The sequence below is a fragment of the Pyxidicoccus caerfyrddinensis genome (assembly GCF_010894405.1).
In the GTDB taxonomy this organism is placed as follows: domain Bacteria; phylum Myxococcota; class Myxococcia; order Myxococcales; family Myxococcaceae; genus Myxococcus; species Myxococcus caerfyrddinensis.
In genome coordinates, this window is record NZ_JAAIYA010000005.1 from 574067 (window position 1) to 624559 (window position 50493).

The following is a 50493-nucleotide window of genomic DNA, read 5'->3' on the forward strand; positions in this document are numbered from 1 at the left end:
GCCGCTCCACCTTGCCCCGTTGAATGAGCAGGCTGGCGACCCACGCCGCCGTGGCCGCGCCCACCGCGAAGCCGATGCCCTGGGCGTACGGCAGCACCAGCGTGTTGAGCCCCACCACCTGCCCGCGCGTGTTGATGAGCGGCCCGCCCGAGTTGCCCGGGTTGATGGCGGCGTCCGTCTGGAGCATGCCCTCCAGCACGACGCCGTTGGGCAGCGTGAGGCTGCGGTTGATGGCGCTCACCACACCCATGGACACCGACTGCTCCAGCCGGAACGGGTTGCCAATCGCCATCACGAGCTGGCCCACGCGCACGGACTGGGGCTCGGCCAGCGGCAGGGTGGGGAAGTCGGTGCCCTCTGCTCGGACCACCGCGAGGTCCGTGGGAGCGTCTCCGCCCACGAGCGTGCCTCGGAGCTCCTCGCCGTTGGAGAGCTGCACGGTGAGGCCGCGCGGGTTGCGCATCACCACGTGGCGGTTGGTGAGGACGTAGCCGTCCGGCGTGAGGAAGAGGCCGGTGCCGTGGCCTCGCGAGTGCTCCACGCCCACCACGGCGGGCGAGGCGCGCTCCACGAGGGACTCCAGGTCATCGGAGAACTGTTGCAGGAGTTTCATCGTGTCATTCCTTCCTTCACGTCAGGAGCGCTTGCCGACGGTGATGGGCACCTCGCGGAATTCACCGGCGCGCAGCACGCGGGCCTGGACGGTGGTGCCCACCTTCTCGTCGCCCAGGTAGCCGAGCAGGTCCTCCACGCGGTGCAGCGACTGGCCACCCAGGCTCACCAGCACGTCGCCGAGCAGCAGGCCCGCCTTGTGCGCGGGGCCGTCCGGGTCCACGGAGAGGAAGACGAGGCCCGCCTCGCTGCCGGCGCGCTCCACCAGGTGCTGGGGGATGCGCACGGGGTACGCGCCCACGCCGAGGTAGCCCCGGCGCACGCCGCCGTGCTCCTTCAGCGCGGCCGTCACGCGGGTGAGGGTGTCACCGGGGATGACGACGGCGGCCGTGCGCGAGAAGGCCGCGGTGAGCAGGCCCACGAGACGGCCTTCCGTGTCCACGAGCGCGCCGCCGGAGAAGCCGGGCGGGAGGTCCGCGTCGGTTTCGAGATAGCGGTCCACGCGGCCACCGGCGTGGGTGCGCCAGCCCTCGCCGTGGGTGCTGACCATGCCGAGCGTGGCGCGCGCGGTGCGGCCCGGACGGGCCACGGTGACGACGAGGTGGCCGACCTTTACGTCATCGAGCGGGGCCGCGGGGAGTGGGGTGAGGCTGGAGGCGTCGGCCTTGAGGAGGGCGAGGTCGGTGCTGGCGTCGCGGCCGATGAGCTCGGCGGAGACGGTGCGGCCGTCGGCGAGGCCCACCTGGATGTGGCCCTCGTGTTCGACGGCGTGGCTGGTGGTGACGATGTGGCCCTCGGTGCCCCAGACGATGCCCGAGGCCCCGCGACGGCGGCGCGCCTCGACGCGGACGATGCTGGGGGCGACGCGCTCGACGACGGAGGCGAGGGACTGGGAGAGGGACTGGAGGTCGGTGGACATGGCGGATTCCTTTCGAGGCTGAAGGTAAAGGCCTCGAAAGGGCGCCACATCGGCGGACCGGGCAGGACACGGAGCTACCCGTTCGGGTAGGTCGGCTGGCTATTTGGGGGAGGAGGCTGGTGGTTCGGGTGGGAGCTATTGGCCCCTGTGGAGCAGCTCCGCGGCGTGCGCGGCTTTCAGTTCCTCGCCGGCTTCATTCCAGCCCGCCCACTCGAAGCGGGTCAGGTCTTCGAGTGAGACATACTCGGCGAGCTGGGCCTGTCGGGCTGCATCGAACCTGCCGCCGAAGGTCTTGAGCAGCCGCTGCAGCTCGGCCTTGGCATCTCGCTTCAGTGCGGCTTCGTCCGGTTCGGGGACGGTGCAGTGCTCGCGGCCATAGACCTGCTCGATGGCCCGCTTGTACGCCAGCCAGGCCTGGATTTCCGGCATGGGTCGCAAGAGGGGGACGTATGCGCCAAGGCTGGAATTGACGACGCCGATGGCGCGGAGGGTGACATCCGCGTCCTCGCCATCATGGGTAGCAATGAGGAGGTCGGCGGGTGCGGTGCCACGCACGGGGCGGATTGCGGCGGAGATCAGGGGGGCCAGCGCGTTCGGGTCAGCGAGGACCGCGACCATACCGAGTGCTCGCGGCAGGCGCTGGGCCGGAGGCTGCAGGACCTGGATGCCATCGTTGTTCGCGAGCCCGCGGTGCCATGGCTGGCCGTCGTTCAGCAGCGGGTAGAGCGCGCGGCGGACGAGGATTTCCATCGCGCCCTGCTGAGAATGCGAGACGGCCTGGAGGGGAGGAATGGTGCGCGGCTTGCCGCGTTCGTCCTTGCCCTCGCCAAGGACGATGATGCGGAACGGACGTTTCATTCCCCCGTCCCCGGCGTGCCTCCGATGGCGCCCGAGTACCAGAGGTCCCCCGCGTTCGCCTGGAACTTGTCGGTGAGGGTCCGGAGTGTTTCCGAGTCAGGGATGGTGTGGACGAGCGTTCCCGTCTCGGGGCCGTACTCGACGACGCGAAGCTCCGAGGTGTCCAGCCACCGCACGAAGTCGACCGACTGGGTCGCGACGACGACGCGGAGCGGATGGCCGGTGAACTCTCCGTTCGCGAGCGAGCGGAGGAACTCGATGCGCCTGCCCATGAGGTGTGGGTGGAGGGCGGCCTCGGGTTCGTCGATGAGGAGCGTCCCGTGTGGAGGCGTCGTCGCGCCGGCCCACAGTAGGAACAGGGTCGTCAGCACGCCGTCCGCTTCCAGGCTCGCGGGGGTCGGCCGTGTCGAGCGGTGGGTTTGGAATACGAGGCGCCGGAGGTTCTTCCTGTCCACCTCGAAGCGGATGTGCTGGATGTGCGAGAAGAGGCTTTGCAGGCGTTCCTCGACGGCGTTGAACCGTTCGGGCTCGCGGTTCTGCAAGGCCGCCAGTGCGGCGACGAAACCCTCACCTGCGGGTTTGACCTCGGTGTCCTCGCTCGGAGCCAGCATCGCGGCGCTGCTGGGCCGGAAGTACCGGGCGGTTCCAAATGACTCCAGGAACTGGGGGAGTCCCGCGAGAATTTCCCTGGACACGGGAAGGGTCGCCAGACCTGAAATCGAGTTGGCAATGGATGTTGTGCGCGGCCCCTCTGGAGACATTTTGAGGTAACGGAGCATGTACGGCTCGGTACCGGCCTCAATCCAGCCTCCACGCGGGTCGCGGAGCCGCTCATGCAGGAACTCCGGCTCGGGCGGCCCCGGATGAGACTGGCCCCTGGTGATTCTCCTGCGGATCTGGTCCCAGTCGATGCCCAGGTGCATCTCGAAATCGGGCTCTGGCGCGTCCCGCTGGATGGACGCGCGGAAGATGAGCCGCCTTTCGATTTCGCCCTTGTGCAGGAGCATCGGCCAGTCTTCACCCTTCAGTGGATGGCCCGCATACATCGCCGACTGGAGCGAGCCCTGGCGCAGGGCGGCGAAGAGCTCGATGCCGCGCATCACCGTGGTCTTGCCGGAGGCATTCGCTCCGACGAGCGCCGTCAGGGGGCTGAGGGTGACAGCGGTCTTCTGGATGGCGCCGAGGTTCTCGATTTCGATTCGTTCCAGCATGCCTTGCCCCGCAGTCGTGCCGAACCATGCCTGAGCATGGGAGGTGCGGCAACGATTCGGGACCTGGACGCACCCAGACCGTCCAGGAGTGACGTCAGCTCGCCTTGCGGAAGCGCTCGTAGCGCTCTTCCAGGTAGTCCCCGCGAGGGCGCAGCTCCAGGGCTTCCGGCAGCATCCCAAGCCGCTTGCCCGCGAAGCCCTTGAGGCCGTGCTCCAGCGTGGGGCCGTCCTGCGCGTCGAGCAGCTGCCGGGAAATCTCGATGATGCCGTCCGGGGCCGGATGCCCAGCAGGTCCGCGTCGAAGGCGCCGTGGTGGAGCTTGCACAGCGACAGCCCGTTGGGCACCTCCGGCCGGCCTCGCACGTCACGGTCGGGGAGGATGTGCGCGGCGTCCAGCAGCTCCGTGCGCGGGAAGCGGCACACCGCGCAGCGTTGCTCGTAGGCGCGCAGCACCTGCCGGCGGAAGGCCACCTGGTGCAGGCGCTTCTTCACCTGCACCGTGGCGTACCGGCGCTCCAGGCTCAGCAGCTTCGGGTCCGCCGCGTAGCGGCCCGGCTCCTTCACCTTCGCGTCCGGCGCGTCAGAGACCACCGTGAAGGACAGCGCGGCCGGGTCCACCTCGGAGATGTAGACGGGCCAGATGGGGCGGTAGGCGCCGGGCTCGATTCCGTAGAAGTAGATGAGCGGCGCATCCAGCTCCATGGCCCGGACGAGGCGGCGGTTGTCCCGGCCCTCCACGTCGGTGCCCTGGAACTTGTAGAGGAACCCCTCGTCCGAGTGCAGGTCGTCGTACCGGGCCTCGCGCCCCTGGCGCGGAACCGTGGTCTTGATGGACAGCGCCGTTTCGCGCATCTGCCGGGGCCAGAAGATGCCTCGGGCCCGGTTGGCGAAGTGGAGCGTTTCCCCCTGGTACGAGAAGCCCGCGTCGATGAGCTCCCAGGGGAGGACCTCGCCGTACTGCTGCACCAGCCGCTGCAGGGCGTTGATGGCGGCAATGCGGATGGGCCAGTCGGGGTCCTGGTGCATGGGCGGCCGGCGCCGCGTCAGTCGCGGCGCCGGAACGGGACCAGGCTACCAGGTCAGGCTGAATTCACTGCAATCACCGCCTGTATGGGAAGGCTGCTCACTGCATTTCAGGGAACAGCGGTGGGGTGAGGGGACCTCCGAGGTCGGAGTCGCCGTGTCAGGGGCTGCCTATACTGTCGTTTGAAAGGGAAACGTGACAGGTAGGCAGGCTGGCAGCAGACCCAGCCGCACCTGAAGGGAGGGCGTGGAGGCATGGAGAGTCAGGCGGAGGCACTGAGGGAGCTGGGACGACGGCTGTCGCGGCGAAGGAGGGAGTCGGGGCTCGATATCGATGCCCTGGCTGCTCGCACGGCAGTCCCCGCTCGACTCATCGAAGGCTTCGAGCAGGGTCAGGGGGAGCTGGGCGCGGGCGCGCTCACGCGGCTCGCCAGTGCCCTCGGAGTCGCGCCCACGGCGTTCCTGCACACCTCGGCTCCCCAGGAGCGGGCACCCGTCGAACCCGGAGTTCTCTTGAAGGGCCGCTCCGTGGGCGCCTCACTGTCCCCCAAGGACCGCGAGTCACTCGCGAGGGGACTCCAGAAGGCCCAGGCGTTCTCCTTGCTCGGAGACCTCCTGCGCGTCGAGCGGCTCGCGGAAGGCTTCCACCCGAAGTCCGCGCCCACGAGGAACGCACACCGTGCCGGCTACGCGAGCGCGCTCCAGGTGCGTGCCCTGCTCCCCGAACGCCAGGGACCCCTGCGTGGGTTGGCGCGGCTGGTGGAGGGCCGCTTCGACATCCTCGTCCTCAGGCATCGCTTCGAGCAGGCCTCGGTCCTCGGCGCGAGCTGCCGCTCCGGGCGAGCACGCCTGATTGTCATCAGCACCCGCATCGAGCGCGAGCCCGTGTACCGCTTCGTCCTCGCGCACGAGCTGGCCCATCAACTCCTCGACCTCTCCGACAGCGGCATCACCACGGATGAGGGCCGCTTCGAGACCTCGGGCTTCTGGATGGAGAACCCGCCGGAAGAGAAACGGGCCAACGCCTTCGCGGCCATGTTGCTGGCACCCGAGGAGGCGGTGCGGCGGGAGCTGGGGCCGTCGAAGGCAGAGGGGTATGGACTCACGGATGCGAAGGCGCTGGTCACCCGGGCCCGGACGCGCTTCGGCCTCAGCTTCCCGGCCATGGCCTGGCACCTCTACAACCTTCGTTACTTCCGCTCCGCGGAGACTGTCGAAGCCCTGCTGACCACCCCGGACGAAGCTCCTCTCACGGGCTTCGAGGAAGAGTCCCGCTTCGACGGTCTGGAGCGCAGGACGTTGGAGGCTCACTCGCGGGAGCTCATCTCCGCAAGCCGTGCACGAGAGTTGCTTGGTGGCTCCCTGGAGGAGCTCTCTCTGCATGAAGCGGTACGCGGTGGATACGGACATCCTGGCCAACATCCAGCGGGCGGGTCACGCGGAGACCCTGGGAGGGCTGGGCCCGCTTCCCGTCGTCATCACTGACACGGTCTGGGACGAGCTCACGGTCAACGCCCGGTTGAACGGCGCCGCGCCCAGGCTGGTGAAGGAGGCCGATGACATGCTGCGGGCCATCGCGGGCGCACCCATGTTGCTGACACCGCAGAGTCCCGAGGCACGGACGCTCGTCCAGCTTCAGCTTCCGCCGCCGACCGAGGGACTCGGTGAGCACTCGGTCATCGCCTACGCCTTTCACCACGGGGACGTGACGGCCGTCCTCAATGACCGCAGGGCGCTCCATCGCGGCATCGAGGAACTTCACGGCCGCGTCGTCTCGTGGCACGGCTTCCTGGATGTGCTGCGCGCCGGGCATGGACTGACGAAGCGGGCTTCGGACGAGCTGTCCGACTGGTACTGCGCCCGCTTCGTTCCTCAGCGGGCGCCCATCTGGTGGTAGCCGCGCCGTGGGCTCAGCGCCCGGTCGCTACGAGACCTCGCCGAAGCTGTTCGAGCTGGAAGTCCGCGAGGTCATACGTCGGATGGTGGAAGGCGTGCGTGGCGATGGCGGCCTCGAAGTGCCGCTGCGCCGCCTGCTTGTCCGGGTGACCCTCGTGCCCCGGCAGCCGCCCTGCCAGGGCCGCCTCGCCCAGGTAGTAGTGCACCTGGATGCGGCGGATGCGCTCCATGTGTGAGTCCGCGTCCTTCGTCGCCGCCCACAGCGCCTGCTCGTCCAGCTCGCCCGTGAAGTGGCGTGCCACCGGCAGCGGCCAGTCCGCCGTGGCGTGCGCCGCCGTGAAGGACTTCAGCTCCTCAAGCCGCGCGGCCCCGGGTGCGGTCAGGTACCGCAGCAGCCAGGCCATGGTGTCGTCCGGGCTCTTCTCCACGAGCCTGTCCAGCACCGTGTTCGCCAGCTCCGTGCCGCTGTACGACGACACCACCGCCGCCACGTACAAACGCGCCGCCGCCGGGTTCTTCCCCTCGTTCACCAGCGGCAGCAGCACCACCGAGGGTTGCTGCGTGTCCCCCGTCGCCAGTTGCGCACGGGCGAGCAGCAGCCGTGACTCCAGGTCCTCGGGCAGGCGCTTCACGATGGGCTCCAGCGTCTCCACCGCGGCCTGGGGCCTGCCCTGCAGGAGGAAGCCCCTCGCGAGGCCCACGCTGTAGAAGGCCTCCTTCACATTCGAGCTCGGCGTCGCGGCGTGGTCCGCACGCCAGGCCGCCACGTCCGCCAGAGCGCCCCGGTAGCCCTTCTCCGTCAGGGCCCCGTCCCGCGTCAGGCGCCCCAGCATCCCCCAGCGGCGCTCGATGATGTCCCGGTTCCACTCCACCCAGTCCCGCGGGTGCTTCGACACCAGCGCCTCCAGCATCGCGCGCACGTTCGACGGCTGGTTCCGCATCATCATCGGCAGCAGCGACTCCTGCATGATGGCCTGCCCGAGGCGCAGAGCGTCCAGGTCGAGCTGCTCGCGCGCCTTCCCGTCACTGAAGTCGTACTCCATGGGCCAGAAGCTGGAGGGCGCGTCCACCGTCGACTCGTAGCTGTTCAGCTTGACGGTGAGCTTGTTGCCATCCCGCGACACCTCGCCCCAGACGAGCGTGTTCACCTTCGCTTCAGCGGCTCGCGCCCGGGCCTCTTCGAGATTCGCCGGCGCCTGTAGGGTGGGCTGCACCACGTCCATGGGCGTGTTCGCGATGAGCCCCTGGAGCGCGGCGCGGATGCGCGGGTCTTGCTCCTGGGCATCCAGAAGAGCCTCCGGCGTCGTGGGGCGCATCGGGAGCAGGCCCACGACGTAGCGGGGCTCGGGGGGCGGGGTGGTATCGGCCGCCGGTGCCGTGGCGGGCGCCTGGTGCGCGGTACACGCGGACACGAGGCTCGCGAGGAGGACGAGGCAGGTGCGCAGTCTCATGCCCCGCATCTTCAGCGAGAGCCGGGCCCGGCCACCAGCCAGCCTGGCGGGCGATGCCTCCTCCTCACGTCTCGTGGCTCGCACCGCGCGAGGGCATTCCTAGCTTGTCCTGGGTCCATTCCGATTCCGCGAAACTCCATCCCGGAACCGAACGCGAGGTGAGCCCATGGAACAGACGCGCGAGAACACGACGAAGCCGGCGCAGGCAATCGCTCCGGGAGACCGCCAGGAGTTCGAGTCCCTGCTCAAGGACTACGACGTGGCCCTCCTCACCACGCGCGGCACCGACGGGCACTTCCACACGCGGCCCATGGCCCTGTCCAGGAAGCGCAAGTCCGGCTCCGAAATCTGGTTCGCCACCTGGGTGGACACGCAGAAGGTGCAGGACCTCGAGACCGACCCGCACTGCTCGCTCGCCTTCCACTCGACCGAGAACAGCGCCACGTACCTCTCCGTGTCGGGCACCGTGGAAATCGTCCGCGACCGGAAGGTCATCCACGACTTGTGGGAGGCGGACTGGAAGCCGTGGTTCCCCAAGGGCCCCGACGAAGCCGACATCGCCCTGCTTCGCTTCGTCCCCGAGCACGCCGAGTACGTCCACCCCGCCGGTGGCAAGCTCAAGGTCCTCTTCAGCACCGCCAAGGCCCTGGTGACGAAGCAGCGCCCAGAGCCCGGGCAGAAGAAGGAGCTGGACCTGCAGCACTGAGCTCCAGGTACACCCCGTGCCTTACCGGGCGCGTGGCCCCGTCGGTGGCACGCGCTCGAACACGAGCGTGGTCTCACCCTTGTAGACAGCCTGCCCGGTCTGCCGGAAGCCGCACTTGTTGGCGACGCCGATGGAGGCCGCATTCTCGGGGGAGATGATGCACACCACGCGCTCGGGGCTGAGGCGGGCGTCGGCCCAGGCGAGGGCCGCGCGCACCGCCTCGGTGGCGTAGCCCTTGCCGTGCGACCAGGGCGACAGCACCCAGCCGGCCTCGGGCGCGTTGCCCAGCGGTGGCTGCATGTCGCGGTGGAAGTCGCCCAAGCCGACCTCGCCTACGAGGCGGCCCGTGGCCTTCTCGCGCACCACCCAGAAGCCGTAGCCCAACAGCTGCCAGTGGCCCACGTAGCGCAGGAGCCGGGCCCACATCTCCTCGCGCGTGGACGGCTTGCCGCTGACGTAGCGCACGACGGTGGGGTCACTCCACATCGCGAGGCACTCCTCGAAGTCCTCGAGACGGTGGCCCTGTAGGACGAGGCGCTCGGTGTCGACGGTCGGGATGGTGGCTGCGGGCATGGGCACTCCTCCTGGGGCATGGAACCCGGGGCGGACACTATCCAGGTCCGGGCGCCGAGTCCCTCCGCACAGCGCCTTCAACGCTCGAGCAGCGCCCCTCCCGGGCCGAACCCGAGCGTGAGGCACAACACGCGCTGGCTGTCTTCGAGCCGTGTGTCGTATCGCGCGGCCTCCGCGGCCAGCTCCGCGTCGTTGAGCACCAGCACCGTGCCGCCATCCTTCGGAGCCGTGAGCCCGGAGGCGTGGAGCAGGTCCGCCACCAGGGGCGTGTGTCCTTCCCAGCCGTAGGTACAGCCTCCGGGCACGAGCGCGGCATCGAGCGGACACGGGAGCGCGAGGCACAGCGCGTCCGGAGGCACTGCCTGCTCCACGAACGTGCGCAGGGCGTCTCCGATGAAGCGCACCGCCGCGGGCACGTGGTGGCCATCCTCCGGACGCGGCGTGCCGATGAGGAGGAACGGCAGCGCGGCGGAGTCTCGCTCGAAGACGCGCTGGCTGCTCGGGCTCGCGCACTTGATGCTGGTCTGTCCCACGTCGAGCGCCACGGGGCTCGTGGACCGCAGTGGCTCCAGCAGGCGCAGGCCCGCGTGCGCGGGGGCGAAGCGCGGGTCCTCCGCGACGTACACGGGGAAGGGGAGCGCCGCCGTGGTCTCCTCCACCAGCTCCGCGAAGCCTTCGAGACACGCCAGTCCGCCGCAGAGCCACACCGCGTCCGCGTCGTGCCGGGGCACCAGCTCCGCCAGCGCTCCGGCGAGCACGGGGAGCAGGTGGAAGGCAATCATCGACTCGGGGACTCCCTCGCTCCGGTCTCGCTCCACCCTCGCGGCGCCGAGCAGCTCCCACAGCTCGCTCCCGAGTACCGGGAGGTTCCACACCTCCAGAGGCGTCACCCCCTCGGGCACATGTCGCCGGGCGTCCCAGCCTTGCGGGCTCCGGCTCATGCCGCGAGTCCGGCGATGCGCTCGGCGGCCTCCTTCGCTCCGTCGCACGCCTGGTAGGTGGCGGAGATGGCGGCCAGCTTCTGGCGCAGCGGCGTCCCGGGCTCCAGGAGCTGGCGGAGCGCGGCGCGGCACGTCTCCACCGTGAGCGTGCGCGGCTCCAGCGCGAGCCCCGCTCCCGACTTCGTGAGGAAGTGTGCCTGGATGGGCTGGTCGTTGCAGATGGGCAACAGCAGCATCGGCACCCCCTCGGTCATCGCCTCCATCACCGAGTTGGCCCCGCCATGCGAGACGAAGGCCGAGGCTCTCGGCAGGAGCTGGCGCTGCGGTACGTACGGCACGGCAACGACGTCCCCGGGCAGCGCGCGGGAGAACTCCGTGTCGGCGAGCTCGCCCGCGCTGAGCACCAGCGTGACGCCGAGCGGGGCGGCGGCCTCGGCGATGGTGCGGAACAGCTCCGGCTGCCACGAAATCTGGCTGCCGAAGGACACGTACACCACGGGCTTCGCGCCCAGGCGCTCCCAGGGGAAGTCCACCTCGTCACCGCGCTCGGTGAGGGGATTCGAGGGGCCGACGAGGTGCGTGGCGGGCGGCACTCCAGCGTCGGGGCCCAGGAAGGCCTCGGTGGAGAAGATGACGTTGAGGCGCGGCGAGAGGCACTCGCAGTTGCGGAAGCGCGCGTCGAAGCCGTGCCGGGCGAACAGCGCCTGCCGCTCCGGGGCCAGTGCGCGCACGTTGCGCTTGAGGCCGTAGTCCATGGGCGGCTCCAGCAGCGAGAGCGCCGAGGACACGCCGGCCCACGGAATGCCCAGTCCTTGCGCGGCGAGCACGGCGGTGTACTGCATCCCGTCCAGCGCCATCACGTCCGGGCGGAAGTCGCGGACTGTCTGTCGCACGGGTGCCAGGAGCGCGGGCACCGCGTCGATGAGCAGGCCGCGAATCCACTTCCCCAGCGCCACCTCGTCGAGGACGAGCCGCGCCAGGGCCTCGCCACCCGTTTCAATTGCGGGGGCCGGGGCTTCGGGATGGGGCAGGTGGAGGACCTCTACTCCTAGTTTCGCGAGCTGCGGGGCGGGCTCGGGGATGCACAGCCAGCCCACGGTGTGTCCCAGGCGGCGCAGCCACTGCGCCACGCCAATCATCGGGTTGAGGTGGCCCTTCTCGGGCGAGGTGGCAATCAGGATTCTGGACATGGGGTGCCGGAGGCGCAGTGCGCGTGGAGCATGGCGAGGGAGACGAGCCGCATCAACAGCCGGTCCAGTCCGCTGGCCTCGGGAGCGTCGGGTGACAGACGGGTGTAGCGGTCCAGCAGGCCGAGCACCGCGACGGGGTCGATGACCTCCAGCGGCTCCAGCCGCGAGGGCGAGAGCCACGCGCGGTACAGCTCCAGCCAGCGCTCGCGCACCGGGCTGGACAGGGCCGTGTGCGCGTAGCGCGGCGTCTTGCGCGCGAGGCGCACCTCGTCGGGGACGAGCCCGCGCACGGCCTGACGGAAGAGCCACTTGCCGACACCATCGCGGACGAGCACGGACTCGGGCAGTGCCAGCGCCTCCTTCATGAAGTCCAGGTCGAGATACGGCGTGAGCACGGTGAGGCCGTGGGTCCGTGCGCCTCTCAGCTCGGGCGGGAGCACCAGCTCTCGCAGGACCCAGGCCGCGTAGCGGACCTCTTCAGGGCGCTTCACGTCCTCGGGAACCAGGCCCCACGGGGCACGGTCCGTGTCGTGCTTCGGTCCCAGGTCGTCCACGGCGGCAGGCCGAAGCACCTCGCGGGCGAGGTGCCGGTCCTCGTCCACTCGCGCCCGGGCTCCAGCGAGCGCTTCAGGATTGCCCAGCAGCACCTCGTCCGCGCCCGCGCCGCTCAGCATCACCGAGGCTCCGCGTCCGCGGGCCTCCGCGTAGAAGGCGAAGCTCGCCACGGCGCGGGCGTTGATGAGGGGCGTTTCATTGCTCAGGACGGCGGGCTCGAACAGGTCCGGCAGCACGGCGTCGGGGATGGGCGCATCCACCAGCTCCACGCCCGCCATCCGTGCCACCGTCTTCGCGTGGTTGCGTTCCACCGCATCGGCGAAGTGGACGTCCATGGTCCAGGCGCGCACCTGCCCGGGCGCCTCGCGAGCGGCCAGCATGCACAGGGCCGCGCTGTCCACGCCTCCGCTCAGGCTGACGTCGCGCGCGCCTTCCGCGATGCGGCGGCTCACGGTGCCGGAAAGGGCGGAGAGGAGGCGCTCGGCGAGCCGGTCTTCCTCATCGACGGGCGCCGTCCCACGCCGCACCCGAGGCAGCATCACCGGCATCCGGTCCACGTCCCGGAACAGGCTCTCCTCCGGAGGCAGCACGTGCCACAGGAACGCGGCCACGGACCACGGGTCCAATCCCTCCGGCGCGAGGCGCCACACGGACTCCGCCGTGGGCGCATCTTCCCGAGGCAGGTAGCGGGGCAGGGTGGCGAGCGGGCCGCCGGGGGCGTGGGGCACGCGGTGACTGTGACAAGCGCGGGGGGCCCGGGCAACCCCGCTATAGTCGCGGGCGTGCGCTACGAGCTCCACGACGACCGCATCCTCACCTGGTCCCTGGAGTCGCATGTCACCACGCACTGCAACCTGCGCTGCGTGCAGTGCTGCCCGCTCTCGCCGCACCTGCCCACGTGGGCCGTGGCTCCGGCCGCGCTCGGTGAGGACCTGCGCCGGCTGGCCCGCGTCCTCCACCCCAACATCTTCAAGCTCACCGGCGGCGAGCCCTTCCTCCACCCCGACCTTCCCGCGGTGCTCGACGCCGTGCGCGCCTCCGGCATCTGCGAGCAGGTGTCCATCACCACCAACGGCTTCCTCGCCCAGAGCGCGCCCGATGCCGTCTACGAGCGGCTGGACCGGATGACGCTGTCCGTCTACTCCTCCGCGCCGCTCCCGGAGCGCTCCATCGCCCGCATCACCGAGCGCTGCGAGCAGCACGGCGTCCACCTCTCGGTGAAGAACATCGACGCCTTCCAGCAGCTCACGCCCGATGCGCCGCACACCTCGGACACCGCCGTGCGCGCCGTGCACGAGCGCTGCTGGCTCAAGGTCCGCTGCCACCTCGTGCACGCGGGCCGCTTCTACGCGTGCACGCGTCCTCCGCACGTGGCCACGGTGCTCGGCGCGCGGTACCCGGAGATGCCCTCGCTGGCCGAGGTGGACGGCGTGCCGCTCGATGCGCCGGACCTGCTGGAGCGGATGCTCGGCTACCTCGAACGCGACACGCCGCTGGAGACCTGCCGCTACTGCCTGGGGGCCAGCGGTGAGTGGCGACCTCACGCGCAGTTGCCGCGCGCCCGCGTCTGAGCTTCAGCGCGCGGTCGCCTCGCTCGTGGAAGTCCCTCCGGCGTCCACCGGCAGCTCCACGGTGAAGGTCGAGCCCCTGCCGTGCTCGCTCTCCACCCGCACCCTGCCGCCCAGCGCCTCCACCAGCGTGCGGGTGATGTAGAGCCCCAGCCCCAGTCCGCCGTAGTGACGCTCGGACACGGCGCGCTCGAAGCGGCCGAAGATGCGCGGCAGGTACTCCGGCGCGATGCCGATGCCCTCGTCGCGCACCGTCAGCTTCGCCCCGCTTCCGTTCGGCTCCACGCGCACGTGGATGGGCCTGCCGCTGCCGTACTTCACCGCGTTGTCCACCAGGTTGGTGACGACCTGCTCCAGCCGGAGGCGGTCCCACCGGCCGGTGAGGCGCGCGTCGACGTCCTCGAAGTGGAGCGTGGAGCCGACGCGGGTCGCCGACGTCTCGTGACGGGCCAGCACCTCGCGCACGAGCGGGACCAGGTCCACGTCCTCCAGCTCCAGCGTGAGCCGGCCCGCGGTGATGCGCGACACGTCCAGTAGGTCGCCCACCAGCTCCGACAGCTTCTTCACCTGCCGCGCGCCGACCTCCACGTAGCTCTCCACCACGCGCCGGGGCACGGCCTCCGGGTGGCGGGCCAACTCCCTCGCGAGGCCTTGCAGCTTCAGGCTCAGCGGGGTGAGCGGCGTCTTCAATTCGTGGCTGGCGATGGACAGGAACTCGTCGCGCAGGCGCACGGCCTCCTGGGCCTCGCGGTAGAGGCGCGCGTTCTCCATGGAGAGCGCGGCCCGGTGCGCCAGCTCCCTGCCGAAGGACAGGTCCGCTCCCGTGTAGCGCCGGCCGGAGTGCGCGGTGAAGAAGGTGAGCACGCCCAGCGTCCGCCCCCGCGCCACCAGCGGCACGGAGATGAGCGAGACGAGGCCGGTGGCCACCATCACCCGGGCATGCTCCTCGTTGTGCGCGCTCTCGCGGAGGCGCTCGGGCGTCATGCCATCGACGAGGATGGCCTCTCCCCGCAGGATGGCCTCCGTGGGGGGATGGTGGCGGTTGCCCTCGGGGAGGAGCTGGAAGCGCTGGACGTCGCGTGCCAGGTCCGCGTCCTCCGGGCGGGCGTGGGCCACCTCCACCCGGCGGAACGTCCCATCCGGTTGCGCCAGGTCGACGAAGCACCAGTCCGCCAGCGTGGGCACCACCAGCTTCGCCATGTTGCGCAGGGTGGCTTCGTAGTCCAGCGACGCGGACAGCTCCGCGCTGGTCTCGGCGAGCACCCGCGCCCGGGCCTCGGCGTGCCTCAGCTCGGTGGCCAGCGACTCCGCCTGCTGACGGGCCTTCACCAGGTCCGTCACGTCGAAGCCGAACCCGGCGAGGCCGTCAATCCGGCCCTGCGTGTCCCGCGTGGGCTGGTACACGAGGTTGAGGAAGACGTCCCGCGCCGGGGCGTCCGGCGGTGAGAAGCGCACGGGCAAGGCGTTGACGCTGATGGGCTCGCCGGTGGTGTAGACGCGGTCCAGCATGGCGATGAGGCCCTGGGGCTCCGCCTCCGGCACCACCTCCAGGGCCGGCCTTCCCATCTCGAGCCGGCGGCCCAGCAGCGCGTCGTTCAGGGCGTTGGAGAAGGTGTAGACGTGGCGGGGCCCCTGGGTGAAGACGATGTGCACGGGGGCATGCATGAAGAGGGTGTTGAGCCGGGCCCGCTCGCGCTCCGCCTCGTGCCGGGCCGCGCGTTCGCGCTCCAGCAACTCAAGGCGCGCCGCGTGCGCCGCGCGGTGCATCACGTTCAGCTTCGTCATCAACACCGAGACGAGCGCGTAGAGGCCCAGCGCGAGGACGTTCTCCCGCGGGAGGTCGAAGGAGCGCAACGGCGGCAGGAAGTAGTAGTTCGTCGCGGCGAGGGACAGCACCACGGTGAGCAGTCCCGGTCCCATGCCTCCGTACCAGCCGGAGAACATGATGGCGGCGAAGAAGAGCACGAAGGGACTGGTGGCCATGTAGGGCCACAGCAGCAGCTGCACGAAGAGCGTGATCAGGAACGAGAGCAGGGCCACGCCATAGCGGCCGGCATGGGTGGCGAGCGGGGAGCCCCGTTCGCCTGGGGGAGTCGGGCGCCCATCCACGAGCGGCTCGGCGTTCCGAGGCGACATGGCCGCTCGATGGGGCTGTTCGTGCATGGAGATGTTTGGACCCGGGACGGTGGCCGGGTGTTCCCGGTGACCGATGCTCCTCGCCTAACACGCTCGGTGCTCGTGCGAACGATTCTTCCCGGAAGCGGTGTTGAGTGTCGTGCGGAGAGAGGGCTCAGCCAGAGCGAGGGCTCGCACGGAATGGCTGGGGCTTGGTGCCCGTGGCGAGCGTCGCGGGCTCCACGTGCGACACACGCAGTTGGGGGTCCAGCCATCCCAGGTTGCGGAGCGCCGCGGTGAGCCGCTCGCACAGCGGGCCCACGTCCGCTTCCGCCGCGCCTGCCAGCTCCAGCGTGAAGCGCGAGCGCTCCACCTGGGACAGACGGAAGGCGCGCAGCGCATGGTGTTTGAAGACCCAGGCCAGCGCCCACGCATCCACCGAGCGCCCGGTCGGCGTGAGGAAGTGACATGCGCCGCGTCCGCCGAAGTCCGCCAGCGTCCAGCCGTGGAAGCCACACGCGCAGGCGTCCCGCCGCACCGTGCCCGCGTCTCCCGGGAGGTAGCGCAGCAGGGGCAGCACGCTGGGGCGCAGCCGCGTCACCACCACCTCGTGCAGCCCCGGCTCCAGCCACACGTCCGGGGCGAAGACGTGGAAGCGGCCGGGAGCGTCCTCGCGCAGACACTCCCAGGCGAGCGGGCCCGTCTCCGTCGTCGCGTAATAGTTGAGGACGGGCGCGGGCACCTTGCGCGCCAGCGTGGCGCGCAGCCCGGCGGGCAGGTGCTGCGCGGAGGTGAGAATCAGCCGGGGCGTGGGCACGTCGCCCTGCTCCGCGAGCCAGCGCAGCCCCTCCGGGTCCGAGAAGAGCACCGCGGGGCGAACGCGGCACAGGCGCTCGCGCGCGTCGTCGCGCAGGGCGGACACGCGGTGCAGCGCGCCGTCATGGAAGATGGGCAACCGCACCGAGTACTCCAGCCCGCCCGGCAGCGCGTCCAGCAGCACCACGCGGGGACGTGGCGGCAGCACCGCGCCCGCGCGCGCCACGAGGAAGCGGAGCACGGCCCACATGTGCAGGCAGTCGAGCCTGTCGCGCACCACGCGCACCGGCGCGCCCGTGGATCCGGAGCTCTTCACCACCACGCACTCGTCATGCTCGGCCGGCAGCGTGGGCACCGCGTCCCAGTGCCGCGCCAGCGTCTCCCGCTCCAACGTGGGGAAGGCGCTCAGGTCCTCCAGCCGCTGGAGGTCCCCCGGGTGGAGCCCTGCTTCTTGCAGCCGCCGGACGTAATACGGAGACGCGAGCAGCGCGCCGCGCAGGTTCTCCAACCACGTTTCCATCCGCGCGCGGGCCTCCGGCTCATCCGCGACGGAGGCGAGGCGCGCGAGGCCCCTGGCGATGGCGTCGGCCCACGAGATATGGGGCCGCTGGGTGGAGGTGTCCCGCCGGATGTGGGCGCGCGGGGCGACGCGCAGGTCCGAGGGGAAGGACAGCGTCACTCGCGCCAGCCTCGCGCGTCGGCCTCGCGTTGCTGCGCCTCGCGGAGCAGCTGCTCGCGGCGCTCCGCCTCCTGCTTGCGCGCCTCCTCCGCGCGCTTCAGCTCTTGCTGGGCCTTGCGGTAGTCGAGCTGGTCCAGGCGCTTCGCGGACTCCTTCGCGGACTCGTTCAGCACCAGCCCGCCCAGCGCGCGCACCCACTTGCGCAGGAACTCCTCCTGCCGGAAGGCGTTGGAGCGCACCATCTCCGCCGTCAGCGGGGCGATGTCCTCGAAGAAGTGCCGGAGGACGGCCGTGGCCTCCGTGCCCTTCTTCAGCGCCTTCGCCGAGTCGTCTCTCAGCGCAGAGCCGGCCAGCAGGTGCGCGAGCATGACCACCTGCTCCTTCCAGAGCGGGTGGTGGGCGTACTGCTCCAAGGCGAGCCAGTCCTGCCGCGACGGCGGACGCACGTTCGCCAGCCGGAAGGTGTCGCAGATGATGGCCACCGCCAGCTCATGTGGATACGGCGAGACGATGGGCGCCGCCGCGAGCTGCTGCCGAAGGGTCGGGATGTCGAAGAGCATCAGTTCTCCAGCAGGGCCTGGGCCAGGGACGCGGCCGCGGGACCGAAGTCCGTCAGCCACGTCACCACCACGAGACGGAAGCGCCGCTCCGCCAGCACCGGCGCGAGCACCTTGCGCGCCGCTGTGTCATCCGGCAGCGCGAGGAACGCCACCACCAGGCGCGAGCGCCGCACCGCCTCCACCAGCCGCTTCATGTTGTCGTCCGAGGACACGTTCGCCAGGAAGTCGCTGTCGGAGATGATGATGCGCAGCCCGTCCGGCCGCTCCTTCGACAGGGAGGCCAGCAGCCCGAAGGGGTACTGCGTTCCGCCACCGATGTAGCCGAGCAGGAAGTCGCGCGCCGTCTCCTCGTCGTACATCCACGGCGACACCACGGGCGTGCCGTGCGAGTAGATGACGCCCTTCACCGTCGCCTTCTTGCGAATCGCCGAAGCGGACAGCACCTGCGCCGCCAGCGTCATCGCGTTGAACTGCATCGCCGGGTTGGGCATGGAGCCGCTGGTGTCCAGGTAGATTTCGACGGAGGGCACCCCCAGCTCCGAGGGCGGAGGCAGGTCCGCCTCCAGCTCCCGGCGCAGCGGCGACACCGCCGCGAGGTGGCCCTGGGAAAGCACCGTCAGCGTCCAGTCGATGGAGGACGGGTCATCGCCGTACTCCCACGCCTCGGGCGTGGTGCGCAGGTATGGCTCCGGCTTCGATGGCGCCGTCGGGAGCTTCAGGATGTGTTGGTCCACCAGTCGCTTGTAGTGCCGGCCCACCAGCGCCCGCTGGAGCTCACCGCCGCCGCTGCCGGGCAGGTGGTTCGTGACGCGGCGGATGGTCGTCAGCGCGTCCTCCGGGGACGAAGCCCCGGACGTGCCCTGCAGCCAGCCGCGCTCCTTCGCCTCCTCCAGCGCGTCCTCCCAGCGCCCCGCGCCGTGGATGGCCGCGTCGAGGTCGTCCAGGTCCGGCGTCGACACGTCCCCGCCGAGGGGCAGGCAGTACGTGAGCTCGTCGGGCTTGTCGATGTAGCGGATGAAGGTGGCGCAGAAGTAGAGGAACTGGAGGCGCGCGTCCGGCAGCGCGTAGAAGGTCTGCGCGAACATGCGGGCCTCGGCGCGCATGCCGGGGAAGCGCTTCTCCAGCGGCGCTTCCATGGCCGCGGGCGCGAGGGCTCCCGGGGCCAGGCCCCACAGCTCCTCGTAGATGGCCAGATAGAAGAAGAACATCGGGGACGTGTCCCCGGTGCCCCGGACGCGCTGGAAGCCGCGGTACACGTCGGCCAGCTCCACCGCGCGCGTGCGGCCCACCACCTCGTTCACCTGCAAGTCGTAGAAGAGGTTGGTGAGCGACTGCTTCAGCCCGGGGATGAGCCGCTGCTCCAGCACGCGCAGCTCCGCGTCCCAGCCCAGCGTGTGCGGGAAGCGCGCGTGGTGGCCAATCTCGTGCGCGAGCACGGCGGTGAGGCTGTTCCGCGCGCCCATCTCGTGCAGCAGGTCGAAGTGGACGTAGACCTGACGCTTCGCCAGGTCGATGTACGCGAGCGGCTCGTTCTGGTGGTCCGCGTCCGGATGGAAGGGCACGTGCGGCTCGGGCGGGCTGAGGTGCACGCGCACGTCCCACACGTCCAACGCGTCGGACCAGCACGTGGCCACATGCTCGGGTGTGAAGCGCGGCGGGCTCATGACGGCAGGAGCACCACCACGAACTGCGACGTGAACATCGTCCCCGCGGCGCGCCAGTCGTTGACGGTGGTGGCGAACCAGTCATCCACGCGCGGGTCGTTCCACGTCAGCCAGCCCAGGGCTGGCGTCTGCTCGTGGGTGGGCTCCGGCGTCTCGCGGCAGCCCATGGCGCCCAGGCGCATCGGCGCGTCGCCCGTCAGCCACAGGCCCTGCGTCGCGGCCTCGCGCCCGCCGGTGGCCTTGCGGTGCCTGTCGTGGACGCACAGCACCGTAGGGGACAGGAAGTGCAGGGCCCCGGGCAGGAAGCGGCTGTCCTCGGTGGCCATGTGGACGAGGAAGGGCTGCGACTTCTGGCCCAGCTTCGTCTTCGGCGGCTCCATGGCCCGGGACGCGGTGTCGCGCAGCCGCGCCTCGATGTCGGCGAGCGACGTGAGCCCCTCGCCCACGCGGCAGAAGATGCGCTGCACCCAGGGCGGGGAGGTCTCCAGGTTCTCCCCCAGGTTCCACAGCTGCGCGAGCGCTCCGGCGCGCTCGGCCTCGGGCGCTTGCGCGAGCAGCCGGGGCACGAGGTCCGACCACGCGAGGGTGAAGAAGTTCTGCCGGCCCGCGCTGGCCGGGTAGAGGTAGCCCAGGCCGATGGCCTCCGCGCCCAGGCGCAGGTATGCGCGCAGCAGCTCCTCGGAGGCCTTCGCGCTGGCGCCCGAGGCGGACAGTGCCTGGCCCAGCTTCGTCCCCGGGCCGTCGAGCAGCTCGCGCCACAGCGCGGGAGCCCACCGCACGAAGCGCCCTCGGGCATTGGCTTCCAGCTCTTCGACGAAGCTGCTCATGCCGGACCGCCCGGGTTCTCCTTGAGCCACGTCGCGTAGTTGCGGTAGCGGCTGTACATGGACTTGAGGTGGATGAGGTCCTCGTAGACGGGGCCGGACAGCTCCTGCTTCGTGAGCAGGCTGTTCATCAGCGTGGTGATGCCGGCGATGCGCTGCTCCGTGGTGGGCAGGTCCACGCCGGCCAGCCCCTGGTCCAGCTCGTTGCGCAGCCCGGCCACCTGGCGGCGGATGGGCTCGTGCGTCTCGTAGCGGAACATGGCCATGTCGAACATGTGGCGAATCCAGGCCACGCGGTCCTGGAGGAGCGTGCGGTGCCCCTTCACCTCGAAGAAGGCGCTGCGCGTGTTGGGCACCAGCTTCTCGTGCAGCACCCAGGGGGCAATCTGCCGGAAGTCCTCCAGCTCCACCGTGTCGTGGCCGCGGAAGAAGGCCATCGCCTTCGCGAAGTGGAGGATGGTCTGGTACGCGCGCACGCTGACGCCGTTCTCCGTCTGCGTGCAGAGGTGCACCCGCTTGTCGAGCGGACACTGCTCGTTGCACACCGCGGCCACCGACTGGCCGGCGAGCTTGAGCGTGTCCTTGTGCTTGAACTCGAAGCGCGGCGAAGCCATGCGGCAGAAGTCGAGCTGCCCGAGGAAGAAGGCGATGCGCTCCAGCACCGCCTTGGGCACCTCGACTTCGAGGATGGACGCGTAGGCGCGCTCCAGCTCGGCGGGGGTGAAGACGATTTCCTTCGGGAGCAGCTCCTCGGGGGACTTGTCCGCCTCCAGGCGCTGGAGGAGCTGGTCCATGAAGCCGGAGTTGAAGGGCACGGCGCGCACGACGACGTCGATGCGGTCCTTGAGGGCCTCGATGACCTGGAAGGTGCCGCCGCCCTGGTCGTCGTTGGCGGTGAGGAACCAGGACGAGCGGCCCGCGTAGACGTACTGGTCCATCATCTCCGCGTAGCCCTCGGCCATGAGGGACAGGAGCGCGGACTGCGTCTTGGTGGGGATGCGGTTGTACTCGTCGATGATCTTCACGCGCTGGCCAATCCACTTGCGCCAGCTCACCTTCACGGCGGACAGGTCCTCCGCCTTGAGCATGTCCGAGGGCAGCGGCGCGCCGAGCAGGTCGGCGATGGACAGCTGCGGGTGGCCGCGCTGGATGCCGCGGTGCACCTCGTCGCGGCTCATGCCGGAGAGCAGGGCCATGAGGACGGCGGACGTCGTCTTCCCGCGCCCGGGCCCGCCGACGAGCAGGGCGCGGCGGCAGGTGAAGAGGGTGAGCAGGGGGATGAGGACGAAGGAGCTGTAGCTGGTGTCCTCGGGGAGGTGGACCACGTCACCCGCGGGCGTCTTGAGGGACGTGGCCTGGCCGAACTCGAGGTCGTAGTAGGGACAGATGACGGCGTTGTTGGTGATCCACCAGTACGCCTGCCGCATCTTGTCGTGGAGACTGCCCCCGTCGCGCTCCGAGAGGTGGACGGTGATTCCCTTGTCCGTGTCCGCCGAAGCCCGCCCCAACAGCAGGCGCGATACCCAGTCCTGATTGGCCATTCGAGGGCGGAGCGTATCATCTCACCCGGGGCGGGTCAGAGGGTGACCAGGCCCAGCCGCGCGGCGCGGACGACAGCCTCGGTGCGGCGCTGCACGCCGAGCTTGGCGAGCACCGCGTTGACGTGGAACTTGGCCGTGTGCTCGCTGATGGAGAGCCGGTCCGCGATGGCCTTGTTGGACAGGCCCTCGGCCAGCAGGGCGAGCACTTCGCGTTCACGGGGCGTGAGTGAGTCCGGGCCCGGTGTGCTGGTGGCGGAGGTGGCGGCCCGGGGCGCGGCGCGGACCTCCGAGAGCCCCGGGTCGAACACGGTGAGCCCCCGGGCCACGGCGAGCAGCGCGGCGACGAGCGGTGCGGGGCCCACGTCGCGGAAGAGCAGCCCGCGTGCTCCCGCCGTCAGTGCGACCTCGCCCGCGGCCTCGTCCGCCACCAGGGCGAGCACTGGGGCACCCAGGTCGGGTGGCTCCACGCGGGCGTCGTGCTCGGGGAGGCGCAGGCCGGTGTCCCAGAGCACCACGTCCGGGGCCTCTCCGGCCGCGGACTCCAGCTCCGTCTGGGTGCCGGACGCCACCAGGAGCAGCTCGCCTCCCTGGTCGCTCAGCGCGCGGGAGAGCGCGCCCCGGGCGAGCGGGTCCTCGGCGACGAGGGCGAGGCGGAGGGGGGCGGTGGCTGCGTCCAGCACGGGACCTCTTCCTTAACCAGCGCCACGGGACTCCGCTCGTGCGGACGGTGGGGCTGGTAGCCTCAAGACGTCACGGGCGGCGGGCTCGGCGTCCATGAAGAAGTTTGAAGGAGGAGGCTTGGGCGACGGTTTCAGAGCGTGCGCCCGGTCCACAGCGGGACCAGCTTCGTGCGGATCTCCTGGATGAAGGCTGCCAGGCCGGTGTTCTGCCCTCGCGCTTCGAGCTGCTGGAACGCACATTCCTTCCAGCAGGTTGCCTCCCGGTCGATGCTGTTGCCTGTCAGAACGGAGAGGACACGCTTGGCGTCGCGCTTCGCTCCATCCTGCTGTGCTGTCAGCTCTTCGGCACAGAGACAGGGGTCGAAGCCCAGTTCCTGTTTCAGGGCATCGAGCTGCGCTCGCTCGCGCTCGTCCAGCGGGTTGAACCCCGCGAGGACCCAGCACTCGCGCTTGGTGTGCGCGACACCGATGAGGAGGGGACTGCTCGGATTGCTGACTTCCGCGCGCGCCTGCTCCAGGCCCCTCTTTCGTTCCTCATCGTTGTCGCTGTCACGAAGAAGGATGACGGCGTCGATGGGGTCTTCGCCTGCAACCTTGAGGAGTGCCAGAGCCTGGCGTGCGGCGTACGCGTCGGGAGCGCCCGGTTCTCCGTTGAAGAAGCCGTTGATGCGGATGTTGGCGGCTCGGGCAAGGGTGTGAACCTGCTTCCACGCGAGGAACGGCTCATGGCGCTTCAGGCCGCGCCACTCTCGAAAGGCGTGGAGCATCTCCGGGACCAGCCACTCCGCGGACGAGGAGAGCACACGGTCCGCGATGGCGGGGGCTGTCCGGTGGTCGGCAGGTCCCTCGCAGATGATGACGATGGAGTGCGACGCCTCGCTCATTCGTGCGGCTTCTCCTGCACCGAGCCCACCCAGTTCTCGCCCACGGTGCTCCAGAACTCGCCCGGGCGCATGACTTCCTTCCAGCGCTCGAAGTCCGGGTGCTGCATCAGCTCGGCGAAGCGGATGGTTCCGTCGGGGAGCACCGTGGAGAGACGGACCTCCTTCGGGTCGAGGTGGTCGACCAGGTACGGCGAGTGACTGGTGGCGATGATCTGCAACTCGGGGTCACGCTCCAGCAGCTTGCGGAGCTGGGTGACGAGGTCCTTCTGGGCCTTGGGGTGCAGGCCTCGGTCCAGGTCGTCGAGGAGGACGAGCTTGGGCCTGGGAGTGCTGAAGAGTACTGCCAATAACCCTAGGATGAGCAGGGTACCTTCGCTCGCGCCTTCGCTAGGGACATCACTGGCGCCCATCAGATCCAAGAGGATGCGGTGTCCGGAATACTTCCGGCTTACGGCTCGCGCGATGGGTTGCTCATCCAGCCGGATGGTCTCCATTTCCTGGCGTATTATCTCTGCCAGCGAGAGTCTCACCCGCACTACCTGGGGAACGATAGCTTTCAAGGCCGTCTGGAGTTCCGCAAAGTCATCCGGGCGGTTCAGTGCCATCTGCGCCAGCACGGATGCCAGACCTGAGCCATCAGACTGGATGCGTGGCGTGATCGACTCCGCATGAGACTTTTCCGCCAGCTTTCGAGATTCAAATCTAAGTAGCGAGCTGGCACCCCAGTCACGGAGCGCTTCTTTCGGTGGTGCTTCCGCGTCATTCCTGAAAGTAGCGGGTTTGGGCCTATGCGTTGGAAAGTGGAGTACGAACGCGTTGCCCTCCCAGCTCCCCTCTATCGCTATTGCCTCTGAAGGCTTGGCCGCCTCAGAAATTTGCGCTTGAAGAGTGAAGGGGCGGCCTCTCACTTGACCATTCGTACGGACAAGACCGGTCGCCTGCTCGCGCTTGAGTAGCATCGCGACGCTAGCTTGCACCGAGGTAGCGTCGTTGCGGCTCAGGTCCGGGTTGGCTATCTGGGAGAGCAGGTGCAGTGCCTGCAAGACGCTCGTCTTGCCGGAGGCATTGGGGCCGACAAATATCGTGAGCCGCTCCAGCCCCACCTCCGCCGACTCGATGCCTTTGAAGTTCTGCAGGGTCAGCTTGTGGATCATGCTCGTTCACTGGCGAGATACCCACCGAATGGCTCGTACGCTCTCACGGCGACGGGCCAACGGAGGTTGACCGACGTTCTACTCCACTCCGCCGGGGCCTCCCAGGAAAGCCACGACTCAGGTGAGCTGATACACCTGTACCGTCCAGTGGCTGTCGGCGTCCGATTCCGGGAGGTCAGATGGGGCACCAACGCATGTGGGGCCAACCGCCGCGCTGGGCCGTAGTGGCCTGCGCCCTCCTCGCCACCGGGGCCCCTGCCGCCGCCTCCGGGCCGTACGTGAAGCCCGGCGACGAGGTGGTGGAGTTCGTCCGCACCCGCTTCTACGAGGCGAAGAAGGCCGAGGCCTGGGCTGCGGCACACCGGAACTACGGCGCCGCCGCCACGAACGCGGAGGACTTCGCGAAGCGCACCAACGAGGCCCTCGCCGAACTGGGCGCCTCGCACAGCGTCCTCTACCCGAAGGGCAGCGCGGGCCACACCGCCCTGTCCGCCATCTTCCAGCAGTTCCTCAAGCTCCCCCGCGTCGAATACACCAGCATCGGCGCCGACCTCGTGGCGCGGCCCGACGGTGTCTTCTTCCGCCACGTCTTCGCCGGAGGCCCCGCCGCCCGCGCCGGTGTGCTCCGCGGCGACCGGCTCATCTCCTCCACCTCCTTCGAGGGCCGCGCCGGCAGGCCCACGCGAATCTCCGTGGAGCGCACCCGCGGCGCCGCGCCCCTCACCCTCACCGTCACCCCGCGCACGGTGAACCCCAAGGCCGAGTGGCTGGAAGTGCAGCGCGGCAGCTCACGCATCATCGAGCACAGCGGCCGTCGCGTCGCGTACCAGCACCTCTTCTCGTGCGCCGGCACCGAGCATCAAGAGACCCTCCAGGACGCACTGATGAGCACCTTCGCGAGCGCCGAGGCACTGGTCATCGACTTCCGCGACGGCTGGGGCGGCTGCAATCCCGACTTCCTCAACCTCTTCAACCCGCTCGTCCCCTTCTTCACCGACATCAATCGCGAGGGCCAGCGCAACACCCGCGCCACCACGTGGCGCAAGCCGGTGGTGCTGCTCGTCAACGGCAACTCCCGCAGCGGCAAGGAGATGGTCGCCTTCGCCCTCAAGAAGCACAAACGCGCCACGCTCGTCGGCCAGCGCACCGCCGGCGCCGTGCTCGCGGGCGCGCCCCTGTTCCTGTCCAATGGAGACCTGCTCTACCTCGCCGTCATGGACGTGGAGGTGGAGGGCGTGCGCCTGGAGGGCACCGGCGTGGACGTGGACATCGAGGTGCCGGACGCGCTGCCATTCGCGGAAGGGAAGGACCCGCAGCTCGACAAGGCGCTCGACGTGGCCGCCTCCGCTGTGGGCCGCCGCTGACTCACGTGCCGTGCGTCCGCCACATCCACAGCACGCCCACGACGAAGAGGACTGCCCCGCCAAACAGCGCCCAGCCGATGATGGAGCACCCCGGCGCCGCCTTCGACACGATGGGCAGCTTCTGCGTCTTCAGCTCCTCCACCAGCTCGGCGAGCTTCGCGGAGTCGAAGGCCACCAGCTCTCCGGCGCGCAGCTTCCGGCCCATCGCCTCCAGCTCGCCTCCCGGGAAGTACTTGTCGGTGAGCAGGAGGCTCTTGGCCTGTAGCTCCTTGTCCGTGCCGTGCGCGGCGGGGTCGAGGCCACAGCGGGCGCACGGCGTGAATGCACCCACCTTCGACTCACCGCAGCGGACACAGACAGCCAGGGTCATGCCCGCAGCGTAACCCGAACCCGAGCGCGTGTAATCACGGCGCGAGGTGGCCCACGTGCCGCCGGATGTTCGCGATGGAGGCGGGAATCGCCGAGCGGCTGACCACTTTCCGGTCATTCCATGCGTCACATGACCGCTTCCGGCCGCGCGGAGACACCGCGGCTCACGGGAGCGGCCTCACGGCACACGCGCTGCAAAGGCCCGCCGCGACTCATCCCCGCAGCGCAATCCCCTCAGGAGACCCCACATGGTTGAAACCCCGCGCACCTCCCGTCCACGTGTCTCGCGCTGGCTGCTCGCCGGCTGGATGGCCACCGCCGCCTTCGCCGGGTACCGCCTCATGCCCACCGCCGACGCGTCGCATACGCACACCGGCTGGGACCAGCGGCACGTCGCCACCATCCACGGCAACAACGGGCCCGCGAGCGGCGGCAGCGGCCCGGGCACGCAGGACGAGGAGTACTGCATCATGTCCGAGACGTCCGCGATGCCCGCCTCCTCCATCGCGCCCTTCATCCAGGAGACGCTGACGCAGCTGTCCTTCGACATCGTCTGGGATGGCTCCGCCGACTGGCGCGTGGACCTGTGGCGCACGCAGAAGTTCTGCAACGAGTACGCGACGGCCGACCGCAACCGCATCGAGCTGGAGTACCGCATCCGCGAGTCCTGGGCCTCGCTGTGCGGCGGCGAGCAGTACGCGTGCGTCACGGCGAGTTCCCCGGTGACGGACTCCAGCGGTGCGCACCAGCACTACCTCTACATGAACGCGCACCTGAAGCGGGAACAGCTCGCCGCGCTCGCCACCACCACGCGCGCTCGCAAGTTCATCAACCACGAGACGGGCCACCTGCTGGGCCTGAAGGACCCGGACTACTACGGGCACTGCATGCACAGCGTGATGCACAACGACCTGTACGCCAGCCTCGGGTGCACCGACCCCGTCTGGTACCCCACCACGTCCGACTTCGTGTCCGTGCGCTCCATCGCGGACCGCACCAACTGATGTCCCCTCACACCCTTTCGACTTCGAGGAACACCCCCATGAAGCGTTTCCCCTTGCGTGAAGTGCTCCACGTGGCCGCGATGTCCGGCATGGTGCTCGCGGCGGTCCGCTGCGGCGGCGAGGCCCCTCCCAATGTCCTGGACGGCGACGTCCACTTCACCAGCCAGAGCGCGCTGCTGACCACGAACCGCGACGCCCTGCGCCTGTGCGTCCGGGAGGCTCCGTCCCTGCGGGCCAATGGCTCCCGCGTCACCGAGCGGCTCACGGCGAGCCTGAAGGCCGTGGGTGCCCACCCCGACTGGGTCGCGGCGCGCTTCGGCTCGAAGACGCCCACCGTGGAGGCGGGCTGCCCCGGGCCGGAGTTGGCGCTGGAGCGGCTGGAGCCCAAGGAGTCCATCGTCGGCGTCGGCCCCACCACGAAGCCCGGCCGCTTCCGCACCGTCATCCATGTGCTCGACGAGAAGACGGCGGACCAGGTGCTGGGCGAGCGCAAGGCCGAGCGCGCTCCCTCGGAGTTCCTGCGCGTCGACGACCACATGCTGGTGGAAGTCACCACGGCGCTCGTCGTGCGCGAGTCCTATCTGGACGACCCGGAGTTCACCTCGCGCTGGCTGGCGCAGGCGGTGGGTTTGCAGCCGATGGCGGCGGGGTTCCAGCGCGCGTCGGAGGACGGCGCGCTGCCCGGTGTCCTCGGTGACGTGGTGGAGAAGCCCGTCACCGACGTGTCCGCCATGGGTGTGACGAAGCCGTCCTTCGAGGCGAAGTAGGCGCTCACGCACGGCGGGCCCGGGCCACCCGGGCGGTGGCGGGGGCAGCGAGTGCGTCAGGCTCCCTGCCCGACATGCGGCGCAGCTCCGCGTTGCCCAGCACCAGTTGGGTGAGGCGCGAGCGGGAGATGCGCAGCGCGGAGGCGGTGGCGACGATGTTGCCGCCGTTCTCCACCAGGCTCTGCGCGATGCACTGGCGCTGCACCTCCGTGAGGAAGTCTCGCAGCGAGCCTCCATGCTGGCGGTACAGGCCGTGGAGGTCCGTCACCCCCGATGGCACGGGGCGCGGCTCGGCGCATTCCAGCGCCCGCTGGAGGAGCGGCGCGAGCACCGCGGCACCGATGGCCGGCGTGTCGGAGAGGACGTCAGCCGCGCGCACCGTGTTGTGCAGCTCGCGCACGTTGCCGGGCCAGGGGTGGGCGCGCAGCAGGCGCTCGGCCTCGGGCGTGAAGGCGCGGGGCGGACCGCCGCGCTCCAGGGCGGCCTGCTGGAGGAACCAGGTGGCCAGCAGCAACACGTCGCCGTCTCGCTCTCGCAGCGGGGGCAGCTCCACCTGGATGCCGTTGAGGCGGAAGAAGAGGTCCTGCCGGAACTCGCCCGCGCGCACCGCCTTCGCCAGGTTGCGGTTGGAGGCGGCGACGACGCGCACGTCCACGCGCACCTCCTCGGTGCCGCCCACGCGCTGGAAGGCGCGCTCCTGCAACGCGCGCAGCAGGGCGGCCTGGCCTCTCGGGCTGATGTCGGCGACCTCGTCCAGGAAGAGGGTGCCGCCGTGCGCCTGCTCGAAGCGGCCGCGCTGGCGCGTCATGGCTCCGGTGAAGGCTCCGCGCTCGTGGCCGAAGAGGTCTGACAGGAGCAGTTCGTCGTTGATGGCGGCGCAGTTCACCGCGACGAAGGGGCCGGCGGCGCGGCGGGACAGGTCGTGGATGGCTCGCGCCGCCAGCTCCTTGCCCACGCCCGTCTCGCCGAACAGCAGCACGCTGGCGTCCGAGCCGGCCACGCGTCTCAGCTGCGCCACCACGGCGCGGAAGGCGGGCGAGCCTCCGCGCAGGTACTCCGGCGCGGACACTTCCTCCTCGGGTGTCTCACCCAGGAGTGACTGGAGCTGGGGTCTGTCGTACGCGCGCCGGAAGCGGTGCAGGGCTTCCGCGGGGAGCTGCGCGCCGAGCTGTCGCCACTCCTCGCGCGCGGCCTGCTGCGTGCGCTGGCGCTGGGCCTCGCTGCCGCCTTCTCCGGCGAGCTGGTGCGCGAGCAGTCGGGCTCGCAGGGCGAAGTCGTGGGCGCGCAGTCGCTCCGGCGAAGCTTCCGCGCGACGGAGTGCCCGCCTCGCGCGCGCCGCGTCTCCGTTCTCCAGGGCGACGCGGGCATCCAGCAGGTGCAGCCTCGCGGGCTCGGTGGAGCGGTTGCGCAGGTAGAGTCCCCGGGCGAGCGCATCCAGCACCTGCGCCGCCTCCTTCGCGCGGCCCAGCGCGAGCAGCACCTCCACGCGCAGCCAGCCGGCGGGCAGGGTGTGCAGGTCCTCGCGCCCGGCGTCGTCCGACGTGCCCAGGCCGTCCAGCGTCTCCAGCGCGGCCTCCCATTCACCTCGCGCGCAGTGCACGTGGGTCTGGCCCAGGCCGATGGCCCTCCGGCCCGACGGCGTGTCGGGCGCGAGGGACGTGAGCTCCGCCAGCTTGCGCTCCGCCTCTGTGGTGTCTCCGAGGAAGCAGTCGGCGGCGATGGCTTGCGGGTACGCGCGCAGCTGCTGGAAGGGAATGTCCAGGCCCGGCAATGCCCGGCTGAGCGCGGCCTGGGCTTCGACGGGGCGTCCTTCCTTGGCATACGCGAGGCCGAGCCCCAGCAGCGCCACCGACTCGAAGGGGACGTCGCCGCGCAGCAGCTCCAGCGCGGCGAGCCCGAGCTGGATGGCGGCGGTGTTCTGCTCCGCGCGCCGCGCGAGCGTGGCGAAGGCCACCTTGGCCAGGCCCACCATGTCTCCCAGGCCGGCCGCGCGGGCCTGCAATTCCACGGTGGTGAAGAGGCGGCGTGCGAGCTTCTCGTCGCCCGCGTCCATCGTCACGCGCCCGTCCAGCACCGTCAGCATCAACCGCGAGAAGGTGTCCTCTTGCGCGGACAGGTGACGGCACGCCTCGCGCGCGTAGGCCACGCCCTCTTCGCGCTGGCCGGTGTCGATGAGGAACTGGAAGTGGGTGGGGGCCAGGAAGTTCTGCGCGTGTGCCACGCGTCCCGCGAGTCCCTCCGGGCCCAGCGCCCAGGCCACCAGCGCGCGGCCCGACTCCGGGCGTCCCACCCGTACCAGCACGTGCGCCGCCGTGGACAGCAGCGCGCCGGCCCAGCGTCCCCGCTCGCCCCAGGCGTGGAAGTCCCACGGCGCGTGCAGGGGCGCGTCCAGCGGGGACTCGAGGGCATGGCGCAGCCCTTCGACCATTCCCGCCGCGCGCCCCTCGGCGTGCTCCAGATGCCTGAGTCCTTCACCCAGCGGGTCCGCCGCCAGCGTGAGCAGCAGGGCTTCGTCGGGGGACGCGGCCCACCGGGCGACGCGTGCGCAGGTGGCGCGCACCTCGGACACCTCCAGTTGGTTGATGGCCATGTCCAGCGTGGCCGGGCCCGCCGGCACCAGCAGATCGCCGGGGCGCAGCTCGCACAGGCCCTCGTCGCAGGCGAGCTCGGCGCCTTCCCGGAGACCCTCGCCGAGCTCCGTCACCAGCGTGCTCAGTGGAACGGGTCGGGGCAGGGCGCAGGCCACCAGCACGGCCAGGCGACGCCTGCGCGCGGCTTCACGCCGCTGGGGGTGCAGCAACGATGCGAGTGTTTCGTTGGGAGAGACGGGCATTTCAAGAAAGACTCGCGCCAACCGCGCCGGGGCGGCAAGGCACCCACCTGGCGTCTGATGCTGGGGCGCAGCGCGGGCGGAATGGTGCGGTGAAGCCCATGACGCGGCGGGCTGCGAGCCTGCGCGAGTGTCGTCCAGCGAACCGGGTCGCGATGGAAGGTGCGCTCCGGCGCGCGGGGGGACGGATTCAGGACGCGGATGGGTCCTGCCTGGGAAGGCGCATGACGGGTCCACCCCTCCGGGAGCAGGGTGGCCTGGAAGGAACGTTCATTCCGCCAGGTCGCCGCCCCGAGGGTGGGTCACCTGTTCGCGTCTTCCCGTGTCTCGCGTCAGTCGTTGGCCGCGCCCGCGCGTTCCCGGCGGTGGTCGATGACGACGCGGACCAGGACGGCCGTTGACGGCAGGAGCGCTCCACCCATGAGCGCACCCAGGTGTCTGCCCACGGGCACTCTGGCCCAGGCCTCGCCCACCGTCCAGCCCAGCCACACTCCGCCACCGGCCAGCAGGACGAAGAGGCACCCGACACCCTCGTCCGTCCGGGACGCCACCCACCCCAGGCCCACGCCCGCCGTGAGCGCCACCAGGACTCCCACGGCCGTGGGCACCGGGCCCGCGTCCATGAGCGCCAGCACGTTGGGCAGCGACATCGCCGCCCAGAGGAACAGGAAGATGGTGCGCGCCCGCATGCCATGGCCACCGAAGCGCGTGGGTTCAGTCATGGCAGCGGGCCTCGAGCCCGGGGAGTGGTTGGGAGCGCACCCGGGCAGCGTAGGTGATCTCACCGCCCGCCAGCATGCGTGGAGACCCGCCCAGGGCTCCGTGAGCCGAGGGCATGGGCACGCCGCGCCGTTCAGCGAGCGGTCGCTGCCTGGCCCGCCGGAGCCCCTTCAGCCGAGGCGGCAGGCGACACGCGGGCGCGCAGCATCGGCGCGAAGGCCGCGCGGTAGCTCCACGCGAGGTACAGCTCCAGCACGAGGAGGATGATGGGAACCGCGTACGCCGGCGCGAGCAGGAAGTGGAAGCCCGTGATGGTGATGATGATGGGGGCGAGCAGCGTCAGCGCGAGCGGGACGAACCGGTTCGTCAGCAGCGCGAGGCCGGCGGTCACCTCGATGACCTTGATGAGCGGGAACACGAAGCCGCTCGACATCAGCCCCTCGATGAACGGCGCTGCCTCCTTGGGATGCGGGGGCTGCGGCAGGAAGTGGAGGAAGAAGTTGAGGCCGAACACGAGGAACACGAGGCCGAGCAGGCTTTGCGCGACGCGCGGGCCCCATTTCGAAACGAGAGACATTGGGAACGCTCCAAGGAAGGTCGTCCCCGCACGCTAACGGCCTTTCCCGGTAAGCACTAGTCCATCGCCAGGCAACGTATTATTGCTGTGAGAGCAATGGACCTGAACCGCGTCGCCACCTTCCTCCGCGTCGTCGAGGCCGGCTCCTTCACGGCCGCCGCGACGCACCTCCAGTTGCCCACATCCTCGGTGAGTCGCAGCGTCGCGAAGCTGGAGGAGGACCTGGGCGTCGTGCTGCTGGAGCGCACGACGCGGAAGATTGCCCTCACCGACGCCGGCCGCGCGTACTACGAGCGCGCCCGCGAGGCCGTCGCCGGGCTCGACGAAGCGAACCTGCTGGCGGGGGAGGCCGCGCGTGAGCCGAGCGGCGTGGTGCACGTCGCGGCACCGCCCGAGCTGGGAGGCAAGCTCGCTGTCCTGCTGGGGGAGTTCATCCGCCAGCACCCGAGGATTCACGTCGACGTCATCACCACGGCCCGCGGCGCGGAGCTCGTCGGAGGCCAGGTGGACATCGCCATCGTCTCCGGGCAGCTTCGGGACTCGGACCTCATCGTCCGGAAGCTCGGGGTGAGCGTGCACCGGCTGTATGCCTCCGCCGCGTACCTCGAGCGGCGCGGGGTGCCTCGAACGGTGGCCGACCTGGCTCGCCACGATGCGGTGCTGTACCGGGGGAGCGGCGGCCACGCGACGTGGGAGCTCGTCGGCCCGCGCGGTCCCGAGAGCATCAAGGTCCAGGGGCCGCTGAGCGGGGACAGCGTGCAGTTCGTCTTCGAGGCCGTCGTGGGGGGCCATGGCATCGGCCTGCTGCCCGAGCAGCTCCTCTCGCGCCTCTCCGCGTCGGCCATGCCCATCGAGCACGTCCTGCCGAAGTTCAGCGCCACGGGCGCGCTGCAGTCGCTCGTGCATGCCTCCCGGCACCTGCCCAAGCGGGTGACGCTGCTGCGCGACTTCCTGTCCCAGCACCTCGTGTCCTGCGAGCGGGCGTGCTAGCGGCCCTCAGGCCAGCGTGACGCCGTGCCCCGGGGCGTCCGGGTCCAGGTCCAACCGCGCGCCGTCGTACCGCGCGCCGCCCTGGAACGGATGGCGCGCGATGAACAGCGGCGTGTCCAGGTCCGCGTAGGTGAAGCCGCCCAGGCCCGCGGCCAGGTGCGCGGAGGCCGTCATGGCCAGCACGCTCTCCACCATGCCGCCGACCATCAGCTCCATCCCCGCCGCGCGCGCCAGGCTCCACATCGTCAGGGCCTCCACCACGCCGCACTTCATCGTCTTGATGTTGATGCCGTGCGCGGCCCCCTCGCGGATGAGCCGCAGCACGTCCTTCGCCGAGCGCGCCGACTCGTCCGCGCACACCCGCACCTTCGAGCGCCGGCACACCTCCGCCATGCCGGCGAAGTCCGACGCGGCCACCGGCTGCTCGAAGAGGGCCAGCGGTACGTCCGCCCGCTCCAGCTCCTTCAGGAAGGCCAGCGCCTCGCCCACGTCATAGCCGCCGTTGGCGTCGGCGAAGAGCCGGGCCTGGGGGGCCACCTCGTGGATGGCCACCATGCGCGCCGCGTCCTGGTCCGGCGCGAGCGCGCCCACCTTCACCTTCAGCGTGGAGATGCCGCGCGCGAGGATGGCCTTCGCGGACTCGCGCGCATGCGCCACGTCCCCCGCCGTCACCGTCATGTCGATTTCCAGTGCCGTCCCCGCGCCGCCCAGCAGCACGTACAGCGGCACGCGGTGGTGCCGCGCCAGCGCATCCAGCAGCGCCATCTCCACGCCGGCCCGCGCGGACGGCGCCAGGGCCAGCGAGTCCCCCAGCCACTCCGACACCGGCCGCCACGCGCGCACGTCCTTCCCGAGCAGCCCCGCGCGCACCGTCTCCAGTGCGGCCAGCGTGCTGCCCTGCGTCTCGCCGCTGACGGCGGTGAAGGGCGCCGCCTCGCCCAGGCCCACGGTGCCGTCCGCCAGCGTCAGGCGCACCAGCACGTTCTCCGCGGCGTGCTGCGCGCCGGTGGCGATGGCGAAGGGCTCGGTGAGGGGCAGGTGCAGCGGCTCGAAGGCGACGGCGGTGATGAGGGTGGGCGTCATGTCGGAGGTCGCACCCTAGTCCGCTCTCCGTGAAGACGGGACACCCAAGAGAAGCCCGTGTCGCCGTCTGGCACCCGGGCGCCGCGCCACTCCTTCGCGTCACTCCGGTGGTGGGACACTCCGTGGCCGGAACCCACCGTGACGGGTCATCTCTCCTGGCCGGATTCGCGAGTTCTCGTGGTTTCACGCGGCAACCGGGTGGACGTCACGTGGCAACCAACTCCGGGGTGGCTTGAGAAAGCCCTCGGTTCGTGGCGACATACGGCGGGAACCCCTGCTGTTTCTGGACGCTGGCCTCCGGGCGCGCGTAGGTCGGAGTAGGCGGCGCATGGAGGAGACAGACATATCCCCGAGGACCCCGGCTCCGGGCGCGGACGTGCTGCTGTCCGCGCTGGAGGAGGCGGAGCGCTGCCAGCCGGAGGGCTGCATGGTGCTGCGCGCCGTGCGCGACGCGGGCGGCGCCATCACCGACTTCGAGTGGCTCTGGGCCAACCCCGCCGCCGCGCGCGCGCTGGGCCGCTCGCCGGAGACGCTGCGCGGGCGAAGGCTGCGCGAGGTGTCCGCGGACGCCGGGCTGGGCGGCCGGGTGGACGTGCTGCGCGAGGTGGTGGAGACGGGCCGGCCCGCCGCGGACAGCTTCCCGGAGGGCGAGGCCTGGCTGCAGGGCACCGCGGTGCCGCTGCGCGACGGCGTGCTCCTGCGCCTGCGCGACGTCACCAGCGCCCTGCGCGTGGAGGAGGGCGTGCGCGACACGCTGGCCTGGGTGCGCGACGTGCTCGAGGGCACCCCGGACGCCTTCTTCACCGTGGACCCGGACTGGCGCGTCACCTACGTCAACCACCAGGCCGCCGCCATCGCCGGGCGCACGCAGGAGCAGCTCTTCCGCCGCGTGCTGTGGGACGCGTGCCCTGAGCTGCTCGGCACCCGGATGGAGCGCGAATTGCGCCGCGTGGCCACCGAGGGCGCGGCCACCACGTTCGAGGTGCGCATCTCCCCCGGCCGCTGGCACGAGGTGCACGCCTGGTGCGCCAACGGGAACCTGTCCGTCTTCGGCACCGACATCACCGGCAAGAAGCACCTGGAGGCCGAGCGCGACATGCTGCTGGCCCGCGAGCACTCCGGCCGCCTGGAGGCCGAGGCGCTCGTCCAGGAGCGCACCGAGGAGCTGGTGGCCGCGCGCGAGCAGCTGGTGCGCACGGAGAAGCTGGCCATGGCCGGCCAGCTCGCGGCGGGCGTGGGCCACGAAATCAACAACCCGCTCTCCTACGTCACCGGCAACCTCCAGTTCGCGCTGGAGCAGCTGGAGGTGCTCTCCAGCAACCCCGGCGACGGCGAGGCGCTGAGCGAGGCGCTGGACGCGCTGCGCGAGGCGCGCGAGGGCGCGGAGCGCATCCGCGTCACCGTGCGCGACTTGCTGACGTTCGCCCGAGCGGACGAGCCGCACCTGTCGCCGGTGGACGTGCACGCGGCGCTGGAGTTCGGCCTGTCCATGGCCATGCCGCACCTGCGCTACCGGGCGCAGGTGGAGCGGCACTTCGCGGTCGTGCCCACCGTCATGGCGCACGAGGCGCGGCTGGCGCAGGTGTTCCTCCAGCTGCTCGTCAACGCCGCGCACGCGATTCCGGAGGGGGACGCCGGCCACCACCGCGTCATCCTCACCTCGCGCGTCGAGGGCGCCGGGGTGGTGGTGGAGGTGACGGACACCGGCCACGGCATGGCGCCCGAGGTGTTGGAGCGCGTCTTCGAGCCCTTCTTCACCACGCGCCCGGTGGGTGCCGGCACCGGCCTGGGGCTGTCCACCGCGCTGGGGCTGGTGCGCAGCATGCGCGGGGAGCTGACGGCCACCAGCACGCCCGGCGGCGGCAGCACCTTCCGCGTGCGACTGCCCACCACGTACGAAGTCGCCGCGCCCGCCGAGCCGGAGGCCGCGGAGGGCGCTGGCGAGCGCAAGCGGGTGCTGGTGGTGGACGACGAGCCGCAGGTCGCCTCGGTGCTGCGCCGCGTGCTCGGCGGTCAGCACGAGGTGGTGCTGACGCACAGCGGGCGCGAGGCCCTGACCCTGCTGGCGCACGACGACGCGTTCGACCGCATCTTCTGCGACTTGATGATGGGGGACGTGACGGGGATGGACGTGTACGCGGAGCTGGCCCGCCACCAGCCGGAAGTGCTGTCGCGCCTCGTCTTCATGACGGGCGGCGGCTTCACCGAGCGCGCCCGCGCCTTCCTGCAGACGGTGCCGCTGCCGCGAATCGAGAAGCCCTTCGAGCCGGCCACCCTGCGCGCGCTGGTGGAGGGCGCGCCGCTGCGCGCCGGGGCGGAAGGGCCACCGGCGCGCAAGGCGGAAGGGAAGTGACTACAGCTTCACTTCTTCGCGCTCGGGCTGGGTGATGTAGCCGCTGCCGGCCGCGACGAGCTTCGCCATCAGCTTGTCCATGCCGTTGGAGCGGGCGAAGGCCATCTCGTTCTTCGTAGCGCCCACCAGGGTAATCAGCTGCACCTTGCCGCTGGGCAGCACGAAGTGGTCCGGGCGGGACGGGTCCCTCACGAAGACGAAGCCGCCCAGCTTGGACTCGCCGCCATCCAGTGAGCCCTCCACCGGGTAGCGGTGGCCCATGGCGAAGGCGCGCAGGCACACGAGGTTGTAGGCCATCATGTCCAGCAGCCGGAACACCGGCCACTTCGCCTCTTCAGGCGTGTGGATGACCATCTCGTAGCCCAGCCCGCTGGGCGCGTCGTCGGGGAACTCCTCGCCGGGCGCCACGGTGAAGGGGTTGGACAGGCCGCTGGTGACATAGGTCCAGTACGGGTAGTCCGGGCTCGGCGGTGCCACGCGCACGCCCATGGGCTCCCAGTTCGGGTCCGGCTGCTCCACCTGCGCCAGCTCACTCTCCATCCACGCTTGAATGGCGTCCGTCTGGTCGAGCGTGAAGACGCCTTCGTCGATGGCGCCAAACATCTTGGGGTACTCGACCTCGTCGCGGTCCGCCCAGCAGTCTTCGTACCACTGGATGAAGTCTTCGGTCGTCTCCGGGGCTTTCATAGCGGGGACACTCTACGGACCTACCCAGGTTTCACAACTTCGTTAAGAGGGGGGACCGCCTCGGGGCTGACAATCCGGCCCGGCCCGGGGCCCCCCGGGCTCCCCGGCTCAGGTACCGGTGGCTCCCCCGGCGGCCGGGCTGCCGGCCAGGGGCCAGGGCTTGAGGCCGCAAATCTTCTCCGCCTCCTCGACGGCCGGAGCCAGGCGCTGGTGCTCACGGTGCAGGAAGCTGCGCACCGCGCCGTCCAGTCGCTTGTCGAACAGGAGGTGCGCGCTGTGCACGGCGGTGGGCTCGAAGCCGCGGGAGACCTTGTGCTCGCCGCCCGCGCCGGGCTCGAAGACCTTGCGGCCCGCGCGGATGCAGTCGTCCACGGAGTGATACAGGCACACGTTGAAGTGGAGGAAGGGGTGCTCCTCGAAGGCGCCCCAGTAGCGGCCGTAGAGCCGCTCCCGGGTGGCCAGGTTGAAGGCCCCGGCGATGACCTTCGGGCCCTTCACCGCCTCCACCATCTCCACGGCGTCGGGTAGGTCCCTGAAGACGCGGGCGAAGAAGTCCGGGGTGAGCTGAATCTGGCCCCAGGCGTGGCGCTCGCAGGTGGAGGTGTAGAAGCCGTAGGCGCGCTTCGCGTGGGCCTGTGTCAGCTCTCCGCCGCGCACGGTGCGCAGGGCGATGCCCTGGGTGGCGGCGGCGCCGCGCTCGCGCTTGAGCTGGTTGCGGCGCTTGGAGTCGAAGCGGGCCAGGTAGTCGTCGTAGCTGCGGTAGCCCGGGTTCTTCCAGTGGAACTGGAGGGTGATGCGGCGGGCGAGCCCCTCGCCCTCGAGGAAGTCCGCCTCTTCCCCGGTGGGGTAGAGGATGTGGACGGAGGAGCAGCCGGACTCGCGGGCGCTCTCGGTGGCGGCGGCGAGGAGGGCGCGGCGCAGGGCGGGCACGTCCTCGCCGGGGGCGATGAGGAAGCGCGGCACGGTGGCGGGGGAGAGGGGGCCGCCGACGACGAGCTTCGGGTAGTACTCCACGCCGAGCCGGGCGGCGGCATCCGCCCAGCCGAAGTCGTAGATGTACTCGCCCATGCTGTGGAACTTGCGGTACGCGGGCGCGGCGGCGACGAGCTGCTTGCCGCGCCACAGCGTCAGGTGGTGCGGCGCCCAGCCGGTTTCCTCGGTGGCGCTGCCGCTCTCCTCCATGGCCGAGAGCCACGCGTGCCGCACGAAGGGGGGCGCGTCGGGGCCGGTGAGCGCGTCCCAGGCGGCGGCCGGGACGTCTGTCACTGCTTCGAGGATGCGGAGGCGGAGCGAGGTGTCGGCGGGCACGGGGGCTCATTTAACGCGAGGCCCTGGCCCGTGCTGCGGACTGACTGCCCGGTCCGGTGCCGGGCGGACAGCGGGTGGGGGGCCTGCGCCCGTCCCAAGGTGGCCCGCGCGGCCGGCCAGCATGCCGGTGGGCGCGAACGGTGGAAGGGGCGGGGCGGTCCGCCCCCGGGTCCAGCTCAGGCGGCCCGCGCATCCGGCCAGTATGCCGGTGGGCGCGAGCCGCGGAAGGAGGGGCAGGGCCCCCTCCGGAAACATCAGGCGGCCTGGGCCGTCCCGGCCTCGCGAGCGGTCTCGCGGGGCTCCGGCCACACGGCGCGCTGCGGGGTGGCGATGCGGATGACGCCCAGCTTCGCCAGCACGCGCATCACCTGCCACGTGGGGTCCACCTCGAACCTGCGGGCCGCGAAGTTCGGGCTGCTGCCGTACTTGTGGTGGTTGTTCTGGAAGAGCTCACCCATGCAGAGCACCTCCACCGGCAGCGTGTTGCGCGACTTGTCGGTGCTGTTGAAGTTCCGGTAGCCGTACTTGTGCCCGCACCAGTTGACGATGGCGCCGTGCACCGGGCCCATCAGGAAGTGGATGGGCAGCAGCAGGAACTGCCAGGGCGACGTGGCGAAGGCCACGTAGAAGCCCGTGTAGAGCGCCACCCAGCCCAGCGTCGCCCACCACGAGGTGCGCAGCGTGTCGTCCACCAGCGGCCACTCCGGGTAGCCACCCAGGAAGCGGGCCTCGGGCTGACCGCGCCCGGCGCAGTAGTCGTCGTAGCGCTTCTTCGTGTGCAGCATCATCCGCGCCACGTCCTTGAAGAAGTGCGGGGAGTGCGGGTCCTTCTCCGTGTCGGAGAACGCGTGGTGCTCGCGGTGGAGCACGGCGTACGCGCGCGGCGACAGGTACGAGGAGCCCTGCACCAGGTACGTCAGCAGGTGCACCGCCCGCTCCGTGCGTGGCCCCATGGTGTACATGCGGTGCGCGGCATAGCGGTGCTGGAAGAAGCTCTGGAAGAAGACACAGAGCAGCCAGTGCGAAATGAAGAAGGCGATGACGACCATGATGTGTGAAGGAACACCCCCCATGTCATGGCAGCGTCATGGCCGGCCCCGAAGGACGTGACAGGGGACGGCGGAGCGGGCCCTGGCTTCAGGTTTCCATCAGAAGAACGCGGAGCCTCCCCGCGTGACGCACGGTGCCGTGGCCGTGTCTTTCCGGTACGAGGCACTCCGAGGAGCAGCAACCATCCCATGACCGGGAGCACACGCGTGGAACGGGCGGACATCGTCAGGTCGGACAAGGGACACGTCTGGCACCCCTACACCGCCATGGAGGCGTACATCGCGGAGACGGACCCGATGGTCGTCGCCCGCTCGGAGGGGCCGTACTTCTGGGACGTGGACGGCCGGCGGTACCTCGACGCCAACGGCTCCTGGTGGGTGTCCACGCTGGGCCACCGCCACCCACGGCTGGTGCGCGCTCTCACCGAGCAGGCGGGCAGGCTTCCGCACGTCTCGCTGGCCGGCGTCACGCATGAGCCGGCGGCGTTGCTCGCGGCGGAATTGGCCGCCATCGCCCCGGGCGCGGACCGGGACTCGCTGCCTTCGGGCGAGCGGCTGTCGCGCGTCTTCTTCTCCGACAACGGCAGCACGGCGGTGGAGGTGGCCATCAAGATGGCGGCGCAGTACTGGGCGCAGAACGGGCGCCCTGGCCGCTCGCGCTTCATCACCCTGTCCGGTGCGTTCCACGGCGAGACGATTGGCGCCACCAGCGTGGGCGGCGTGCCGCTGTTCCGCGAGGTGTTCGGTCCGCTCCTCTTCGACGTGGTGCACGTGCCGTCTCCGGCGGAGGAGGGCGGCTGGGAGCGCGCCTTCGAGCAGGTGCAGGCCGCCCTGCGCGCGCACCCGGACGAGATTGCCGGCGTCATCCTGGAGCCCGTGCTGCAAGGGGCCGCGGGCATGTTGATGTACTCGCCGGACTTCGTGCGCGCGGTGCGCGAGGCCACCCGAGAGGTGGACACCTTCCTCATCGCCGACGAGGTCTTCACCGGGCTGGGCCGCACCGGCGCGCGCTTCGCGGTGGACCTGGCCGGCGTGGTGCCGGACCTCTTGTGCCTGGCGAAGGCGCTCTCCGGCGGGCTGCTGCCGTTCGGCGCGACGCTCGCGTCCGAGCGCGTCTTCTCCGGCTTCCTCGGTGCGCCGCAGCGGGCGCTATACTACGGGCACTCGTACTGCGGGAACCCGCTGGGCGCGGCGGTGGCGCGCGAGGTGCTCGCCGTGTACCGCGACGAGGACGTGCTCGGGCAGGTGGCGCGCAAGGCGCCGCGCATCCGGGCCGCCTTCGAGCGGATGGCCGAGACGATTCCGGGGCTCGTGCGCCCGCGTGCGCTCGGCATGGTGGGCGCGGTGGACCTGGGTGGGGGCGGCTATCTCGCGCGCGGCGGTTGGCGCGTGTACGAGGCGGCCCGGCGGTGTGGGCTCTACCTGCGGCCGCTGGGGGACACCGTGTACATCGCCCCCGCACTCAACATCCCGGACGCCGCGCTGGACGAGTTGCTCACGGGCGTGGAGGCGTCACTGCGCGAGGTGGCGGGAGGCTGAGGCGGGCCGCGCGGATGCGCCAGTCATCCGCGCACCCGCTGGAGCCGGCGCCGGACACTCGACTGGCACACCCCCGCCGAGGTATTTGCCCGGGCCGTTGCGATGACCGGTTGAGAGCGCCGCCGCACAAAACCCCCGACATTTCCGAACAGCACGGTCTCGGCGCGCTTCCGGGAGGCGCCGCCCGCTGCCTGCTCCTCACCTCACGCCGTGTCCGGAGGGGCCGGGGCCTGACTCGCCGCGCCCCGGCGCTCCTTGCGGAAGCTCAGCACCTCGCGGGTGATGATTTGCGCGGCGGCCGCGACGGGCACCGCCACCACCGCGCCCACCACCCCGGCCAACTCCGCGCAGAAGAGCACCGCCAGCAGGACGATGAGCGGGTTGACGTGCACCGTGCGCCGGAAGACGAGCGGCGCCAGCACGTTCCCCTCCAGCTGCCCGTACAGCACGAAGTACAGCATCACCCCGAGCGCCATCCACATGCCGCCCGTGGCCCACGTCAGCAGGGTGATGAAGCCGCCGGCAATCAGCGGCCCCGCGTACGGCACCATGCTGGAGAACCCGCTGACGATGCCCAGCGGCAGGAAGTACGGCACCCCCAACACGGCCAGCACCGTGGTGGTGAGCGTGGCGTTGACGGTGCAGATGAGCGTGAGCCCGGCCAGGTAGCCGCCGGTGGCCCGGTACACGTTGCGCAGCACGCGCACGTAGCGCAGCCGGTGCTCGGGCCCCGACAGGTCCAGCAGCCGCTTCAGCATGCCGCCGCCGAACGCCAGCATGAAGCCCACCAGGAAGAACACGGTGAGCGCTCCGCCCGCCAGGCCCACCACCCCGCCAATCGCGAGCACCAACAATTCCGGCAGCGTCGTCCCCCCGGCCAGGCGGGACGCGGCGTCCTCCGGCTTGCGCGGCCAGCCCAGGGTGGAGAGCCGGCTGCTCACCAGCCGGAAGACGCGCGAGTCGCGCAGCTCCGCCCAGAGTTGCGGCCACTGCACCACCAGCGCGTCCACCTGCGCCACCGCGGCGGGCACCACCAGGAGCGCCAGCGCGGCAATCGCCGTCAACAGCCCCAGCATCACCACCGCGATGGCCAGCATGCGCGGCAGTCCCTTGCGCTCCAGCCAGGACACCCCGTGCTCCAGCGCGAGCGCCAGCAGGATGGCGATGCCCGTGAGGGTGAGCGCCACCGTCGTGCGCATCACCAGCGCCACCAGCGCCACCACCGTGAGCACGGCGAAGCACACGGTGAACGCCGTCTTCAGAGTTACCTGCGAAGGCTGCCTTCCCACTTCACGCTCCGCGGTCATCTTCCTCCCGCGCAAAGGGTCGGCATGCACCTGTGGAAAAACCATACCCACCCACGCCGCTACGGACGCGGAGGTGTCCGACACAAGACGTCCGTGGCGTGGCGATCCACTCGCAACGGCAATGCACAACATCTTCATGCCCGGATGCACCGGGCCTCGTTCGCCGGGGTACTCCACATGAAGCGGTTGAAGTCGCTGGGCTGGGCCGTCACCACCTGTGCCGCACTGGGCTGTGGCTCGGGGCAGCCGTCCGAGACGGTGTCCCCGTCGGCCGAGGCCGGCTCGGTCCGCGCCGCCGCGAGTCGCGCCTCGAAGAAGATTGTCGAGTCCCCGACGGCCGTCGCCCCCAGCGCCTGCACCGCGCTCTACTCCACGCCGCAGGCTCAGTCCGCGCTGACCCAGGCGGTGGTGGACCCGGGGCTGAAGGCGGACGGCACGACGCGCACGCTCATCCTGTCCTTCAACACCGACGAGGCGCTGGCGCCCGCGGTGACGACGCTGTCCGGGCTGCTGGGGCTGCAGGTCGGCAAGGGGCTGGGCACGCTGAAGGCCCTTCCCATGGTGGTGGTGAAGCTGCCCGTCACGCCGCTGGTGCTGACGCTGCTGCGCACGCAGCTCCAGCCGCTGGGCCTGCTCTCCATCTACGAGGACCGGCCGCTGCAGTACTTCCTGGACCAGAGCGTGGCGTACATCGGCGCGGACACCGCGCGCACCGCCTTCCAGGCCACCGGCTCCGGCATCGGCGTGGGCGTCATCGACTCCGGCATCGACGGCACGCACGGAGACTTCCCGAACATCGCCCGCAACGTGAAGGTCGTCGCCCCGGTGTCGGGCGTGCCGGTGGGCGGCGCGCTGTACCTGGACGTGCCGGACAGTGACTTGACGAGCGGCCACGGCACGCACTGCGCCAGCACCATCGCCGGCTCGGGTGCGCGCTCCGGTGGCAAGTACCAGGGCGTGGCGCCGGGGGCGACGCTCCTCGGCGTGGGCGCCGGCGAGGCCATCAGCATCCTCTACAGCGTGCAGGGCTTCGACTTCCTCCTGCACCCGGACGTGCGCGAGACGCACAACGTCCGCGTCATCTCCAACTCGTGGGGCACCACCGGCCGCTTCGCGCCGTTCAACCCCATCTCCATCGCCAGCAAGCGCGCCTACGATTTGGGCGTCGTCGTCGTCTTCGCCGCGGGCAACGAGGGCCCGGACGCGGACACGCTCAACCCGTACAGCGCCTCGCCGTGTGTCATCTCCGTCGCGGCCGGCACCGCCAAGGACACGATGGGGGCCACCAACCCGCTCGTGAGCCAGGACCTGCCCGGCGCGCTGGCGGACTTCTCCAGTCGTGGCGTGCCCGGTGACGCGCTCCACCACCCGGACATCACCCTGCCCGGGGTGAACATCGTCGCGGCGCGCGCCACCAGCGGCAACCCGGCCATCGTCCCGCCGTACCTCGGCCTGGACGCGCTGCACCCGGAGCCCTTCTACGCGTCCATCTCCGGCACCTCCATGGCCACCCCGCACCTGGCCGGCGTCGTCGCGCTGATGCTGGAGGTCAACCCGGCGCTCAACATGGACGGCGTGCTCGCCGCGCTCACCTCCACCGCGAAGCCCATGTTCGCGAAGAACGCGGACGGCACCCCGCGGCAGCTCGAGCTGTGGGAGGTGGGCGCCGGCTACGCGGATGCGTACGCCGCGGTGCGCGTCGCTTCCGAGACGGCGGGCACTCGCTACACCACGCAGACCACCGCGCTGCCGGGCTGGACGGGGAACGTGGACACCAGCATCAACATCCCCGTCGCGGACGTGACGCTGCTGGCCGCCGAGGACAACCACAGCGTCGTCGTGCCCGAGGGCGCGAGCGCGCTGCGCATCACCACCGACTGGGGCAACCCGGCGTTGGATCTGGACATGAACGTCTACGGGCCCAACGGCGAGCTGGTGGGCTCCAGCGCCAACGGCACCTCCACCGGTGAGTCGGTGTCGATTCCGCATCCGGTGGCGGGCACCTGGCGCGTGCAGCTCAAGGGCTTCCTCAACACGCCCACGCAGTACACCGGCACCGCGGCGGTGGACCGGCTGGTGCCGCTGCCGTAGTCCCGCCGCATAGAGGGGGAAACGTCCGGCGCGTCCTGCTCTCCGTCAACGGGGAGCGGGATGCGCCGGGTTGTTTCAGGAGGACTTCAGTTGCGCGACGGGTAGATGCCTTCCAGTGCGATGATGAAGTTGATGCACGTGAAGGGCGACATGTTGTTGTGGGGCTGGCTGCCGCCGGCGACGCCGATGGCGGCCGGGTTCATGGTGCCGTCGATGGGCGCCGCGCGGTAGTTGGTGATGGCCGCGGTGTTGTCCGCCGCCAGCACGGTGCCGACCGGAGTCTCCGTGTCGCCGTTCTGGCTGCTCACGTTGAGCGTGTGGTTGTGCGCCGGCATCTGCGTCGAAATCAGCGTCACCGTCTCGCTACCGCCCTGCTCGCCCAGCGTGCGCGGCGAGAGGCCCGGGCCCTGGCCGGGCTGCATGGGATAGCGGCCCCGCAGGTCCGGCAGGGCGAACGTCGTCTGCCCGTTGCCGCCGTACGTGGTGCCGAGGATGGAGAAGAGCGCGGTGTTCTGCGCGATGGAGAGGATCTGCCCCTGGCAGAACGCCCAGCCGCGCGGAGCGAAGTTCCCACCGAACATCATGATCTGACCAATGAATGGCTCGGACACGTACACCTTCCTTGAGTTGAGGAGCTTGATGAGTTGAGGAGCGTTGCAGACGCAGCAGAGACGCAGCAGAGCACGTCGGCTGCTCGCTGAGCAAAGGACCGGCCACACGCTCGAAGTCGGGATTCCGGGCGTCGTGATGCGTCACCTCCCAGGGGAGTGCGTCGCTCACGCGTGTGTCGCGTCGTGTCGCTGCGTCCGGCTGAGACGCAGCTGCGTTCATCGAGGACGGCGGGTTGGATTCAACCCATGTCGCGGCCGGACGCGTCGGGTCCAAACGCAACCGCGTTCCAAAGGGACGCGCAGGGGGGGGATGGCTCTCCGGGGTCAACTCGATACACAATCGCCTCATCATTGCTGAAGCACGCGCGCGGCGACCCCTGACCGCGATCTGGCGTGGGGCTTGCTCTGGCCCCCGGCACTGAGTCCCACGATGAGGAGATGCACTAGATGGCTCGACTGAACTGGCAGCGCCCCGCGCATTGGACATTCTTGAAGGCACTTCCGCTGGCGGCACTGCTGGTGCTGTCGGGATGTGACGAAAGCAAGGAGGGCCCACAGGGCCCACAGGGTCCCGCCGGCGCGCGCGGCCCGCAGGGTGAGCAGGGCCCCGTTGGCCCCGCTGGAGCGGACGGCGCCGACGGCGCGGCCGGAGCTCCGGGCGCCCCGGGTGAGAAGGGCGACAAGGGAGACACCGGTCCCGAAGGTCCCGCGGGTCCCGCGGGCGGCCCTCGCGGTGACACCGGCCTGGGCGCGCTGGTGCGCACCACCGCGGAGGCCGCTGGCGCCAACTGCGCCACCGGCGGCGTGCTGTTCGAGGCGGGCGTCGACGCCGACCGCGACGGCGAGCTGGACACCAACGAGGTGGACGCGGACCTGACGCGCTACGTGTGCAACGGCTCGCAGGGCGACCGTGGCCCCGCCGGTCCGGAAGGTCCGATGGGTCCGCAGGGCCTGCGCGGCGACCAGGGCCTCCAGGGCCCGCAGGGCGACACCGGTCCCCAGGGTCTCAAGGGTGACACGGGCGATGTGGGCCCCGTCGGTCCGCAGGGCGCCACGGGTCCCCAGGGCGTGAAGGGCGACAAGGGCGACACGGGCGCCGTCGGCCCCACCGGCCCGCAGGGCGCCACCGGGCCCCAGGGCCTCCAGGGTGACAAGGGCGACAAGGGCGACAAGGGCGACACCGGTTCCCAGGGCCCCCAGGGTCCCCAGGGTCCGCAGGGCAACGTCGGCCTGAGCGCGCTGGTGAACACCACCGCGGAGGCTGGGGGTGCCAACTGCGCCACCGGCGGCGTGAAGCTGGAGACGGGCATCGACGCCAACCGCAACGGCACGCTGGACGCGGGTGAGATCAACGCCGCGCTGACGCGCTTCGTGTGCAACGGCGCTCAGGGTCCCCAGGGCATCCAGGGTCCGACGGGCGCGACGGGTCCGCAGGGCGCCACCGGTCCGCAGGGTCCCCAGGGCGTGAAGGGCGACAAGGGCGACACGGGCGACATCGGTCCTCAGGGTCCGCAGGGTCTCCAGGGCCCGCAGGGCAACACCGGTGCGCAGGGTCCCACCGGTCCCATGGGCCCCCAGGGTCCCATGGGTCCGCAGGGTCCGCAGGGCGCGGCCGGTCTCCACTCGGTGGCGGCGACCGCCGCCGAGCCCGCGGGCGCCAACTGCGCCACGGGCGGCGTGCGGCTCCAGTTCGGCTCGGACGCCAACAGCAACGGCACGCTGGACGCGGGTGAGGTCAACGCCGCGCTGACGCGCTACGTGTGCAACGGCGCCCAGGGTCCCCAGGGCATCCAGGGTCCGGCGGGTGCCACGGGCGCGACGGGTCCGCAGGGCGCGACGGGCGCGACGGGCGCGACGGGCGCCACCGGTGCTCAGGGTCCGCAGGGGCCCGCGGGCTCGACGGGTGTCTTCGGTGACGGCTCGGGCGGTGCGTTCACCGTCAACTCGACGACGGACCTCACCACGGTCGCTGGCTTCAACAGCCTGGCCGGCCGGCAGCACCTGCAGTTCACCACCGTCACCATCAACAGCACCCTCATCGTCCCGAGCGGCACGGTCATCCGCGCCACGGGGGACTTCACCGTCAGCAGCACCGGCAGCATCATCGTGGCGCCAAGCGCCGAGGACAACGGCGCGGGGCCCGCGGAGGCGGGCGTGGCCCGTGCCCCGGCGGGTGAGCCCACGGCGGGCCGTGGACTCTATCCGCTCCAGGCCGCCCAGCTCGTGCGGCCCGGTGTCATGGGCGGCGGCGCGGGCGCCAAGGCGTCCGGCGTGCAGTTCGGCCAGGGTGGCGGCTCGCTGGTCGTCATCGCGCAGGGCACCATCCGGGTGGTGAGTGGCGGCGCCATCAATGCCAACGGCGACGCCGGTGGCAGCGGTGCCACCGTTGGCAACCTTCCGGGTGGCGGCGGTGGCGCGGGCGGTGTCGTCGTCATGGTGGGCAAGACCGCCATCACCGTGAGCGGAGCCATCCGGGCGGTGGGCGGCGGTGGCGGCGCCGGCAACAACGCGGGCGGCGCGGGCAAGGGCGGTGGCGGCGGCGGCGGCGGTGGCATCATCCACCTGCTCTCCTCCACGTCCCCGGCGGTGACCGGCACCATCGACGTGAGCGCTGGCGCGGCGGGCGCCACCGCGAACCCCACGGGGGCCAGCCAGGCCATCACCGCGGGCGGTGGCGGCGGCGCGTGCGGCGGCAACGGCGGTGATGGTGCCTCCGGCACCCTCACGGCTCCCGCGCCGTCCCAGGCGGGCGCGGCCGGGTACAGTCTGTCGACGGTGGTGCCCGCCCCGGAGAACATCTTCCTCTAGTTCCCCCCGAGTCGTCCCCTGACGGCACACGGCGGCCCGCGAGCAATCAGCTCGCGGGCCGTTCGTGTTTCAGGCGCATGCCGCGTCTTCTCGAAGCCCGGGCCCGGGAGCGTCAGCCCCCGCGCGGCCCCGGCAACCACTCCATGGCGAGGTACGGGTCCGCGTCCGTCATCGGAGCCGGGGTCGCCGGTGCCGACGCCGGCTCCGGCCGGAAGCCGAGCCGCTCGTACAGCGCGCGCGCCGGGCTGGCGGAGAGCACGCGCAGCCGCAGCGGGACGTGCGCCTTCGCGGCCTCGTCCAGCAGCTCGCGCAACAGCCGCGTCCCCACGCCCGCGCGCCGGTGTGCCGGCAACAGGGCGATGTCCACGAGGCGCCACTCCTTCACGCCGCGCGCCACCAGCAGTCTCCCGGCGGGCGCGCCATTCACCAGCACCACCCGGTGGTCCGCTCCGGCGTACCGCGTGGCCCAGTCCCGGCCCTGCGCCATCCACTGCATGCGCAGGAAGGTGTCCCGCTGCGCGGGCGCCCAGCCCCACATGGCCACCTCGCCCTCACGCGTGCTCGCGTACAGGGTGAAGAGGAACGCCTCGTCCGAGGCGGAGGCGGGGCGGAGGGTGACGGGCAAGGTGGCGCGAAGCATGGACTCCCGGGCAACCCCGCGTCCACCACCGCACTCACCCCACCCGCCGCGTCCTCCACCCGACGGCGCGGGCCGTCAGCCGTCAGCTCCGACACCCCGGGATTCACCGCTCAGACGTCAGACCCGGATGGGAGCCTGGGGGCACTTTTCATTCAGGAGCACGCCATGAAGAAGACGCGAGACGAGGAGCTGACGCTGGCCCTCCAGGAGGCCCGCGAGACGGAGGCACGGTGGCGGGGGCTGGCCGCGCGGCTGATGGAGCTGGGGGACGACGCCATGGACGCGCAGCTGCTGGTGGCCTTCCGCGCCGCGCGCGAGGAGGGCGTGGTGCCGCCGGACGCGGGCTTCTTCCTGGTGGCCCACATCCTCACCGCCATGGCGGACGAGGCCATCGCCGAGGACCCCCGCGTGCGCCGGCTCACCCGCGAGCTGGACTTGATGGAGGCCGAGTACGGCGTGGGCGACGGCGTCTGGCGCGACGACGAGGAGACGCCCGAGGACTGGGAGGCCCTGTGCGTGGAGTACGAGGTGGCCTGCGACATGGCCCGCGCCACCTTCTTCCGCGCCTACGGCGAGGAGGACATGGCCCGGCTCTACATGGAGGACCGCCTCTGCTTCCACCGCCGCTTCGAGAGCGGGCGCCGCTTCTTCCACGGCCTGCCCATGCACCCCGAGCACCTGCACTGAGCCGGGGCACCGCACTTCCGGGAAGATCCACGGGAAGGTCCGTTCCACTGCCACCGGCGCGAGCTCCGGTGTGGGAGTCCGCGCTGGCAGGGGGTGGGGACGGGCCTGGGGGCTCGTCCCCACTCTCGCCTTCATCCTCTCAAAGCCCAGCAGTTTCGCGGACATGGCGAGGGGGGCCTCGCGCATCCATGGCGTAATCTTACCGTGACGAACGTGTCAATTAGCTGAGCTTCAGGATGGCGCAATGCGCTGTTGGTGAAGGTGCTTGCCTCCCTCTGGCGTTTTCCCCTGGCACACCCTATTCCCGCGCTCGCTTCGGGCGGCGAGGAGTGGTGGCGGGAAGGATGTCAATGCATACCATCGGTGTAGAGACTCGAAACTCCAAGGCGAGTCTCTAGCAGCCTCCGGGCTGCACGGCGGCGCGCGATTCCAGCAGTGAAGTGTCCCCTCCAAGGACCTGGAACCGCGCGCCGCCGCTCTTTTTTTCTACACCGGCAAATATGGCCTGAGCTCCTCTTCGATGCCTCTGAGGTAGGCGTCCGGGTCGGCGCGGAAGCGTCGGCCCATGATGCGAGGGACGCGCCGCGCTTCAAGCTGGGCGCGTAGCCGCCGCCAGTCGTCGAGGTCCCCAGGCGCCAGGTGGGGGCCATCGAGTTCAGGCAGCAGGTGGGCCGAGGCGATGGCCGGCAGCCGTACCCCGCCGCGCACGACGAGGCCGGCGCTGCCGCGCACCCGGCCCGAGGCACGCCGCTCGTGGTAGCGGCAGGTGCCGAAGAGGTGCTCCAGGTCATTGTCGGTGCGGGGCAGGTCCGGCACGTCGTAGCAATGGAATAGGCCTTTCCAGTAGCGGCGAGTTTCGAGGAGGAAGTGGGCGAGGGCCTGGCGGATGACGCCCCGGTGATGTCGGCGCGTCCAGCGCACCAGGGCGGCCAGCAGCGCGGCGAGCCGGCGTCGCACCCCTGCGGCGTCCAAGCCGGGCTCGTTCTGGAGGATGGCTGCGGTGCGCTCCACCCACCGGTAGGCCTGCGCAAGGCCGGGCCACATGCAGGCCGTGGCCTTCAAGGCGTTGCGCAGCACCGCATGCAGGCGGCTCAACTCCGGTGGGCAGGCCCCCCTTTTGACACCCGCTCCAAGCTCTTCTCGATGGCGCCCAGGCGTCGGTGTAGCAGCAGGCCGGAGGGGTTGAGGGGCGGGCGGTGGTCGTCGGTGAGCGCGCTCCTGACCGCCGCAGCATAGGCGCGCGTGGCGCGGGCGCCCGCGTCCTGACGGCCTTCCACGGCCCGTTCGAC

At 70.8% G+C, this 50493-nt stretch carries 43 protein-coding genes and 1 pseudogene (1 of these 44 running past the window's edge); 13 read left to right on the forward strand and 31 right to left on the reverse strand.

Translation table 11 applies throughout. The annotated features are described in order from the left end of the window. The 4 genes from G4D86_RS15190 to G4D86_RS52885 all read right to left on the reverse strand — a co-directional run. Window positions 1-613: the 5' portion of a S1C family serine protease gene (locus tag G4D86_RS15190; RefSeq protein WP_163994084.1), read on the reverse strand. It extends 305 nt beyond the left edge of the window; the window shows 613 of its 918 coding nt (coding positions 1-613); the start codon lies at window positions 611-613; its stop codon lies off the left edge, out of view. A 21-nt stretch (window positions 614-634) separates the two neighbouring features. Further along, window positions 635-1531, reverse strand: a complete 897-nt coding sequence (locus G4D86_RS15195; RefSeq protein WP_205519578.1) for a S1C family serine protease — start codon at window positions 1529-1531, stop codon at window positions 635-637. A 135-nt stretch (window positions 1532-1666) separates the two neighbouring features. Further along, the gene (locus G4D86_RS15200) at window positions 1667-2389 is read right to left on the reverse strand and encodes a hypothetical protein (RefSeq protein ID WP_163994089.1); all 723 of its coding nucleotides are present in this window, start codon (window positions 2387-2389) and stop codon (window positions 1667-1669) included. Next, a complete protein-coding gene (locus G4D86_RS52885; RefSeq protein WP_240360256.1) occupies window positions 2386-4626 on the reverse strand; it encodes an AAA family ATPase in 2241 nt (746 codons plus the stop codon). Before G4D86_RS52885 ends, G4D86_RS15200 begins: the two co-directional genes overlap by 4 nt. A gap of 252 nt (window positions 4627-4878) precedes the next feature. On the opposite strand from G4D86_RS52885, the gene G4D86_RS15215 reads away from it, so the two are divergent. After that, window positions 4879-6108, forward strand: coding sequence for an ImmA/IrrE family metallo-endopeptidase (locus G4D86_RS15215; protein WP_163994093.1), 1230 nt, complete (start codon window positions 4879-4881; stop codon window positions 6106-6108). Next, window positions 6005-6520: a hypothetical protein gene (locus G4D86_RS15220; protein ID WP_163994095.1), complete on the forward strand. Its 516-nt coding sequence runs from the start codon at window positions 6005-6007 to the stop codon at window positions 6518-6520. The genes G4D86_RS15215 and G4D86_RS15220 overlap by 104 nt, the downstream gene beginning before the upstream one ends. Before the next feature lie 13 nt (window positions 6521-6533). Here G4D86_RS15220 and G4D86_RS15225 read toward each other — a convergent pair whose 3' ends face one another. Beyond that, on the reverse strand, window positions 6534-7970 hold the full coding sequence (locus G4D86_RS15225) for a tetratricopeptide repeat protein (protein WP_163994097.1): 1437 nt from the start codon (window positions 7968-7970) through the stop codon (window positions 6534-6536). 166 nt (window positions 7971-8136) lie between these two features. Between G4D86_RS15225 and G4D86_RS15230 the strand changes: the two genes are divergently transcribed. After that, entirely contained in the window at window positions 8137-8676 is a 540-nt protein-coding gene (locus G4D86_RS15230) for a pyridoxamine 5'-phosphate oxidase family protein (RefSeq protein ID WP_163994099.1), read from the forward strand. A 21-nt stretch (window positions 8677-8697) separates the two neighbouring features. Here G4D86_RS15230 and G4D86_RS15235 read toward each other — a convergent pair whose 3' ends face one another. From G4D86_RS15235 to G4D86_RS15250, 4 genes are all read right to left on the reverse strand, one after another. Beyond that, window positions 8698-9249, reverse strand: a complete 552-nt coding sequence (locus G4D86_RS15235) for a GNAT family N-acetyltransferase (RefSeq protein WP_163994101.1) — start codon at window positions 9247-9249, stop codon at window positions 8698-8700. Between the two features lie 77 nt (window positions 9250-9326). After that, window positions 9327-10190 (reverse strand): ROK family protein, encoded by an 864-nt coding sequence (locus G4D86_RS15240; protein ID WP_163994103.1) that lies wholly within the window; start codon window positions 10188-10190, stop codon window positions 9327-9329. Continuing rightward, window positions 10187-11380: a glycosyltransferase gene (locus G4D86_RS15245; RefSeq protein ID WP_163994105.1), complete on the reverse strand. Its 1194-nt coding sequence runs from the start codon at window positions 11378-11380 to the stop codon at window positions 10187-10189. Before G4D86_RS15245 ends, G4D86_RS15240 begins: the two co-directional genes overlap by 4 nt. Continuing rightward, window positions 11365-12663, reverse strand: a complete 1299-nt coding sequence (locus tag G4D86_RS15250; RefSeq protein ID WP_163994108.1) for an asparagine synthase-related protein — start codon at window positions 12661-12663, stop codon at window positions 11365-11367. Before G4D86_RS15250 ends, G4D86_RS15245 begins: the two co-directional genes overlap by 16 nt. A 54-nt stretch (window positions 12664-12717) precedes the next feature. Between G4D86_RS15250 and G4D86_RS15255 the strand changes: the two genes are divergently transcribed. Then, window positions 12718-13506: a radical SAM protein gene (locus G4D86_RS15255; protein ID WP_163994110.1), complete on the forward strand. Its 789-nt coding sequence runs from the start codon at window positions 12718-12720 to the stop codon at window positions 13504-13506. Between the two features lie 3 nt (window positions 13507-13509). Here the strand turns inward: G4D86_RS15255 and G4D86_RS15260 are convergent, their stop codons facing one another. The 9 genes from G4D86_RS15260 to G4D86_RS15300 form a co-directional block, all read right to left on the reverse strand. Continuing rightward, a complete protein-coding gene (locus G4D86_RS15260) occupies window positions 13510-15639 on the reverse strand; it encodes a sensor histidine kinase (RefSeq protein ID WP_163994112.1) in 2130 nt (709 codons plus the stop codon). Window positions 15640-15793: 154 nt separating this feature from the next. Beyond that, on the reverse strand, window positions 15794-17113 hold the full coding sequence (locus tag G4D86_RS15265) for a phenylacetate--CoA ligase family protein (RefSeq protein ID WP_240360257.1): 1320 nt from the start codon (window positions 17111-17113) through the stop codon (window positions 15794-15796). Next, a complete protein-coding gene (locus G4D86_RS15270; RefSeq protein ID WP_163994114.1) occupies window positions 17110-17673 on the reverse strand; it encodes a hypothetical protein in 564 nt (187 codons plus the stop codon). The genes G4D86_RS15265 and G4D86_RS15270 overlap by 4 nt, the downstream gene beginning before the upstream one ends. Next, window positions 17673-19337, reverse strand: a complete 1665-nt coding sequence (locus tag G4D86_RS15275; protein WP_163994116.1) for a vWA domain-containing protein — start codon at window positions 19335-19337, stop codon at window positions 17673-17675. Before G4D86_RS15275 ends, G4D86_RS15270 begins: the two co-directional genes overlap by 1 nt. After that, the gene (locus G4D86_RS15280) at window positions 19334-20164 is read right to left on the reverse strand and encodes a hypothetical protein (protein WP_205519579.1); all 831 of its coding nucleotides are present in this window, start codon (window positions 20162-20164) and stop codon (window positions 19334-19336) included. Before G4D86_RS15280 ends, G4D86_RS15275 begins: the two co-directional genes overlap by 4 nt. Beyond that, on the reverse strand, window positions 20161-21702 hold the full coding sequence (locus tag G4D86_RS15285; protein WP_163994120.1) for an AAA family ATPase: 1542 nt from the start codon (window positions 21700-21702) through the stop codon (window positions 20161-20163). The genes G4D86_RS15280 and G4D86_RS15285 overlap by 4 nt, the downstream gene beginning before the upstream one ends. A 35-nt stretch (window positions 21703-21737) precedes the next feature. Continuing rightward, window positions 21738-22382, reverse strand: a complete 645-nt coding sequence (locus G4D86_RS15290) for a response regulator transcription factor (protein ID WP_163994122.1) — start codon at window positions 22380-22382, stop codon at window positions 21738-21740. A gap of 131 nt (window positions 22383-22513) precedes the next feature. Next, entirely contained in the window at window positions 22514-23266 is a 753-nt protein-coding gene (locus G4D86_RS15295; protein WP_163994124.1) for a hypothetical protein, read from the reverse strand. Further along, window positions 23263-24420: an AAA family ATPase gene (locus tag G4D86_RS15300; RefSeq protein WP_163994126.1), complete on the reverse strand. Its 1158-nt coding sequence runs from the start codon at window positions 24418-24420 to the stop codon at window positions 23263-23265. The genes G4D86_RS15295 and G4D86_RS15300 overlap by 4 nt, the downstream gene beginning before the upstream one ends. A gap of 179 nt (window positions 24421-24599) precedes the next feature. Between G4D86_RS15300 and G4D86_RS15305 the strand changes: the two genes are divergently transcribed. Next, a complete protein-coding gene (locus tag G4D86_RS15305) occupies window positions 24600-25784 on the forward strand; it encodes a S41 family peptidase (RefSeq protein WP_163994128.1) in 1185 nt (394 codons plus the stop codon). Window position 25785: 1 nt separating this feature from the next. On the opposite strand, the gene G4D86_RS15310 is transcribed toward G4D86_RS15305, so the two are convergent. Further along, complete coding sequence (locus tag G4D86_RS15310; protein ID WP_163994130.1) at window positions 25786-26154, reverse strand: hypothetical protein; 369 nt, start codon at window positions 26152-26154, stop codon at window positions 25786-25788. 247 nt (window positions 26155-26401) lie between these two features. Between G4D86_RS15310 and G4D86_RS15315 the strand changes: the two genes are divergently transcribed. After that, entirely contained in the window at window positions 26402-27157 is a 756-nt protein-coding gene (locus G4D86_RS15315; protein ID WP_240360258.1) for a hypothetical protein, read from the forward strand. Between the two features lie 38 nt (window positions 27158-27195). Further along, complete coding sequence (locus tag G4D86_RS15320) at window positions 27196-27924, forward strand: hypothetical protein (RefSeq protein WP_163994132.1); 729 nt, start codon at window positions 27196-27198, stop codon at window positions 27922-27924. A 4-nt stretch (window positions 27925-27928) separates the two neighbouring features. Here the strand turns inward: G4D86_RS15320 and G4D86_RS15325 are convergent, their stop codons facing one another. The 3 genes from G4D86_RS15325 to G4D86_RS15335 all read right to left on the reverse strand — a co-directional run bounded on the left by G4D86_RS15325 (window position 27929) and on the right by G4D86_RS15335 (window position 32051). After that, complete coding sequence (locus G4D86_RS15325) at window positions 27929-30757, reverse strand: sigma-54-dependent transcriptional regulator (RefSeq protein WP_163994134.1); 2829 nt, start codon at window positions 30755-30757, stop codon at window positions 27929-27931. Window positions 30758-31086: 329 nt separating this feature from the next. Continuing rightward, the gene (locus tag G4D86_RS15330) at window positions 31087-31476 is read right to left on the reverse strand and encodes a hypothetical protein (RefSeq protein WP_163994135.1); all 390 of its coding nucleotides are present in this window, start codon (window positions 31474-31476) and stop codon (window positions 31087-31089) included. Between the two features lie 131 nt (window positions 31477-31607). Further along, the gene (locus tag G4D86_RS15335; protein ID WP_163994137.1) at window positions 31608-32051 is read right to left on the reverse strand and encodes a DoxX family protein; all 444 of its coding nucleotides are present in this window, start codon (window positions 32049-32051) and stop codon (window positions 31608-31610) included. 96 nt (window positions 32052-32147) lie between these two features. On the opposite strand from G4D86_RS15335, the gene G4D86_RS15340 reads away from it, so the two are divergent. Continuing rightward, on the forward strand, window positions 32148-33041 hold the full coding sequence (locus G4D86_RS15340) for a LysR family transcriptional regulator (RefSeq protein ID WP_163994139.1): 894 nt from the start codon (window positions 32148-32150) through the stop codon (window positions 33039-33041). Window positions 33042-33047: 6 nt separating this feature from the next. Here the strand turns inward: G4D86_RS15340 and G4D86_RS15345 are convergent, their stop codons facing one another. Next, window positions 33048-34124 (reverse strand): dipeptide epimerase, encoded by a 1077-nt coding sequence (locus G4D86_RS15345; RefSeq protein ID WP_163994141.1) that lies wholly within the window; start codon window positions 34122-34124, stop codon window positions 33048-33050. A 328-nt stretch (window positions 34125-34452) separates the two neighbouring features. Between G4D86_RS15345 and G4D86_RS15350 the strand changes: the two genes are divergently transcribed. Next, entirely contained in the window at window positions 34453-36477 is a 2025-nt protein-coding gene (locus tag G4D86_RS15350; protein ID WP_163994143.1) for an ATP-binding protein, read from the forward strand. On the opposite strand, the gene G4D86_RS15355 is transcribed toward G4D86_RS15350, so the two are convergent. The 3 genes from G4D86_RS15355 to G4D86_RS15365 all read right to left on the reverse strand — a co-directional run bounded on the left by G4D86_RS15355 (window position 36478) and on the right by G4D86_RS15365 (window position 39521). Further along, window positions 36478-37164, reverse strand: coding sequence for a suppressor of fused domain protein (locus tag G4D86_RS15355; RefSeq protein WP_163994145.1), 687 nt, complete (start codon window positions 37162-37164; stop codon window positions 36478-36480). Between the two features lie 108 nt (window positions 37165-37272). Next, the gene (locus tag G4D86_RS15360) at window positions 37273-38472 is read right to left on the reverse strand and encodes a GNAT family N-acetyltransferase (protein WP_163994147.1); all 1200 of its coding nucleotides are present in this window, start codon (window positions 38470-38472) and stop codon (window positions 37273-37275) included. 254 nt (window positions 38473-38726) lie between these two features. Then, window positions 38727-39521 (reverse strand): acyl-CoA desaturase, encoded by a 795-nt coding sequence (locus G4D86_RS15365; protein ID WP_163994149.1) that lies wholly within the window; start codon window positions 39519-39521, stop codon window positions 38727-38729. A gap of 207 nt (window positions 39522-39728) precedes the next feature. On the opposite strand from G4D86_RS15365, the gene bioA reads away from it, so the two are divergent. Beyond that, on the forward strand, window positions 39729-41060 hold the full coding sequence (gene bioA / locus G4D86_RS15370) for an adenosylmethionine--8-amino-7-oxononanoate transaminase (protein ID WP_163994233.1): 1332 nt from the start codon (window positions 39729-39731) through the stop codon (window positions 41058-41060). A gap of 203 nt (window positions 41061-41263) precedes the next feature. Here the strand turns inward: bioA and G4D86_RS15375 are convergent, their stop codons facing one another. Then, complete coding sequence (locus G4D86_RS15375; protein WP_163994151.1) at window positions 41264-42367, reverse strand: AI-2E family transporter; 1104 nt, start codon at window positions 42365-42367, stop codon at window positions 41264-41266. A 177-nt stretch (window positions 42368-42544) separates the two neighbouring features. Here G4D86_RS15375 and G4D86_RS15380 point away from each other — a divergent pair, with 177 nt between their 5' ends. Beyond that, on the forward strand, window positions 42545-44458 hold the full coding sequence (locus G4D86_RS15380) for a S8 family serine peptidase (protein ID WP_163994153.1): 1914 nt from the start codon (window positions 42545-42547) through the stop codon (window positions 44456-44458). 86 nt (window positions 44459-44544) lie between these two features. Here G4D86_RS15380 and G4D86_RS15385 read toward each other — a convergent pair whose 3' ends face one another. Then, complete coding sequence (locus G4D86_RS15385) at window positions 44545-45069, reverse strand: phage tail protein (protein WP_163994154.1); 525 nt, start codon at window positions 45067-45069, stop codon at window positions 44545-44547. A 447-nt stretch (window positions 45070-45516) separates the two neighbouring features. Between G4D86_RS15385 and G4D86_RS53805 the strand changes: the two genes are divergently transcribed. Beyond that, window positions 45517-47877, forward strand: coding sequence for a DUF7151 family protein (locus G4D86_RS53805; RefSeq protein ID WP_163994156.1), 2361 nt, complete (start codon window positions 45517-45519; stop codon window positions 47875-47877). A 112-nt stretch (window positions 47878-47989) separates the two neighbouring features. Here G4D86_RS53805 and G4D86_RS15395 read toward each other — a convergent pair whose 3' ends face one another. Next, window positions 47990-48517, reverse strand: a complete 528-nt coding sequence (locus G4D86_RS15395) for a GNAT family N-acetyltransferase (RefSeq protein ID WP_163994158.1) — start codon at window positions 48515-48517, stop codon at window positions 47990-47992. A gap of 165 nt (window positions 48518-48682) precedes the next feature. On the opposite strand from G4D86_RS15395, the gene G4D86_RS15400 reads away from it, so the two are divergent. Continuing rightward, a complete protein-coding gene (locus G4D86_RS15400) occupies window positions 48683-49204 on the forward strand; it encodes a hypothetical protein (RefSeq protein ID WP_163994160.1) in 522 nt (173 codons plus the stop codon). A gap of 486 nt (window positions 49205-49690) precedes the next feature. On the opposite strand, the gene G4D86_RS15405 is transcribed toward G4D86_RS15400, so the two are convergent. Together G4D86_RS15405 and G4D86_RS52105 are read right to left on the reverse strand one after the other, a co-directional pair. Next, on the reverse strand, window positions 49691-50299 hold the full coding sequence (locus tag G4D86_RS15405) for a hypothetical protein (RefSeq protein ID WP_205519580.1): 609 nt from the start codon (window positions 50297-50299) through the stop codon (window positions 49691-49693). Next, window positions 50296-50493 (reverse strand): annotated as a pseudogene (locus G4D86_RS52105) (ISNCY family transposase); the annotation flags it as partial. The pseudogene G4D86_RS52105 and the gene G4D86_RS15405, both read right to left, overlap by 4 nt.

Bases quoted from the DNA above. Each gene is read 5' to 3' on its own strand.
- G4D86_RS15375 (WP_163994151.1), bottom strand. From the start codon at position 42,367: ATGACCGCGGAGCGTGAAGTGGGAAGGCAGCCTTCGCAGGTAACTCTG.
- G4D86_RS15220 (WP_163994095.1), top strand. From the start codon at position 6,005: ATGAAGCGGTACGCGGTGGATACGGACATCCTGGCCAACATCCAGCGG.
- G4D86_RS15270 (WP_163994114.1), bottom strand. From the start codon at position 17,673: ATGCTCTTCGACATCCCGACCCTTCGGCAGCAGCTCGCGGCGGCGCCC.
- G4D86_RS15315 (WP_240360258.1), top strand. From the start codon at position 26,402: ATGGTTGAAACCCCGCGCACCTCCCGTCCACGTGTCTCGCGCTGGCTG.
- G4D86_RS15300 (WP_163994126.1), bottom strand. From the start codon at position 24,420: ATGATCCACAAGCTGACCCTGCAGAACTTCAAAGGCATCGAGTCGGCG.
- G4D86_RS15200 (WP_163994089.1), bottom strand. From the start codon at position 2,389: ATGAAACGTCCGTTCCGCATCATCGTCCTTGGCGAGGGCAAGGACGAA.
- G4D86_RS15240 (WP_163994103.1), bottom strand. From the start codon at position 10,190: ATGAGCCGGAGCCCGCAAGGCTGGGACGCCCGGCGACATGTGCCCGAG.
- G4D86_RS15215 (WP_163994093.1), top strand. From the start codon at position 4,879: ATGGAGAGTCAGGCGGAGGCACTGAGGGAGCTGGGACGACGGCTGTCG.
- G4D86_RS15395 (WP_163994158.1), bottom strand. From the start codon at position 48,517: ATGCTTCGCGCCACCTTGCCCGTCACCCTCCGCCCCGCCTCCGCCTCG.
- G4D86_RS15225 (WP_163994097.1), bottom strand. From the start codon at position 7,970: ATGAGACTGCGCACCTGCCTCGTCCTCCTCGCGAGCCTCGTGTCCGCG.
- G4D86_RS52885 (WP_240360256.1), bottom strand. From the start codon at position 4,626: ATGCACCAGGACCCCGACTGGCCCATCCGCATTGCCGCCATCAACGCC.
- G4D86_RS15380 (WP_163994153.1), top strand. From the start codon at position 42,545: ATGAAGCGGTTGAAGTCGCTGGGCTGGGCCGTCACCACCTGTGCCGCA.
- G4D86_RS15340 (WP_163994139.1), top strand. From the start codon at position 32,148: ATGGACCTGAACCGCGTCGCCACCTTCCTCCGCGTCGTCGAGGCCGGC.
- G4D86_RS15295 (WP_163994124.1), bottom strand. From the start codon at position 23,266: ATGAGCGAGGCGTCGCACTCCATCGTCATCATCTGCGAGGGACCTGCC.
- G4D86_RS15365 (WP_163994149.1), bottom strand. From the start codon at position 39,521: ATGGTCGTCATCGCCTTCTTCATTTCGCACTGGCTGCTCTGTGTCTTC.
- G4D86_RS15305 (WP_163994128.1), top strand. From the start codon at position 24,600: ATGGGGCACCAACGCATGTGGGGCCAACCGCCGCGCTGGGCCGTAGTG.
- G4D86_RS15310 (WP_163994130.1), bottom strand. From the start codon at position 26,154: ATGACCCTGGCTGTCTGTGTCCGCTGCGGTGAGTCGAAGGTGGGTGCA.
- G4D86_RS15245 (WP_163994105.1), bottom strand. From the start codon at position 11,380: ATGTCCAGAATCCTGATTGCCACCTCGCCCGAGAAGGGCCACCTCAAC.
- G4D86_RS15400 (WP_163994160.1), top strand. From the start codon at position 48,683: ATGAAGAAGACGCGAGACGAGGAGCTGACGCTGGCCCTCCAGGAGGCC.
- G4D86_RS15335 (WP_163994137.1), bottom strand. From the start codon at position 32,051: ATGTCTCTCGTTTCGAAATGGGGCCCGCGCGTCGCGCAAAGCCTGCTC.
- G4D86_RS15195 (WP_205519578.1), bottom strand. From the start codon at position 1,531: ATGTCCACCGACCTCCAGTCCCTCTCCCAGTCCCTCGCCTCCGTCGTC.
- G4D86_RS15325 (WP_163994134.1), bottom strand. From the start codon at position 30,757: ATGCCCGTCTCTCCCAACGAAACACTCGCATCGTTGCTGCACCCCCAG.
- G4D86_RS15355 (WP_163994145.1), bottom strand. From the start codon at position 37,164: ATGAAAGCCCCGGAGACGACCGAAGACTTCATCCAGTGGTACGAAGAC.
- G4D86_RS15275 (WP_163994116.1), bottom strand. From the start codon at position 19,337: ATGAGCCCGCCGCGCTTCACACCCGAGCATGTGGCCACGTGCTGGTCC.
- G4D86_RS15330 (WP_163994135.1), bottom strand. From the start codon at position 31,476: ATGACTGAACCCACGCGCTTCGGTGGCCATGGCATGCGGGCGCGCACC.
- G4D86_RS15350 (WP_163994143.1), top strand. From the start codon at position 34,453: ATGGAGGAGACAGACATATCCCCGAGGACCCCGGCTCCGGGCGCGGAC.
- G4D86_RS15235 (WP_163994101.1), bottom strand. From the start codon at position 9,249: ATGCCCGCAGCCACCATCCCGACCGTCGACACCGAGCGCCTCGTCCTA.
- G4D86_RS15230 (WP_163994099.1), top strand. From the start codon at position 8,137: ATGGAACAGACGCGCGAGAACACGACGAAGCCGGCGCAGGCAATCGCT.
- G4D86_RS15280 (WP_205519579.1), bottom strand. From the start codon at position 20,164: ATGAGCAGCTTCGTCGAAGAGCTGGAAGCCAATGCCCGAGGGCGCTTC.
- G4D86_RS15320 (WP_163994132.1), top strand. From the start codon at position 27,196: ATGAAGCGTTTCCCCTTGCGTGAAGTGCTCCACGTGGCCGCGATGTCC.
- G4D86_RS15345 (WP_163994141.1), bottom strand. From the start codon at position 34,124: ATGACGCCCACCCTCATCACCGCCGTCGCCTTCGAGCCGCTGCACCTG.
- G4D86_RS53805 (WP_163994156.1), top strand. From the start codon at position 45,517: ATGGCTCGACTGAACTGGCAGCGCCCCGCGCATTGGACATTCTTGAAG.
- G4D86_RS15260 (WP_163994112.1), bottom strand. From the start codon at position 15,639: ATGTCGCCTCGGAACGCCGAGCCGCTCGTGGATGGGCGCCCGACTCCC.
- G4D86_RS15285 (WP_163994120.1), bottom strand. From the start codon at position 21,702: ATGGCCAATCAGGACTGGGTATCGCGCCTGCTGTTGGGGCGGGCTTCG.